The sequence below is a fragment of the Nocardia tengchongensis genome (genome assembly GCF_054781395.1).
The window spans coordinates 284296-338452 of sequence record NZ_BAAGUM010000003.1 but is presented as its reverse complement, the minus strand read 5'-3'; the positions used below and the strand labels follow the sequence as shown (position 1 = coordinate 338452).

The 54157-nt window shown below is 69.2% G+C and carries 64 protein-coding genes (1 of these 64 cut by a window edge); 26 read left to right on the top strand and 38 right to left on the bottom strand.

All coding sequences use genetic code 11. The annotated features are described in order from the left end of the window. Positions 1-69 precede the first annotated feature (69 nt). From ACYVKL_RS04485 to ACYVKL_RS04475, 3 genes are read left to right on the top strand one after another with little or no spacing between them, the layout of a single operon-like run. Positions 70-288, top strand: a complete 219-nt coding sequence (locus ACYVKL_RS04485) for a ferredoxin (protein WP_213560569.1) — start codon at positions 70-72, stop codon at positions 286-288. Further along, positions 285-1694, top strand: coding sequence for an NAD(P)/FAD-dependent oxidoreductase (locus ACYVKL_RS04480; RefSeq protein ID WP_379170882.1), 1410 nt, complete (start codon positions 285-287; stop codon positions 1692-1694). The genes ACYVKL_RS04485 and ACYVKL_RS04480 overlap by 4 nt, the downstream gene beginning before the upstream one ends. Then, positions 1691-2962: a cytochrome P450 gene (locus tag ACYVKL_RS04475; RefSeq protein WP_379170884.1), complete on the top strand. Its 1272-nt coding sequence runs from the start codon at positions 1691-1693 to the stop codon at positions 2960-2962. Before ACYVKL_RS04480 ends, ACYVKL_RS04475 begins: the two co-directional genes overlap by 4 nt. Here the strand turns inward: ACYVKL_RS04475 and ACYVKL_RS04470 are convergent. Together ACYVKL_RS04470 and ACYVKL_RS04465 are read right to left on the bottom strand one after the other, a co-directional pair. Then, positions 2952-3680, bottom strand: a complete 729-nt coding sequence (locus tag ACYVKL_RS04470) for a ferritin-like domain-containing protein (protein ID WP_379170886.1) — start codon at positions 3678-3680, stop codon at positions 2952-2954. The genes ACYVKL_RS04475 and ACYVKL_RS04470 overlap by 11 nt on opposite strands. A gap of 44 nt (positions 3681-3724) precedes the next feature. Beyond that, the gene (locus ACYVKL_RS04465) at positions 3725-4669 is read right to left on the bottom strand and encodes an NAD-dependent epimerase/dehydratase family protein (RefSeq protein WP_379170888.1); all 945 of its coding nucleotides are present in this window, start codon (positions 4667-4669) and stop codon (positions 3725-3727) included. Between the two features lie 129 nt (positions 4670-4798). Here ACYVKL_RS04465 and ACYVKL_RS04460 point away from each other — a divergent pair, with 129 nt between their 5' ends. The 5 genes from ACYVKL_RS04460 (at position 4799) to ACYVKL_RS04440 (ending at position 8424) form a co-directional block, all read left to right on the top strand. Further along, the gene (locus tag ACYVKL_RS04460; RefSeq protein ID WP_379170890.1) at positions 4799-5809 is read left to right on the top strand and encodes a glycosyltransferase; all 1011 of its coding nucleotides are present in this window, start codon (positions 4799-4801) and stop codon (positions 5807-5809) included. Between the two features lie 87 nt (positions 5810-5896). Beyond that, positions 5897-6388 (top strand): hypothetical protein, encoded by a 492-nt coding sequence (locus ACYVKL_RS04455; protein ID WP_379170892.1) that lies wholly within the window; start codon positions 5897-5899, stop codon positions 6386-6388. 88 nt (positions 6389-6476) lie between these two features. After that, positions 6477-6989 (top strand): monooxygenase family protein, encoded by a 513-nt coding sequence (locus ACYVKL_RS04450; protein WP_379170895.1) that lies wholly within the window; start codon positions 6477-6479, stop codon positions 6987-6989. A 184-nt stretch (positions 6990-7173) separates the two neighbouring features. Next, on the top strand, positions 7174-7863 hold the full coding sequence (locus tag ACYVKL_RS04445; protein WP_379170897.1) for an arsenate reductase/protein-tyrosine-phosphatase family protein: 690 nt from the start codon (positions 7174-7176) through the stop codon (positions 7861-7863). 198 nt (positions 7864-8061) lie between these two features. Next, positions 8062-8424, top strand: a complete 363-nt coding sequence (locus ACYVKL_RS04440; protein ID WP_246598540.1) for a hypothetical protein — start codon at positions 8062-8064, stop codon at positions 8422-8424. A gap of 55 nt (positions 8425-8479) precedes the next feature. Here the strand turns inward: ACYVKL_RS04440 and ACYVKL_RS04435 are convergent, their stop codons facing one another. The 11 genes from ACYVKL_RS04435 to ACYVKL_RS04385 form a co-directional block, all read right to left on the bottom strand. Further along, on the bottom strand, positions 8480-9388 hold the full coding sequence (locus ACYVKL_RS04435; protein ID WP_379171458.1) for an acyl-CoA thioesterase: 909 nt from the start codon (positions 9386-9388) through the stop codon (positions 8480-8482). Between the two features lie 13 nt (positions 9389-9401). Continuing rightward, on the bottom strand, positions 9402-10826 hold the full coding sequence (gene pyk, locus ACYVKL_RS04430; RefSeq protein WP_357202507.1) for a pyruvate kinase: 1425 nt from the start codon (positions 10824-10826) through the stop codon (positions 9402-9404). A 90-nt stretch (positions 10827-10916) separates the two neighbouring features. Beyond that, positions 10917-11585 (bottom strand): amino acid ABC transporter permease, encoded by a 669-nt coding sequence (locus ACYVKL_RS04425; RefSeq protein WP_379170899.1) that lies wholly within the window; start codon positions 11583-11585, stop codon positions 10917-10919. Positions 11586-11605: 20 nt separating this feature from the next. Next, positions 11606-12361, bottom strand: a complete 756-nt coding sequence (locus ACYVKL_RS04420; RefSeq protein ID WP_379170901.1) for a transporter substrate-binding domain-containing protein — start codon at positions 12359-12361, stop codon at positions 11606-11608. A gap of 193 nt (positions 12362-12554) precedes the next feature. Further along, complete coding sequence (locus tag ACYVKL_RS04415; RefSeq protein WP_379170903.1) at positions 12555-13067, bottom strand: TM2 domain-containing protein; 513 nt, start codon at positions 13065-13067, stop codon at positions 12555-12557. 169 nt (positions 13068-13236) lie between these two features. Further along, a complete protein-coding gene (lgt, locus tag ACYVKL_RS04410) occupies positions 13237-14418 on the bottom strand; it encodes a prolipoprotein diacylglyceryl transferase (RefSeq protein ID WP_379170906.1) in 1182 nt (393 codons plus the stop codon). Positions 14419-14668: 250 nt separating this feature from the next. Further along, entirely contained in the window at positions 14669-15469 is an 801-nt protein-coding gene (gene trpA / locus ACYVKL_RS04405; protein ID WP_379170908.1) for a tryptophan synthase subunit alpha, read from the bottom strand. Next, a complete protein-coding gene (trpB, locus tag ACYVKL_RS04400) occupies positions 15466-16752 on the bottom strand; it encodes a tryptophan synthase subunit beta (RefSeq protein ID WP_379170910.1) in 1287 nt (428 codons plus the stop codon). Before trpB ends, trpA begins: the two co-directional genes overlap by 4 nt. Positions 16753-16760: 8 nt before the next feature. Next, positions 16761-17579, bottom strand: a complete 819-nt coding sequence (trpC, locus tag ACYVKL_RS04395) for an indole-3-glycerol phosphate synthase TrpC (RefSeq protein WP_213560553.1) — start codon at positions 17577-17579, stop codon at positions 16761-16763. Between the two features lie 149 nt (positions 17580-17728). Next, positions 17729-18676: a TIGR02234 family membrane protein gene (locus ACYVKL_RS04390; RefSeq protein ID WP_379170912.1), complete on the bottom strand. Its 948-nt coding sequence runs from the start codon at positions 18674-18676 to the stop codon at positions 17729-17731. Beyond that, on the bottom strand, positions 18673-20226 hold the full coding sequence (locus ACYVKL_RS04385; protein WP_379170914.1) for an anthranilate synthase component I: 1554 nt from the start codon (positions 20224-20226) through the stop codon (positions 18673-18675). Before ACYVKL_RS04385 ends, ACYVKL_RS04390 begins: the two co-directional genes overlap by 4 nt. Before the next feature lie 241 nt (positions 20227-20467). Here ACYVKL_RS04385 and ACYVKL_RS04380 point away from each other — a divergent pair, with 241 nt between their 5' ends. The 4 genes from ACYVKL_RS04380 (at position 20468) to ACYVKL_RS04365 (ending at position 22695) form a co-directional block, all read left to right on the top strand. After that, positions 20468-20683 carry a hypothetical protein gene (locus ACYVKL_RS04380; protein ID WP_379349376.1) on the top strand — a complete coding sequence of 72 codons (216 nt, stop codon included), beginning with the start codon at positions 20468-20470 and terminating at the stop codon, positions 20681-20683. 193 nt (positions 20684-20876) lie between these two features. Further along, entirely contained in the window at positions 20877-21332 is a 456-nt protein-coding gene (locus tag ACYVKL_RS04375; protein WP_379170916.1) for a peroxiredoxin, read from the top strand. 84 nt (positions 21333-21416) lie between these two features. Next, positions 21417-22010, top strand: coding sequence for a permease (locus tag ACYVKL_RS04370; protein ID WP_379170918.1), 594 nt, complete (start codon positions 21417-21419; stop codon positions 22008-22010). A gap of 181 nt (positions 22011-22191) precedes the next feature. Continuing rightward, entirely contained in the window at positions 22192-22695 is a 504-nt protein-coding gene (locus tag ACYVKL_RS04365) for a MarR family winged helix-turn-helix transcriptional regulator (RefSeq protein WP_379171461.1), read from the top strand. A 3-nt stretch (positions 22696-22698) separates the two neighbouring features. Here the strand turns inward: ACYVKL_RS04365 and hisI are convergent, their stop codons facing one another. The 5 genes from hisI to ACYVKL_RS04340 all read right to left on the bottom strand — a co-directional run bounded on the left by hisI (position 22699) and on the right by ACYVKL_RS04340 (position 25911). Continuing rightward, positions 22699-23049, bottom strand: coding sequence for a phosphoribosyl-AMP cyclohydrolase (gene hisI, locus ACYVKL_RS04360; RefSeq protein WP_213560548.1), 351 nt, complete (start codon positions 23047-23049; stop codon positions 22699-22701). Beyond that, positions 23046-23819 carry an imidazole glycerol phosphate synthase subunit HisF gene (hisF, locus tag ACYVKL_RS04355; RefSeq protein ID WP_213560547.1) on the bottom strand — a complete coding sequence of 258 codons (774 nt, stop codon included), beginning with the start codon at positions 23817-23819 and terminating at the stop codon, positions 23046-23048. Before hisF ends, hisI begins: the two co-directional genes overlap by 4 nt. 16 nt (positions 23820-23835) lie before the next feature. Continuing rightward, entirely contained in the window at positions 23836-24657 is an 822-nt protein-coding gene (locus tag ACYVKL_RS04350) for an inositol monophosphatase family protein (protein WP_357202475.1), read from the bottom strand. 4 nt (positions 24658-24661) lie between these two features. Continuing rightward, on the bottom strand, positions 24662-25393 hold the full coding sequence (gene priA, locus ACYVKL_RS04345; protein WP_213560545.1) for a bifunctional 1-(5-phosphoribosyl)-5-((5-phosphoribosylamino)methylideneamino)imidazole-4-carboxamide isomerase/phosphoribosylanthranilate isomerase PriA: 732 nt from the start codon (positions 25391-25393) through the stop codon (positions 24662-24664). Positions 25394-25458: 65 nt separating this feature from the next. Then, on the bottom strand, positions 25459-25911 hold the full coding sequence (locus ACYVKL_RS04340; RefSeq protein ID WP_379170921.1) for a MarR family winged helix-turn-helix transcriptional regulator: 453 nt from the start codon (positions 25909-25911) through the stop codon (positions 25459-25461). Positions 25912-26010: 99 nt separating this feature from the next. On the opposite strand from ACYVKL_RS04340, the gene ACYVKL_RS04335 reads away from it, so the two are divergent. Continuing rightward, positions 26011-26484: a nuclear transport factor 2 family protein gene (locus tag ACYVKL_RS04335; RefSeq protein ID WP_379170923.1), complete on the top strand. Its 474-nt coding sequence runs from the start codon at positions 26011-26013 to the stop codon at positions 26482-26484. 59 nt (positions 26485-26543) lie between these two features. Here the strand turns inward: ACYVKL_RS04335 and hisH are convergent, their stop codons facing one another. The 8 genes from hisH to ACYVKL_RS04295 form a co-directional block, all read right to left on the bottom strand. Then, positions 26544-27182, bottom strand: a complete 639-nt coding sequence (gene hisH / locus ACYVKL_RS04330) for an imidazole glycerol phosphate synthase subunit HisH (RefSeq protein ID WP_379170925.1) — start codon at positions 27180-27182, stop codon at positions 26544-26546. Beyond that, entirely contained in the window at positions 27179-27805 is a 627-nt protein-coding gene (hisB, locus tag ACYVKL_RS04325; RefSeq protein ID WP_213561026.1) for an imidazoleglycerol-phosphate dehydratase HisB, read from the bottom strand. The genes hisH and hisB overlap by 4 nt, the downstream gene beginning before the upstream one ends. A 2-nt stretch (positions 27806-27807) precedes the next feature. Beyond that, positions 27808-28929, bottom strand: a complete 1122-nt coding sequence (locus ACYVKL_RS04320) for a histidinol-phosphate transaminase (protein WP_379170927.1) — start codon at positions 28927-28929, stop codon at positions 27808-27810. Then, positions 28926-30263 carry a histidinol dehydrogenase gene (gene hisD / locus ACYVKL_RS04315; RefSeq protein WP_379170929.1) on the bottom strand — a complete coding sequence of 446 codons (1338 nt, stop codon included), beginning with the start codon at positions 30261-30263 and terminating at the stop codon, positions 28926-28928. Before hisD ends, ACYVKL_RS04320 begins: the two co-directional genes overlap by 4 nt. Before the next feature lie 136 nt (positions 30264-30399). Next, complete coding sequence (yidC, locus tag ACYVKL_RS04310; protein ID WP_213560539.1) at positions 30400-31170, bottom strand: membrane protein insertase YidC; 771 nt, start codon at positions 31168-31170, stop codon at positions 30400-30402. A 98-nt stretch (positions 31171-31268) separates the two neighbouring features. Further along, positions 31269-31565, bottom strand: coding sequence for a DUF6412 domain-containing protein (locus tag ACYVKL_RS04305; RefSeq protein ID WP_379170931.1), 297 nt, complete (start codon positions 31563-31565; stop codon positions 31269-31271). 232 nt (positions 31566-31797) lie between these two features. Then, positions 31798-32085: a putative quinol monooxygenase gene (locus ACYVKL_RS04300; RefSeq protein WP_379170933.1), complete on the bottom strand. Its 288-nt coding sequence runs from the start codon at positions 32083-32085 to the stop codon at positions 31798-31800. A 40-nt stretch (positions 32086-32125) separates the two neighbouring features. Continuing rightward, positions 32126-33172: an aldo/keto reductase gene (locus tag ACYVKL_RS04295; RefSeq protein WP_379170935.1), complete on the bottom strand. Its 1047-nt coding sequence runs from the start codon at positions 33170-33172 to the stop codon at positions 32126-32128. A gap of 146 nt (positions 33173-33318) precedes the next feature. Between ACYVKL_RS04295 and ACYVKL_RS04290 the strand changes: the two genes are divergently transcribed. Beyond that, positions 33319-34170 (top strand): helix-turn-helix transcriptional regulator, encoded by an 852-nt coding sequence (locus ACYVKL_RS04290; protein ID WP_379170937.1) that lies wholly within the window; start codon positions 33319-33321, stop codon positions 34168-34170. 55 nt (positions 34171-34225) lie between these two features. On the opposite strand, the gene ACYVKL_RS04285 is transcribed toward ACYVKL_RS04290, so the two are convergent. The 4 genes from ACYVKL_RS04285 to ACYVKL_RS04270 all read right to left on the bottom strand — a co-directional run bounded on the left by ACYVKL_RS04285 (position 34226) and on the right by ACYVKL_RS04270 (position 39112). Beyond that, positions 34226-35812: a serine/threonine-protein kinase gene (locus tag ACYVKL_RS04285; RefSeq protein WP_379170940.1), complete on the bottom strand. Its 1587-nt coding sequence runs from the start codon at positions 35810-35812 to the stop codon at positions 34226-34228. Between the two features lie 278 nt (positions 35813-36090). Further along, entirely contained in the window at positions 36091-36954 is an 864-nt protein-coding gene (locus ACYVKL_RS04280) for an arylamine N-acetyltransferase family protein (RefSeq protein WP_379170943.1), read from the bottom strand. A 100-nt stretch (positions 36955-37054) separates the two neighbouring features. Then, positions 37055-37999 carry an NAD-dependent epimerase/dehydratase family protein gene (locus tag ACYVKL_RS04275; protein WP_379170945.1) on the bottom strand — a complete coding sequence of 315 codons (945 nt, stop codon included), beginning with the start codon at positions 37997-37999 and terminating at the stop codon, positions 37055-37057. Between the two features lie 138 nt (positions 38000-38137). After that, positions 38138-39112 (bottom strand): alpha/beta hydrolase family protein, encoded by a 975-nt coding sequence (locus ACYVKL_RS04270; protein ID WP_460771096.1) that lies wholly within the window; start codon positions 39110-39112, stop codon positions 38138-38140. A 120-nt stretch (positions 39113-39232) separates the two neighbouring features. On the opposite strand from ACYVKL_RS04270, the gene ACYVKL_RS04265 reads away from it, so the two are divergent. From ACYVKL_RS04265 to ACYVKL_RS04255, 3 genes are all read left to right on the top strand, one after another. Continuing rightward, positions 39233-40411, top strand: a complete 1179-nt coding sequence (locus ACYVKL_RS04265) for a winged helix DNA-binding domain-containing protein (RefSeq protein ID WP_379170949.1) — start codon at positions 39233-39235, stop codon at positions 40409-40411. 214 nt (positions 40412-40625) lie between these two features. Then, the gene (locus ACYVKL_RS04260) at positions 40626-41138 is read left to right on the top strand and encodes a tellurite resistance TerB family protein (protein WP_379170951.1); all 513 of its coding nucleotides are present in this window, start codon (positions 40626-40628) and stop codon (positions 41136-41138) included. An 85-nt stretch (positions 41139-41223) separates the two neighbouring features. Then, complete coding sequence (locus tag ACYVKL_RS04255) at positions 41224-41406, top strand: hypothetical protein (protein ID WP_379170953.1); 183 nt, start codon at positions 41224-41226, stop codon at positions 41404-41406. Between the two features lie 82 nt (positions 41407-41488). Here ACYVKL_RS04255 and nadC read toward each other — a convergent pair whose 3' ends face one another. The 3 genes from nadC to nadA form a co-directional block, all read right to left on the bottom strand. After that, positions 41489-42349: a carboxylating nicotinate-nucleotide diphosphorylase gene (nadC, locus tag ACYVKL_RS04250; protein ID WP_379170955.1), complete on the bottom strand. Its 861-nt coding sequence runs from the start codon at positions 42347-42349 to the stop codon at positions 41489-41491. 82 nt (positions 42350-42431) lie between these two features. After that, the gene (locus tag ACYVKL_RS04245; RefSeq protein WP_379170958.1) at positions 42432-44108 is read right to left on the bottom strand and encodes an L-aspartate oxidase; all 1677 of its coding nucleotides are present in this window, start codon (positions 44106-44108) and stop codon (positions 42432-42434) included. Between the two features lie 32 nt (positions 44109-44140). Next, on the bottom strand, positions 44141-45172 hold the full coding sequence (nadA, locus tag ACYVKL_RS04240) for a quinolinate synthase NadA (protein WP_379170961.1): 1032 nt from the start codon (positions 45170-45172) through the stop codon (positions 44141-44143). Positions 45173-45248: 76 nt separating this feature from the next. Here nadA and ACYVKL_RS04235 point away from each other — a divergent pair, with 76 nt between their 5' ends. The 3 genes from ACYVKL_RS04235 to ACYVKL_RS04225 all read left to right on the top strand — a co-directional run bounded on the left by ACYVKL_RS04235 (position 45249) and on the right by ACYVKL_RS04225 (position 47104). Further along, complete coding sequence (locus tag ACYVKL_RS04235; RefSeq protein WP_379170963.1) at positions 45249-46007, top strand: NUDIX hydrolase; 759 nt, start codon at positions 45249-45251, stop codon at positions 46005-46007. A gap of 94 nt (positions 46008-46101) precedes the next feature. Beyond that, positions 46102-46596, top strand: coding sequence for a hypothetical protein (locus tag ACYVKL_RS04230; protein WP_379170966.1), 495 nt, complete (start codon positions 46102-46104; stop codon positions 46594-46596). A 19-nt stretch (positions 46597-46615) separates the two neighbouring features. Continuing rightward, positions 46616-47104: a nucleotidyltransferase domain-containing protein gene (locus ACYVKL_RS04225; protein WP_379170968.1), complete on the top strand. Its 489-nt coding sequence runs from the start codon at positions 46616-46618 to the stop codon at positions 47102-47104. 11 nt (positions 47105-47115) lie between these two features. Here the strand turns inward: ACYVKL_RS04225 and ACYVKL_RS04220 are convergent, their stop codons facing one another. Continuing rightward, positions 47116-48534, bottom strand: coding sequence for a DUF1254 domain-containing protein (locus tag ACYVKL_RS04220; protein WP_379170971.1), 1419 nt, complete (start codon positions 48532-48534; stop codon positions 47116-47118). Positions 48535-48660: 126 nt separating this feature from the next. Between ACYVKL_RS04220 and ACYVKL_RS04215 the strand changes: the two genes are divergently transcribed. Continuing rightward, the gene (locus ACYVKL_RS04215) at positions 48661-49026 is read left to right on the top strand and encodes an iron chaperone (protein ID WP_379170973.1); all 366 of its coding nucleotides are present in this window, start codon (positions 48661-48663) and stop codon (positions 49024-49026) included. Between the two features lie 5 nt (positions 49027-49031). Here the strand turns inward: ACYVKL_RS04215 and ACYVKL_RS04210 are convergent, their stop codons facing one another. Beyond that, a complete protein-coding gene (locus ACYVKL_RS04210) occupies positions 49032-49553 on the bottom strand; it encodes a hypothetical protein (RefSeq protein ID WP_379170976.1) in 522 nt (173 codons plus the stop codon). Between the two features lie 113 nt (positions 49554-49666). Between ACYVKL_RS04210 and ACYVKL_RS04205 the strand changes: the two genes are divergently transcribed. The 4 genes from ACYVKL_RS04205 to ACYVKL_RS04190 all read left to right on the top strand — a co-directional run bounded on the left by ACYVKL_RS04205 (position 49667) and on the right by ACYVKL_RS04190 (position 51527). Beyond that, on the top strand, positions 49667-50161 hold the full coding sequence (locus ACYVKL_RS04205) for a hypothetical protein (protein WP_379170978.1): 495 nt from the start codon (positions 49667-49669) through the stop codon (positions 50159-50161). A 102-nt stretch (positions 50162-50263) separates the two neighbouring features. Continuing rightward, entirely contained in the window at positions 50264-50578 is a 315-nt protein-coding gene (locus ACYVKL_RS04200) for a hypothetical protein (RefSeq protein WP_379170980.1), read from the top strand. A gap of 71 nt (positions 50579-50649) precedes the next feature. Then, positions 50650-51111 (top strand): hypothetical protein, encoded by a 462-nt coding sequence (locus tag ACYVKL_RS04195; RefSeq protein ID WP_379170982.1) that lies wholly within the window; start codon positions 50650-50652, stop codon positions 51109-51111. A 2-nt stretch (positions 51112-51113) separates the two neighbouring features. Then, positions 51114-51527 (top strand): hypothetical protein, encoded by a 414-nt coding sequence (locus ACYVKL_RS04190; protein WP_379170984.1) that lies wholly within the window; start codon positions 51114-51116, stop codon positions 51525-51527. Positions 51528-51854: 327 nt separating this feature from the next. On the opposite strand, the gene ACYVKL_RS04185 is transcribed toward ACYVKL_RS04190, so the two are convergent. From ACYVKL_RS04185 to bioB, 3 genes are all read right to left on the bottom strand, one after another. Beyond that, on the bottom strand, positions 51855-52565 hold the full coding sequence (locus ACYVKL_RS04185) for a DUF2567 domain-containing protein (protein ID WP_379170985.1): 711 nt from the start codon (positions 52563-52565) through the stop codon (positions 51855-51857). Continuing rightward, a complete protein-coding gene (gene bsaP, locus ACYVKL_RS04180; RefSeq protein ID WP_213561023.1) occupies positions 52565-52780 on the bottom strand; it encodes a biotin synthase auxiliary protein BsaP in 216 nt (71 codons plus the stop codon). Before bsaP ends, ACYVKL_RS04185 begins: the two co-directional genes overlap by 1 nt. Before the next feature lie 140 nt (positions 52781-52920). Further along, positions 52921-53958, bottom strand: a complete 1038-nt coding sequence (gene bioB / locus ACYVKL_RS04175; RefSeq protein WP_379170987.1) for a biotin synthase BioB — start codon at positions 53956-53958, stop codon at positions 52921-52923. Between the two features lie 109 nt (positions 53959-54067). Here bioB and ACYVKL_RS04170 point away from each other — a divergent pair, with 109 nt between their 5' ends. Continuing rightward, positions 54068-54157 carry the 5' portion of a TetR/AcrR family transcriptional regulator C-terminal domain-containing protein gene (locus ACYVKL_RS04170; RefSeq protein WP_213560515.1) on the top strand. 495 nt of this gene lie beyond the right edge of the window, so only the first 90 of its 585 coding nucleotides appear in the window; its start codon is at positions 54068-54070; its stop codon lies off the right edge, out of view.

Sequence of the window (54157 nt, the reverse complement as noted above, 5' to 3'; positions counted from 1 at the left end):
CTTAGGTCCGGATCGAGCGATCAGCAGGGTTACCACATCGGGACACAGTTCGGGTGAGGAGCTGAGGGTATGCGCATCGTGGTTGATCTGAATCGGTGTCAGGGGTATGCGCAGTGTGTTCCGCTGGCGCCGGATGTGCTCGAAATGCTGGGCGAGGAGGCGCTGGCGTATGACCCCAACCCTGATGACGCGCAGCGTCAGCGGGTGTTGCGGGCGGCGGCGGCGTGCCCGGTGCAGGCGATCATGGTGGAGACCCATACCCCCGACGGGCCGGAGCCCGAGGAATGAGCACCGCGTCGTTGGCCGCGGACCTGGTCAGGATGTTCCGGGCCGAGGGTCGGATCGTGATCGTGGGTGCGTCGCTGGCCGGGCTTCGTGCCGCGGAAGCTTTGCGAGACAAGGGCTTCTGTGGGCCTTTGACCCTCATCGGTGACGAGACGCACGAACCCTACGACCGCCCGCCGCTGTCCAAGCAGGTCCTGAAGGGCTGGGTTCGCGCCGATCACACCAAGCTTCCCCGGATGCGGGACATCGACGCGCAGTGGCGGCTGGGTGTGGCCGCGACCGGTTTGGACCGGGTGAACAAACAGGTCTTGCTGGCCACCGGAGACGCGGTGCCCTACGACCGGCTGCTCATCGCCACCGGCGTTCGCGCACGGCCGTGGTTCAACCCGGCCGAGGCCGCCCTGCAGGGGGTGTTCACCGTGCGCACCTGCGATGACGCGGCCCGGCTGCAGGCGGCACTGCGGGCCCGCCCGAAACGGGTCCTCGTCGTCGGCTCGGGGTTCGTCGGCTCGGAGATGGCTTCGGTGTGCTGCGAGCTGGGGTTGCCGGTGACCGTCGCCGAGCGCGGAGGCGGGCCGCTGGTGGGGCCGCTGGGCGGGGTGATCGGCGATATCGCCGCCCGAATGCAGCGCGACGCCGGCGTCGACCTGCGTACCGGCGTATCGGTGGAAGGCCTCGACGGCGATGCCGGCGGGCATGTGCGCCGGGCCCGGCTCTCGGATGGGACCACCCTCGATGTCGATGTGGTGGTGGCGTCGTTGGGGTCGATCCGCAACGTCGAGTGGCTGGCGGGCGCCGGGCTGGCCGCCGGTTTCTGGGGGGTCGGTTGCGACGCGGGCTGTCGCGCGTTCGACATCAACGGGGTGGTGACCGACAACGTCTTCGTGGCCGGGGATGTCGCGCGTCAGCCGCACGTGCTGTACGAGTATCAGTTCATCTCGATGGAGCACTGGGACAACGCGGTGTGCGGGGCGCAGGTCGCCGCGAACAACATGATCAATCTGGAGACCGAGCGGCGACCGCACTTGCCGCTGCCCTCGTTCTGGTCGGGCCAATTCGGGGTGAACATCAAGGGCGTGGGGGTGTGCTCGTTCGGCGATGAGATCGTGTTCACCCAGGGGTCTCCCGAGGACTATCGATTCGCCGCGGCGTACGGCCACCGGGGACGCATCGTCGGAGCGGTGACGTTCGATCATGGCAAGTGGCTGCCGTACTACGCGGCGATGATCGAGCGCTCGGCACCGTTCCCGCCACCGCCACCGGGCTATGACCGAGCGCCCGACCCGGCGCCGATGCCGGCGCGCTTCCCCGATCCACGAGTGCCGACCGAGATGCCCGATGTGGTGCTGACCGGTCACGACCCCACCTCACGAGGCGCCGAGTTCCACTGGACCAGGGAGCCGGCATGACTGCGGCGAGCGCCTGGGCGGAGGCGATGAAATACGAACACCGCGCCGACCCGTACCCGTTCTTCGACCAACTGCGCCGGACCCCTGTCGCGCGAGTGGCCGACAACCTGTACGTCGTGACCGGCTATCAGGAACTGCTGACGCTGGCGCACGACCCCCGGATCAGCTCCGATATCAGCCGCAGCCCACTGGGAGCCGCCCTGACGTCGGGCGCCGGCTCGGAGCCCGGCGCCGAGGACATGCAGGTCTACAGTCGTCGGCCGAGCATCATCGTCTCCGATCCCCCCGAGCACGATCGGGCGCGCCGACAGGTGATGCGCCACTTCGGCTCACCGCATTCACCCGACGTCATCCCCGGCATGGAGCCCGACATCGTGCGGTTGTGCAACCAGCTGCTCGACGGCATCGAGCCCAGCGGCAGGACCCGGCTGGACGTGGTCGACGATTACGCCTACCCCGTGCCGGTGATGGTGATCTGCAAGATCCTCGGGGTCCCGCTCGCGGACGAACCCCGGTTCCATGCCTGGATCCGCGACATGGTGGCCGGCATCGATCTGGGCCCGGATGCGACCACCGAGCAGGGTAAGGCCCGCGCCGAGAAGTCCCGCGCAAGCCGTGACGCACTCGTGCGCTATCTGGCCGACCTGATCGAGCAACTCCGACGCGAGCCCGGGCCGGGCTTGCTGTCCGAGCTGATTCACGACCACGGCCCCGACGGTCCGATGCCGGCCGAACAGGTGTTGTCCAATGCCGTGCTGCTGCTGGTCGCAGGTCATGACTCGACGGTCAACACCATCGCCAACTGTGTGATGACGCTGCTGCGCAACCCCGGGTCCTACGACCAGGTACGCAGCCGACCGGAGTTGCTCCCACGCGCGATCGAGGAGGTCCAGCGGCTGCAAGCCGCGGTGCAGTTCTTCCCCAGCCGCAGCGCTACGGCCGATATCGACATCGCCGGCATTGTCATCCCGAAAGGGGCAGCGGTGCACCTGGTCTACGCCGCCGCCAACCGCGACCCGAACCGCTTCGCCAACCCGAACCGCTTCGACCTCCACCGCCCCGACAACGAGCACTTCGGCTGGGGCAGCGGCATCCACACCTGCCTGGGCGGTCCGCTCGCACGACTCGAAGTGAACCTCGCGCTGGAAACCTTCCTCCGCCGCGTCGCCACACCCCGCCTGGTCGTCGACCCGCCACCGTATCGGCGAAGCCAAATCTTCCGCGGCCCCGAACACCTGCTCATCGACTTCGACCACATCACCGACTGAGCAGCACACGGTGCGGTGGGAGGGCCGTCGCGCAGATCGGGATGAAATGGGCGCGGGCGGTGCGGGCGAATTCTGTTCGGGTACTTCCCAATTGGCGTAGGGCGGGGCCGTGATCGAGGAGGACGACCAGGATGGCGGCGTACAGGATGGCCCACCAGGTTGCGCGAATGAGGGGGCGGAGGACGGGCGGGGTGGGGGCGAAGGCCAGGCGCAGGCGGTGGGTGTGGAAGGGGATGTGGCGTTGCTCGTCGGCCAGGATGAGGGCGGCCGTGCGGGTGGTGAGGGGGTCACGAACGCCGTCACGCAGCGCCCGGTAATAGGGAACGGCGATGACCTCGGCGACGGACAGCACCATGAGTTCCAGGCGCAGGCCCAGCCCCCGGCGCAGCCGGACGAAGATCGCGTCGGTCCAATGACCGGAGATCGGTTTCTCCCCTGCGGCGTGCAGGAGGTTCAGCAGCAGACGCGCGTGGTTGCGCTCCTCGGCGACGAACAGCCGCACTGCCGCCGCGTAGACCGGATCGCCCGCCGCGTCGGCCTTGGCGATGAGATGGGCGCCGTCGCCCGACTCGCCCACCTGGAAGCGCTGAATGCTGCGCACGAGGTCCGGATGCAGGGTCGCCCCGCCGGCATTGTCGGGATCGCCCGCTCGGGCCCGCGCCCGCGCCTTCGCCTCGAATTCCGTAGTCCACCGGGTGAATTCAGCAGAGTCGCGCATACGAGCCTTCCGATCTCGACTACTGGGCCGTTCCCGAACCGACTCTAGGAACCGGATGTGCGGATCGGGCGGACGCCGAGTGGAGATTCCGTGTCGGCCCGCCAGGTGTCCCCGACGATCTGGTCGATCGTGGAATGGACCGGCTTCCAGCCCGTTTCGGCAACCACCTTGGACGGGTCGACGATCAGGGTTGGCGGTTCCGGGGCCGGGGGGCGGTGGTCGAGGGTGAGGGACAGACCGGTCACTCGTTCCACCGCGGCGGCGACTTCCAGGATGGTGGTGCCGTGGCCGCTGCCGATGTTGTAGCGGGCGGCGGTGCCGAGGTGGGGTGGGTGGTCGAGGCAGGCTGCGAAAGCTTGGGCTGCGTCGGTGATGTGCAGGTAGTCGCGGGTGGATGAGCCGTCGCCGTTCACCGGTAGGGGTGAATTGGTTGATGCTGCGGCCAGGGCGCGCGGGATCAGGCGGGTCGGGTCGGGGTCGAATCCGCCGGCGATGTTGGACAGGCGCAGGATCGCGGCGGAGAGGTGACCGGACTGGGCGGTGGCTTCGATGGCTAGTTCGGCGGCCAGTTTGCTGCGGGCGTAGGGGTGGGGTGGGGCGTCGGGGAAGTCTTCGGTCATCGGCTGGCGGTCGGGGGTTCCGTATATGGCTGCGGTGGACGCGAAGACGATGGTGCCGACCTCGGCTTCCGCCATGGCCTCGAGCAGGGCGGCCGTTGCGGTGGCGTTGCCGCGGAAATAGCGGAGGGGTTCGGTGAAGGATTCGCGGGCTCGGGTCAGACCGGCGAGATGGCATACGGCATCGACGTTTCGCACCGCGCCTGAGAGGGCATCGGCGTCGAGTAGGTCGGCGATTCGAACTTCGGTAGCGCCCGGAATCACCGGGCCGCGGGAGCGGACCATGGCGATCGGCTCGTGGCCCGCCGCGTGAAGCGCTGCGATTACGGCACGACCGAGGTAGCCGTTGGCTCCGGTGACAAGTACTCGCACACGCTCATCATGGCATCGCGCAGCGCTCGACCTTCGACCGATCGACGGCTGCAGGGCTCGTGCGAGACGCCCTGTGTGGCAGGCCGTTCCAGCATGGTCAACCTCGGGTTGACGGTTTAGGGTGATGGGATGCGCCTGTTGTTTGCCAGCCTCGCGACAGTTGGACACGCCTATCCCCTGGTTCCGCTGGCGGTCGCGGCGCGCCGGGCGGGGTGCGAAGTGCATTTCGCCGCAGGGGAATCCGTGCACCCGGCGCTGGCCGCGCACGGGCTGCGGCCGTTCCGGCCGACGGACTGCTTCTCCGAGATCTACCCGGAGGATCTGGCCGGCGATCTCGAACGACTGCAACCGGATCTGGTGATCCACGAGTGGGGTGTTCCCGGCGCGGCGATCGCGGCGCGGCGGGCCGGGATTCCCGGTCTGTGGCATGGCTTCGGCCGCATGTTCCCCGACGGGATCGGGCTGGAATCACCGCTGCGGATCCCCGAGGTCGCGGGTCTGCCACATCTGGACATCTGCCCGCCGGCCCTGCAGGACAAGGACTTTCTCGCCGCGGACCGGATCCCGCTGCGCCCGATCCCCTACCCCGATCCCTTCACAGCGGACGCCCTGCCCGAACTCCCGGACTCCCGGCCGCTGATCTACCTCACTCTCGGGACGGTCTTCGGCACCCCGGAACTGCTCACCACCACCATCGCCGGCCTCGCCCGCCTCGACGCCCGCATCGTCGTCGCCGCGGGCCGGCTGACCCCGAGCGAACTGGGCCCACAACCCGACAACGTCAGCATCCACGCCTGGGTCCCGCAGACCCGGCTACTGCCCCACGCGGACGTCGTCGTCCACCACGGTGGCAGCGGCACCACCCTCGCCGCCCTGAATTCCGGCGTCCCCCAACTACTCCTGCCCCAGGGAGCCGACCAGTTCGCCAATGCCGACGCCCTGGAGGCGGCGGGCGCGGCGATCCAGCTCCGGGCGGGCGACATCGATTCGGGCGCCATCGCCGACGCCGCCGCGCGACTGCTGCCGCGCCGCGGCAACGACCATCGCGACGCGGCCCGGGCGATCGCGGCGGAAATCGCCGGTATGCCGGATCCGGAGACGGTGGTCGGCGCCCTGCGCGCCCATGCCGACGGCCGTTGACGGTGATCTTGTGAGAACCGCTGCCCGGCGGGCGGGGTGTCGCGCATGATCGGGGTGCTCTTGTTCGGAAAGCAGTATGGAGGCAGTATGCGAAACCCGGTTACCTCGATGGTGAGAGGCGGGTGGGGCCTCGGGGTGGGGGTGCTGATCGCGGCACTGAGCGCGGGCTGCGGGTCGCAGACCGATGGGCACGCGGTGCAGGAGACGACGGGAACGGGGGCGGCGACCACCGCCCGGGCTACGACGGCGCCGACGAGCGCGGCCAAGGAGACGACCAAGGTGCAAGGTGGATTGCCGGCCGCGGCGAACGGGACCGATCTGAGCGCCTGCGCGAAGGGCAACTGTGAGATCCGGGTGGACGGGCCGACCACGATTCCGGTGCCGGGATTCTCGCGGATCGGCGGCAGTGTGAAGATCGGCGAGATCAGCGCGCTGTCGACGACCGCGTCCACCACCGTGTTCGGACTGCCGGTGTCGGGATCGACCGGAGTCGGCGGCACCATCTTCCTCAACGGGCTCACCGTGAAGATAGTTGCCGTCCAGGGCAGCTCGGCGGTTCTGCGCCTGAGTACGTCGTAAACTCTGCAGTCACGGGCCGCGGTCGAACCGAGCGCACGGGGGCGACGTAGACCCGCACAAAGCAGCGAGAAAGTGCGGAGGCCCACGAATGCCGGTGGAGAGAATGACCGCGGACCTGTCCGACTACCCGGACCTGGTTGTGATCTTGCTCGGAATGCGGGTGCGCAAGCCGCGCGGAATGCTGCGGCTGCTGGGGCTCGGCCCCCGGCTGTACAAGTCGCACCACGATCGGCCGGACGGGCTCTTGTCGCACGAGGACGTGGTGTGGTCGCTGTGGCCGCCGCATTGGGGGGCGCGGCAGTATTGGCGCGACCTGGAGAGCCTGGAACGGTGGACCCGTTCGGAACCGCATCGCGACTGGTGGCAGCGGTTCCTGCGCGACTCCGGCGGCACCGGATTCTGGCACGAGGCCTATTTCGCCAGGGGCGGAATAGATTCCGTGTACGACGACATGTCCGCCACCACCGGGATGGCGCGCTTCGCCCCGATCGTTCCGGCCCGCGGGCGGTTATTCTCCACACGCGGGCGCACCCGGGGCGCCGGCTCCGAAATCGCGCCCGTGGTAACGGAATCCACGTTGTACGGTACGACCGACAAATAACGGTCGAGCTATTGATTCAGTGTGCGCGAAAAGGCATGCTGATCTTCGCCCGCGAGACGCACCGGTGAACGAGAAACAACGGTAAGTGAGCGACACCGAACCACCGTATGAACAATGCGGTTGAAACGTGTGATTCGGTCACAGGACTGTTTCGAAACGACAACGGCGGGCATAGGTTATCGGCATGCACGTCCTGTTCGTCTGCAGCGGAAATGTTTGCCGATCCGTCATCGCCGAACGTCTCACCGTGGCGGTGGCCGCCGACCACGGGCTACAAGAGTTGACCGCCGAGAGCGCCGGCGTGCGGGCCCTGGTCGGATTCCCGGTGGAACCCCTGGCCGCACAGACGATTACCGGACTGGGCGGTGACGCCGCCAATTTCAAGGCGCGCCGGCTCAAGGCGGAGATGGTGCATCGCGCCGATCTGGTGCTCACCATGACCGACAAGATTCGCGACCAGGTGCGCGATCTCGTGCCCGCCGCCCTCCCCCGCACCTTCACCCTGCTCGAGGCGTACCGGATCGCGAAGGTGAGCGGCGCGCGCACCGTGGTCGGGTTGCATGCCGCCCGCGACGATCTCGCCTATGTCGGCCGGGAGAACATCGCCGATCCGGTCGGCCTGTCGCCGCAGCAGTATTGCGATGTCGGCGACAAGATCGCCGAGGCGCTGGTGCCGTTGCTGCTGGCGCTGCACGCCCATCAGCATCCGCAGGCCACCCTGCGGCCGCGCAGCGCCGCGGACGGGCAGCCGCCGCTGCTGGTGATCGACGGCGGACGGGGCGAACCGGCCAGACGCCCCGAAACACCCAGGTCGGTGCAATCCCCCCGCCCGGCAGCGCAACCGGCCCGCCGAGTGGCGGAATCCGCCGGATAGCAGGCGATCCCAGCACACACCGGTCGGTTCGGAATCGCGCGTGTCAATACGCCTTGCTGCCGCGATGGTCCGGTAAGGGATTACACTCTCGCGCGGAACACCTATCCGTTCCGCCGAACGCCACTGCCGGTGGTTCGACACAAGAACAGGACCAAGGACATGCCGAAGCGAATTTCGGATGTTTCGCTCCATGTTTACGTGACACCTCAAACCCTGCACCGCGTCACCGAGACGGTGTGCCGGGTGGTCGATGAATACGTCGCCGATCGAGATATCTTCGCCTGGCGCTTCACCCTCCCGGTGGAGTGCGACGACCCCGCCCACACGGTGCTCGAAACCCAATGGCGGCTGGATCATCCCGCCGCCGACCCGGGCGAGCGCCACACCTATGAGATCGCGCTCAGCCTGGTCGGGGAATCCCGCCAGCTCACCAAGGCGGGCATCGCCAAACTGGAGCAGCGCCTGGTGCTGGAGCTCTCCGCGGGCGACCCGATCCCCTACATCGTGCACGCCCTCCAGCGCGAGAACTTCGAGCTGGAAGAAAACCGCGAGCTGATTTAGCGGGGACGCAAAAACGGGCCGTACCCGGCGAGGGTACGGCCCGTGAACGCGTGTCTCAGCGGCGCGCCGGGAAGTGGCGGATCACGCCTTCCTGGACGGTCGTCGCCAGCAGGTCGCCATTCTGCGCGTAGAAATGCCCGCGGGCCAGCCCGCGCGAGCCCGCCGCCACCGGCGACTCCGTCGCGTACAGCGACCAGTCGTCGAAACGGAAGGGCCGGTGGAACCAGATGGAGTGGTTCACCGTGGCCGCGATGATGCGGTCCCAGCCCCACGACAGCCCGTGCGTGGTGATGATCGAGTCCAGCACCGTGGTGTCGGACGAATACGCCAGCACCGCAACGTGAATCAGCGGATCGTCGGGCAGTTCGCCGTCGGTGCGCATCCAGACCCGGTTGTGGTCGAGGCTCTCACCCTTGCCCTTGAGGATCCAGGCCGGGTCGTTGGTGTAGCGCATCTCGATGGGATGCGGTGCGTTCACGAACATCTGGAGCTTGTCCTCCATGCCCGCGAACGACTCCTCCACGCGCGGAAGACCTTCCGGCCCCGGCACGTCGGGCAGGGGCGTGCCGTGCTCGAGCCCCTTGCCCCAGTCCTGGAAGGCCGCGAGCATGACGAACAGCTCCTGCCCGTCCTGGTACGCGGTGACCGTGCGGTTGGCGATGGAACGGCCGTCCCGATGCCGATCGACGTGGTATTCGATCGGCTGCTTCGGGTCGCCACCACGCACGAAGTGCGCGTTGATCGCGTGGATCGGCCGTTCCGGCCCCACCGTCCGGCCCGCGGCGACGATCGCCTGCGCGACCAGCTGGCCACCGAACGTGCGGCTCCACACCTTCTCCGGATGATGTCCGACGAAGATGTCGGGGCCGTTCTCTTCCAGATCGAGCAGGCGCAGCAACACCTTCAGATCGTCGGAACCGGTCCCCTCGGGGTCCGCGACGACGTCCGCAGACGTCTCGTCCAGCGACGCACTCAAATTAGTGGTCCTCCTCGCCGATGCGATGCACGTGGATCAGGTTGGTGGACCCGACAGTACCCGGCGGCGAGCCGGCCACGATGACCACCAGATCACCCTTGCTGTACCGCCCGATCGAGAGCAACGCGTTGTCCACCTGGTGGATCATCTCGTCGGTCGTGCCCACCGGAGGAACGATGAACGTTTCCACGCCCCACGTCAAGGCCAGCTGACTGCGAATCGCCGACTGCGGGGTGAAGGCGAGCAGCGGCAGCGGGGTGTGCAGCCGGGCCAGACGGCGCACCGTGTCACCGGACTGCGTGAACGCCACCAGCGCTTTGGCATTGAGGCGCTCGCCGATGTCGCGGGCGGCGTAGGAGATGACGCCGCGCTTGGTCCGCGGCACGTGGGTCAGCGGCGGCACCCGGGTCGAGGACTCCGACTCCACCGCGTGCACGATGCGGGCCATGGTGCGCACGGCCTCGATCGGGTAATCGCCGACCGAGGTCTCGCCCGAGAGCATGACCGCGTCCGCGCCGTCGAGCACCGCGTTGGCGACGTCGGAGGCCTCGGCGCGGGTCGGGCGCGAGTTGGTGATCATGGATTCCAGCATCTGGGTGGCCACGATGACCGGCTTGGCGTTCTCGCGCGCCATCTGCACCGCGCGCTTCTGCACCAGCGGCACCTGCTCGAGCGGCAGCTCGACGCCCAGGTCGCCGCGGGCCACCATGATGGCGTCGAAGGCCAGCACGATGGCTTCCAGATTGTCGATGGCTTCGGGCTTTTCGAGCTTGCCGATGACCGGCACGCGGCGGCCCACGCGGTCCATGATGTCGTGCACCAGCTCCACGTCGGAGGGCGAGCGCACGAAGGACAGCGCGATGAAGTCCACGCCCAGCTGCAGGGCGAATTCCAGGTCGTCGATGTCCTTCTCGGACAGCGCGGGCACGGAGACGTCCATGCCGGGCAGCGAGACGCCCTTGTTGTTGGAGACGGGTCCGCCTTCGGTGACCTTGCAGATGACGTCGTTGTCCTCGACGCCCAGCACGGTCAGCCCGACCTTGCCGTCGTCCACGAGCAAGCGGTCACCGGGCTTGGCGTCCTTGGCCAGGTGCTTGTAGGTGGTGGAAACCCGGTCGTGAGTGCCGATGATGTCGTCGACGGTGATCCGGACTTCCTCGCCGGTGTTCCACACCGTCTTGCCGTCGCCCTCGAACCGGCCCAGCCGGATCTTGGGGCCCTGCAGGTCGGCGAGGATGCCGACCGCGCGACCGGCGGTATCGCTGGCCGCACGCACCTTCTTGTAGTTCTCGGCATGATCGGAGTGCTCGCCGTGGCTGAAGTTCAGGCGCGCAACGTCCATGCCACTTTCGACGAGCTCACGAATCCGGTCCTCGGATGACACAGCAGGCCCGAGGGTGCACACAATCTTCGTTCGTCGCATCACGCGTTCAACCCTAGACCTGTGGTAGGGCTGATGCCGACCCCGGCACACACATATACGAAAACCGTAAGCACCCGTTCAGCTATCGCCTGCTCAGCGGGCGACGTGCCTGGCCAGACGCGTCTCCAGGTGGGTTTGGAAAAATCCGAGGATCAGGCAGACAACCCAGTAATAGATCGCGGCCACGCCGTAGAGGGCGAAAAAATCGAAGGTGGGCGCCGCGGCCATCTGGGCCGTGCGCAGCAGCTCGGTGACCAGGATGGTCGACGCCAGGGAGGTGTCCTTCACCAAGGAGATCAGGGTGTTGGACAGCGGCGGCACGGCGATGCGCGAGGCCTGGGGCAGAATCACCAGCCGCAGCGCCTGGGCATAGTTCATGCCGACCGAGTAGGACGCCTCCCACTGCCCGTGCGCGACCGAGAGGATCGCGGCCCGGATGATCTCCGCCGCGTAGCCGCCCACATTGAGGCTGAACGCGATGATCGCGGCGGGGAACGGCTCCAGCACGATGTCGAACGCGGGCAGGCCGAAGAAGATGATGAACAGCTGCACCAGCAGCGGCGTGCCGCGAATGATCGAGATGTAGATCCGCGCGGCCACCGACAGCGGCCACAGCTTCGACATCCGGGCCAGCGCCACGAACAACGCGATCACCAGGCCGATCGCGAAACTGATCGCGGTCAGCGGCAGTGTCTTGTTCACCGTGGCCTCGAGCATCGGCACCAGGTTGTGCCGGATCAGCGCCCAGGTCGCGTCATCCATGTCGAAATGCCCCGCGCCGCTTACTTGCTGACGTCGGTGCCGAAGTACTTCTCGGAGATCTTGGCCAGCGTGCCGTCGGCGCGCAGCTCGTCGAGGGCCTTGTTCACCTGGTCGGTGAGCGCCTGCGAGTCCTTGCGGGCGGCGAAGGCCTGCTTGGAGGTCTCACCGGTCTTGCCGGCGACCTGCACGGTGCCCGCGCCCTGGGCCTTGGTGTAGGCGTTGACGGCGAGGGTGTCGTTGACGGTGGCGTCGGCGCGGCCGGTCTTGAGCAGCTGCACCGCCTCGACGAAGCCGGGGATGGCCTCGACCTTGCAGCCCGCGTCCTTGGCGATGCCGGCCCAGTTGCTGGTCTCGGACTGGGCGCAGGTCTTGCCGGACAGGTCGGTCAGGGCGTGGATGCCGGCGTTGCCGGTCTTGGTGACGATGACGCCCTCGGAGACGGTGTAGGGCTGCGACAGCGAATACTTCTGCTCGCGTTCGGGTTTGACGGTGACCTGGTTGGCGATGAGGTCCACGCGCTTGGATTCCAGGGCGGCGAACAGCGAGTCCCAGGGGGCGGTGGTGAACTCCACCTTCTTGCCGATCTTGTCGCCGACGGCCTTGATCACGTCGACGTCGTAGCCGGTGAGGCTGCCGTTGTCCTGGTAGGTGAAGGGCGAGTAGTTGCCTTCGGTACCGACCTTCAGGACATTCGCGTCGTCCTTGCTCGAGCTACAGGCGACGAGCCCGGCGGCAGCGACGACGGAGAGCAGAACGGCGGCTAGCTTGTGGCGCACGACGGGACCTCTCTTCGGCGCGTTCGGTGTGAACACGCGGCGAACAACCGACAAAGGGTACGCCGCGAACCGACTGGGTGGCACGGCAACCATCAGCTCGCGCGAAAATCTTGATTCGGCTCCGGCCCGATGATAAGCCGCAAGCGGCCGCCACCCGGTCTAGTGGCGGCCGCCGCGAGCGGGAGTGTCGCGCTCAGTCGCGCAGCGGGCGGCCCTGGAGGTCGGGCACCTTGCCGGTGAGGATCAGAATGCCGTCGATCAGGGCCCAGATGCCGCAGCCGCCACAGGTGACCAGCTGTAGGACGCCGATCGTGGTGTAGCCCAGGTAGAAACGGCCGATGCCGAAACCACCGGCGAGCAGCTGCAGCAGGCCCGCGGTCAGCTTGCTCTTGTCCGACAACGGAACTCCGAACGCGTCCCGGCCGTACGGGGCCTCCGGGTCCCCGCCGTAGGGGCCGTACGGGCCGGGCGCGCCGAACTGCGCGGGCTGACCGTAGGGCTGACCGGGCTGGGCGTAAGGCTGGCCCGGCTGCGCGAACTGCTGGCCGGGCTGGCCGAACTGCGGATCGGGCTGGCCGAACTGCGCTCCGGGCGCGCCGAATTGCTGCGGGTCCGGATACGGCTGCTGCCCGTACTGCGGCCCGGTGCCGGGCGCGCCGTACTGCGGGCCGTCCTGCGGCGGCTGTTTCTGGAAGGGGTCGGTCACTCGCGTCCTCCTGCATCGCGGACCGCCCCCCGTTGGAACGGCCCCACAACTGGTGAACCCACACGGCGAGGGGCAGGCGGGTTCGCAGGAATTATCGCGCAGTGTCGCGGATTCGTTGCCGGGCGAGACGGATTCGACCGCTACATGGCGCTGAGCATGCGCGCGAAGATCAGGAATTGCCCGAAGTGTCTGTCTTGTCCGTTGAGTCGGACTTCTTCGCGGGCACGGTCTGCTCGACCTTCTCAGGGGCGTCGGGCTTTTCAGCGGTATCCGACTCGTCTGCGGTCTCGGCCGGCTCGGCGGCGCCGGACTTCTCCGCGGCGTCGTCCGGCTCCGCGGTCTCGGCTGCCGTGGTCTCCGGTTCGGCCGCCTCGTCTCGCGTCGTCGGCTCCGCGGCGTCGTCGCCACCGGCCGCGCCGTAGGCGCGCAGCGCGGCGAACTGCCACGGCCAGGGCCGCTCCGCGCCCGCGCGCACCTGCGCGGCAGTCTCCCGCCCCTTGGTCGCGAACAGGAAATAGGCCACGGCGCAGAGGAATACGATCGCCGAGGTGAAGGAGTTGATGCGGATGCCCGCGATGTGGGTGGCGTCGTCGCTGCGCAGCAGTTCCACGAAGAAGCGGCCGAAGCAGTAGACGGCGACGTAGAGCGCGAACAGGCGGCCGTGGCCGATGCGGAACTTGCGGTCCACGTACAGCAGGACGGCGACGCCGAGCAGGTTCCACACCATCTCGTAGAGGAAGGTCGGCTGCACGACGTGCACCACCACCCCGTTGGAGACGCCGTTCATCGCGTCGGGTGCGCCGTTGGTGTCGAAGCGGTCGAAGATCTCCAGACCCCACGGCACGGTGGTCTCGCGCCCGAAGAGCTCCTGGTTGAAGTAGTTGCCCAGGCGTCCGATGGCCTGTGCCAGCAGCACCCCGGGCGCGATGGCGTCACCGAAGGCGGGCAACGGGATTCGGTAGTGGCGGCAGCCGATCCAGGCGCCGACCGCGCCCAGCGCCACCGCGCCCCAGATGCCGAGCCCGCCCTGCCAGATGGCCCACCAGTGGGCGTCGGGCTTGCGGTGCGCGCCGAAGTACTTCTCCCAGTCGGTGGCCACGTGATAGAGCCGCCCGCCGATCAGGCCCAGCGGCACCGCGAACATGGCGATGTCGAGCACCGCGCCGGACTGGCCGCCACGGGCCACCCAGCGCTTCTCGCCCAGCCAGATGGCGACGACGATGCCGACGATGATGCAGATCGCGTAGGCGCGCAGCGGGAACGGCCCGATGTACCACACCCCGCGCGGCGGGCTGGGAATGTAGGCCAGGACATCGGCGCCGGTGCTCTCGGCCAAGGCTCGTAGGGTCACGAGTCCCCACCGTAGCCGAACGGGGTAGCGCCGTGCCGCCTCAGGTGGACACTGTGTTTGATTGCCCTCCGCTTCGCTCCGGGCGGGTTCGCGGCCCTGAAGGTCTCGTTCTTCCCTCCCTCCGCTCCCCCGCTTCGCTCCTCCGCTCCACTCAGTCCAGAACGAGACGGGCCGCGAACCACCAGGGGCCCGCGGCCAAAACGAAAGGGTGCGTACCGGATTCGGTACGCACCCTTCAAAGGTCGTTCGACTAGGAGGCGACCGCCGCCGAGCGGACGCCCTGCGCCAGCTCCTCGGTCAGTGTCCGGATCGCGTCCAGGCCCTGCGCGGCCGCCGACACCAGGGCCGAGCCCACGATGACGCCGTCGGCGTAGGAGGCGATTTCGGCCGCCTGCGCGCCGCTGCGCACACCCAGACCGACACCGATCGGGATATCGGAGTGCGCGCGGATGCGGGCACACAGCGCCGGCGCCATGGACGACACCGCGTCACGCGCGCCGGTGACACCCATGGTGGAGGCGGCGTACACGAAGCCCTTGGACGATTCCAGGGTCTTGACCAGCCGCTCCTCGGTGGAGGACGGTGCGACCAGGAAGATGCGGTCCAGATTGTGGGTGGAGGACGCCACGAACCAGTCGTCGGCCTCCTCGGGAATCAGGTTGGGGGTGATCAGGCCCAAGCCGCCCGCCGCCGCGAGATCGCGGGAGAAGGTGTCCACGCCGTACTTCAGCACCGGATTCCAGTAGGTCATGACCACGGCCTTGCCGCCGGCCTGGGAGATGGCCTCCACGACCTTGAACACGTCGCGCACCCGGACGCCGCCGGCGAGCGCCTGCTCGGCGGCGCGTTGGATGGTGGGGCCGTCCATCACCGGATCGGAGTAGGCGACGCCGACTTCGATGATGTCGCAACCGGATTCGACCATCGCCTTGCACGCGTCGATGGAGCCCTGCAGGTCCGGGTAGCCGGCGGGCAGGTAGCCGATGAGCGCGGCGCGGTTCTCCTCGCGGCAGGCCGCGAAGGTGTTGGCGAGACGGGACTGCTGGCTCACTTGTCGTCCCCCTCGGGCGCGTCGAACAGCCCGAACCACTGGGCGGCGGTGTCCATGTCCTTGTCGCCGCGGCCGGACAGGTTCACGACGATGACCTTGTCCGGACCCAGTTCCTGCCCGAGCTTCAGCGCGCCCGCCACCGCGTGCGCGGACTCGATGGCCGGGATGATGCCCTCGGCGCGGCTCAGCAGCAGCAGCGCGTCCATCGCCTCGGTGTCGGTGACCGGGTAGTACTCGGCGCGACCGGTGTCCTTGAGGTAGGCGTGCTCCGGGCCGACGCCCGGGTAGTCCAGACCCGCGGAGATGGAATGCGAGTCGATGGTCTGCCCGTCGTCGTCCTGCAGCAGGTACGAGTACGCGCCCTGGAACGCGCCCGGGGTACCACCGGTGAAGGTGGCGGCGTGGCGGCCGGTCTCGACGCCGTCGCCGGCGGCCTCGTAGCCGATCAGGCGCACGGCCGGATCGTCGAGGAAGGCGTGGAAGATGCCGATGGCGTTGGAACCGCCACCGACACAGGCGGTTACCGCGTCGGGCAGGCGGCCGGTGTGGGCCTGGATCTGCTGGCGCGCCTCGATGCCGATGATGCGCTGGAAGTCGCGCACCATGAGCGGGAACGGGTGCGGGCCCGCGGCGGTGCCGAAGCAGTAGTAGGTCTGCTCGGCATTGGTGACCCAGTCGCGCAGCGCCTCGTTGATGGCGTCCTTGAGCGTCTGCGAACCCGTTGTCACACTGATGACTTCGGCGCCGAGCAGGCGCATGCGGGCCACGTTCAGCTGCTGGCGCACGGTGTCGACCGCACCCATGTAGATGACGCATTCGATGCCCAGCAGCGCGCACGCGGTGGCGGTGGCGACGCCGTGCTGGCCCGCGCCGGTCTCGGCGATCACGCGGGTCTTGTTCATGCGCTTGGCCAGGAGCACCTGACCCAGCACATTGTTGATCTTGTGAGAACCGGTGTGGTTCAGGTCTTCCCGCTTGAGGAAGATGCGCGCGCCACCCGCGTGCTGCGCCAGGTTCTTGCACTCGAACACCGGCGAGGGACGCCCGGTGTAATCGCGCTGCAGGCGATCCAGCTCGTCGAGGAAGTTCGGGTCCACCCGGCACTTGTCGTATTCGGCGGTGACCTCTTCGATCACGGCCATCAGCGCCTCGGGCACATGGCGTCCGCCGTAGACGCCGAAGTGGCCGCCCAGATCGGGTTCGTGACTCTTGTGCGCGACACCGTCACTGGCCTGCGGGAGGCCGAGAGTGTTCTTGCCGGACAGCTTTTCGGTCTGTGTCATCGCTACTTTCACCGTCCCCGGCGAACCGGTTTCGGGCAGGACGGGTGGGTTCCGGCGGTCACCAGCTCGGCCACCGCGGCGCGCGGGTCGCCGCTGGTCACCAGGCCCTCGCCGACGAGCACGGCGTCCGCGCCCGCGCCGGCGTAGGCCAGCAGGTCGGCGGTGCCGCGAATGCCGGACTCGGCCACCCGGATCACTTCGCTGGGCAGGCCGGGGGCGATGCGCGCGAACACATCCCGGTCCACCTCGAGGGTCTTGAGGTTGCGGGCGTTGACGCCGATCACGCTGGCGCCGGCCTCGAGGGCGCGATCCGCCTCTTCCTCGGTGTGCACCTCGACCAGCGCGGTCATGCCGAGCGATTCGGTGCGGTCGATGAGCGCGGACAGCACGTCCTGCTCGAGCGCGGCCACGATCAGCAGGATCACGTCCGCGCCGTGCGCGCGGGCCTCGTGGATCTGGTACGGGCCGACGATGAAGTCCTTGCGCAGAACCGGGATGTCGACCGCCGCGCGAACCGCGTCCAGGTCGGCCAGCGAACCGCCGAAGCGGCGCTGCTCGGTGAGCACGCTGATGATGCGGGCGCCGCCGTCCTCGTAGGCGCGGGCCAGGTCGGCGGGGTTCGGGATGTCGGCGAGCGCACCCTTGGAGGGGCTGGCCCGCTTCACCTCGGCGATCACGCCGATGCCCTCGGCGTGCAGGGCGGCCTTGGCGTCACGCGGGGAGCGCGCCGCCGCGGCGGCCGCTTTCACCGCCTGGAAATCCAGAAGGGCTTCCCGCGCGGCCACGTCCGCACGGACCCCGTCGAGAATCGAGTCGAGTACCGTCATCTGGCTCGAATCCTTTCTGGGGAGACGGACTTGCTGCCTGAGAATCCCCCCAGGCGCTGTCTCACCGCTGCTGATAAAGAGTAAATGGCTATGTTCCCGGTCTTGACGGCGGGGCAGGAAGCGGCGACGATGCCGCGTCCCGACCCAGCTCAGTGGTTGTTGTCGCGCGTGCCCCCGGTACCCGGATCGTCGTGCGCGGCAGAGTGATTGGTTCCGTCGTCGGTCGGATCCAGGCCCTCGTCGAGCGCGTCCCACAGCACCCGGCCCGACAACGGCTCCCCGGAGGCGGGCTGTGACCCGGATTCCGTGGACCCCTGACCGACGTGATGTTGGGCAACCTGTTCGGCCGCCGCGGACTTCCGTACGGCCGGGCTGTCGTACTTTCCCGACATTCCCGCGGTCTCGCGGGGCATCCGCACCAGCAGCAGTCCCGCGGCGAACGCGGCCAGCGCCCCCACCAGCGTGAGTACGGCCGGTAGCGACGACGTGGTGACGGTTCCGGGGTGCTCCCAGCCCCGCAGCTCGGCGAGCCGGGCGGCCCGGTCACCGGTCTTGCCCTGGTTGACCAGCAGGGCGTAGGCGGGCACCGCGGCCACCGCGGCGAGCACCGCCACCACCACGCCCACGCCGCGCCGCCACCAGCCGTGGGTGGCGAACACCGCGGCGATGGTGGCCAGCAGGACCAGGGCCAGCGGGGTCAGCGCGCCGAACCAGGTGCTGCCGTTGAGGTGGGCGGTGCGCGGCGGGCCGAGCTCGCTGGTCACCTCGAGGGTCACCCAGGTCATCCGCGAGGACGCCCACAGCAGGGCGGCGGCCACCGCCAGCAGGGCGACAGCCGCGAACGGCCGGGGCCGCTTACGCGCGCCCTCGGCGACCGCGGCGCGGGCATCGGCCTCGGCTTCCCGCGCGTCCGCCTCGGCTGCTCGCGCATCGGCCACCGCCTGTGCGGCGTCCGCGGCAGCCTCGGCCCGGTCCGCCGCGCCCGCTCCGCCGGTCGGTTGATCAGCTTGTGGCGCAACCGGTTTCCCGGCGATCGCGTCGGCTCCCGGTGGCACGGCCGGGGTTTCCGACGGCCGATCGGGGCCGGGCTCGGTCATTGCCCGGCGCCGTTCGGGCGATAGGCGCGCACGGTCTCGGCGGCGGCGACGGCCTTGAGCACCGCCATCGCCTTGTTGCGCGATTCCACGTCCTCGTACTCCGGGTCGGAGTCGGCGACGATGCCCGCGCCGGCCTGCACGTAGGCGGTGCCGTCCTTGAGCAGCGCGGTGCGGATGGCGATCGCGGTGTCGGCGTCACCGGCGAAGTCCAGGTAGCCGACCACGCCCGCGTAGACGCCGCGGCGGGTGGGCTCGAGCTCCTCGATCAACTCCATGGCCCGCACCTTGGGCGCGCCGGAGAGGGTCCCGGCCGGGAAGCAGGCCTGGACCGCGTCGAGCGCGACCTTCCCGGCCCGCAGCCGTCCCGAGACCGTGGAGACCAGGTGCATGACGTGCGAGTAGCGCTCGACGTGCCGGTACTCGGTGACGCGCACGGTGCCCGGTTCACAGACCCGGCCCAGGTCGTTGCGGCCCAGGTCGACGAGCATGAGGTGCTCGGCGTTCTCCTTCTCGTCCTCGAGCAGGCCCTTCTCCAGCAGGAGATCGTCCTCCTCGGTGGTGCCGCGCCAGCGGGTGCCCGCGATCGGGTGCGTGGTGGCCACGCCGTCCTTCACCGTCACCAGCGATTCCGGGCTGGAGCCGACGATGGAGAACGCGGTGTCGCCGGCGGCGTCCGGAATGTGCATCAGGTACATGTACGGGCTCGGGTTCGAGGCGCGCAGCATGCGGTACAGGTCGAGCGGGGTGCCGTGGTAGTCCATCTCGAAGCGCTGCGAGAGCACCACCTGGAACGCCTCGCCCGCCTCGATCTCCTTGACCAGCCGGCGTACGCCCGCGCCGAATTCCTCGGAGGTGCGCTGGCGGCGGTAGTCGGGTTCTGGGCGGTCGAAGACCGAGACGGTGGACTCGGCCGGGGCGGCCAGCGCCTCGGTCATGCGGTCCAGGCGGGCGACGGCGTCGTCGTAGGCCGCGTCGACGCGCTCGTCGGTGCCGTTCCAGTTGACGGCATTGGCGATCAGGGTGATCGCGCCCTCGTGGTGGTCGAAGGCGGCCAGGTCGGTGGCCAGCATCAGGACCATCTCGGGGACCTGCAGGTCATCGGTGGCGTGGCTGGGCAGCCGCTCGAGCCGGCGCACGGTGTCGTAGCCGAGGTAGCCGACCAGGCCGCCGGTCAGCGGCGGCAGTCCGGGCAGGCGTTCGGTGCGCAGCACCCGCAGCGATTCGCGCAGCGCGGCGAGCGGGTCGCCGCCGACGGGGGCGTCGGCGGGGGTCTGGCCGATCCAGGCCGCCTGGTCGTCGACCACGGTCAGCGCGCTGGGGCTGCCCGCGCCGATGAACGACCATCGCGACCATGAGCGGCCGTTCTCGGCCGACTCCAGCAGGAAGGTGCCGGGCCGGTCGGCGGCCAGTTTGCGGTAGGCGGACAGCGGAGTCTCGGAGTCCGCCAGCACCTTTCGGATCACCGGGACCACGCGGTGGTCGGCCGCGAGCGACCGGAACTGTTCCCGGGAGGTGGTGGTGTCGATTGGCAAACCGTGGGCGCCGTGCATTGCCCCATCATTCCAGGCCCACCGGGCGGGATCTAAATCGCGCTCCCCGCCCAGCCGACCGGGCGGCTGCGGCGAATACCTGAAGCGGTCATCACTGCACTCGCGGCGGTCGCCCGCGGTATCCCCCATTCTCGAGAGGAGTTCAACAAAGATGTACCCCTCGCAACCGGTGGCTCCGGAGGTTCCACGGCACGCAGCTCCGCAGCTGGCTCCGGGCATTCACCCCGGCCAGCTGCCTCGGATGATGAATATGAACCCCGGCGGGAAGTACTCCGCCATCGCCTCGTTCGTCACCTACGTGAAGGCGCTGGAGTCGCTGGATCAGCGCAACTTCCCCGACGAGTACGCCGAGCACACCGACCGGATCAAGGAGCTCAAGCCGTTCCTGCGGGCGCACGGCATCCTCGACGTGATGGATATCAAGAACCCGGAGGTCGCCGCCCTCATCGGGGTGTGACCGAGCACCGACACCGCGTGTCGGGGGGTGGTTGGGGCTCCGGGGGCTGACCCCGGACCCTCAGGCAGAGCTGGAGCTGAATCGGCCGGCGGAGGGCACCCGCCAAGCCTGATGTCCGGCAAGGGATTCCAGCGGTACCGTCGTGGCCGCCCCAGATAGCTCGTGCACGATGAATAAGGGGTAGGGTACGAGCATGAAGCTCGGTCAGCTCGCACCCAATTTCGAACTCCCGGATCAGTCCGGCACCCCGCGTTCGCTCGAGTCGCTGCTCGCGGACGGCCCGGTGGTGTTGTTCTTCTATCCCGCGGCCAACACGCCGGTATGCACCGCCGAGGCGTGCCACTTCCGGGATCTGGCAACGGAATTCAAGGCCGCCGGCGCGAGCTGCGTGGGCATCAGCGCCGATTCGGTCGAGGTGCAGTCGGGGTTCGCGGAGAAGCAGGGACTGGGGTACCCGGTGCTCTCGGACCCGGGCGCGAAGATCGCCGCCGAGTTCGGCGTGAAGCGCGGACTGCTCGGCGCGCTGGTGCCGGTCAAGCGCACCACCTTCGTGATCGACCCGGATCGGACCGTGGTCAAGGTCATCAACAGCGAGATGCGCGCCAACGTGCACGCCGACGAGGCGCTGAAGTTCCTGCGCGAGCGCTGACCGGCGGCTCCGGCTCGGCCCCGGACGGGTGGCCCCGCCGCGTCGGTGCTTCGTCCGCCGACAATTCGGACATACGCTGGGCGCATGACTACGGCCGGCACCGAGCAGGAGCGAAAGTCTTCAACCTTCGTCACGTGGCGCAATCGCATCATCGCCACCCTGGTGGCCGTGGCGGTGTTGTGGCTGTCGTATCTGATCCTGGCGGCATTCATTCCGCGATGGTGGGCACAGCGGCTCGCGGAAATGGTGGGGTCGAGTTTCGCGAAGGGCATCTGGTACGGCCTGATAATGGGCCTGCTGTGCACCGCGATACCACTTTTCCTGTTCCTGGCGGCGGGCCTGAGCTGGCGCAAACGGGGCGGTAGGTTTATCGCCGGTGGCGCAGCCGTACTGGCCGTCATCCTCGCCATCCCGAATTTGATGACGCTGACCATCGTGTGGGGCAACTCGAATGCCGCACATGCCGGAGAACGCATTCTCGACGTCGACGCGCCGGGATTCCGCGGCGCGTGCCTGGCGGGCGCGATCATTGCCGCGTTGCTGTTCCTACTGGTGGCATTTCTCTTGGTGCGCAGGCGCTTCCGCCGTCACCGCGCCGACCAGCAGCGAAACGAACCGGAAAAGCCGCGCGTGTCACCGGAATCTCCGGAAAACGCCCCCGAAGTCGGCACGAACTGATTCCAGCGCCTACATGCGTGATCGATGTCACGTCATTCGGCAACGCCGTGACGGACGAGCGAAATCGTGGCAAACTTTGACGTGCGAGTGACCGATTCGACGCCACAGCACCGGCGATCGAACCGTCCGGCACCACCCGTCACTCGGCTGCTACGAGAGGGCGAGCACGGTGAACAAGTCGATGAACCCCATGGAACAGCGAGCTTGGCGTACCTTGATCGCGCTCACCACCCGACTCCCCGCCGCATTGGATACCCAACTGCAACGCGAGTCCGGGATTACCCATTTCGAATACTTCGTGATGACGTTGCTCTCCGAAGAACCGGATCACCGGTTGCAGCTCAGTGAGCTTGCGCAAAAGGCAAACGCATCGCTATCACGACTCTCGCACGTGGTCTCCAAACTTGAACGGCTCGGCTGGGCGCAACGCGTCGCCCTGACCGGCCGCCGCGGCGCGCAGGCGGTGTTGACCGACGCCGGATATCGCAAGGTCACCGACGCCGAACCCGGCTATCTGGACTGTGTGCGCGGCCTGGTGTTCGACGGCCTCGACGACGCGCAGACCGAGGAATTGCTCGAACTCGGTCAGACGCTGGTCGCGCAGCTGGAGAAGGGCATGACCCGCGGGCTCGGCCGCTCGGGGCGGCCCAGCTCGCATCTGGGTCTGGAAGCCGAATCCGACTGAGGCTCAGTCCTTGCCGGACAGCAGCACGTCGGTGTCGAAGCAGGTGTGGGTGCCGGTGTGGCAGGCCGCGCCCTCCTGGTCCACGACCAGCAGCACGGTGTCGCCGTCGCAGTCCAGGCGCACCTCGTGCACGTACTGGGTGTGGCCGGAGGTCTCGCCCTTTACCCAGTACTGCTGCCGCGACCGCGAGTAGTAGGTGCCCTTGCGGGTCTCCAGGGTGCGGGCCAGCGCCTCGTCGTCCATCCAGGCCATCATCAGCACGTCGCCGGTGCTCTTCTCCTGCGCGATGGCGGCGAACAGGCCGTCGGCGTTGCGCTTGAGGCGGGCCGCGATCGCAGGATCCAGGGCGCTCATCGAACCGTGATTCCTTCCGTGCGCATGGCGTCCTTGACCTGGCCGATGGTGAGGTCGCCGAAGTGGAACACGCTGGCGGCCAGCACGGCGTCCGCGCCGGACTGCACGGCCGGGGCGAAGTCCTCCACCTTGCCCGCGCCGCCGGAGGCGATCACCGGCACCGACACCGCGGCCCGCACCGCGCGGATCATGCGCAGGTCGAAACCGGCCTTGGTGCCGTCGGCGTCCATCGAGTTGAGCAGGATCTCGCCGACACCCAATTCGGCTCCGCGCACGGCCCATTCGACCGCGTCGATGCCGGTGCCGCGCTTGCCGCCGTGGGTGGTGACCTCCCAGCCGGACGGGGTCGGGTCCTGACCCTCGGGCACGGTGCGGGCGTCGACCGACAGCACGATGCACTGCGAGCCGAAGCGCTCCGACATCTCCCGCAGCACCTCGGGGCGGGCGATGGCGGCGGTGTTCACCGACACCTTGTCCGCGCCCGCCCGCAGCAGCCGGTCCACGTCCTCGACGGTGCGCACGCCGCCGCCGACGGTGAGCGGGATGAAGATCTGCTCGGCGGTGCGGGTCACCACGTCGATCATGGTGCCGCGGTCGCCGGTGGAGGCGGTGACGTCGAGGAAGGTCAGCTCGTCCGCGCCCTGGGCGTCGTAGGTGGCCGCCAGTTCGACAGGATCGCCCGCGTCCCTGAGGTTTTCGAAGTTGACGCCCTTGACCACGCGCCCGGCGTCCACGTCCAGGCACGGAATCACGCGTACCGCGAGCGTCATTTCATGACTCTTATCATCAGTATTGTTCTGCCTCTCCTCGGACCCGATCGGCGGTGTCGGCGATCAGTTCCAGTAGTTCCTCGTGCACGCCGGGCGCGGCGGCCAGCACCGAACCGGACTCGATGGTCCACGGCTGCCCCAGCAGGTCGGTGACCACGCCGCCCGCGGCGCGAACCAGCGCCACGCCGGCCGCGTTGTCCCACGGGTGATGTCCGAACACCACGGCCCCGCCCAGAATTCCGGACGCGGTGTAGGCCAGGTCGATACCGGTCGAGCCGTACATGCGCTGCCGGCCCGAGAGCCGGCTCAGCGCGCCCAGCAGGTTGAAGCGGAAGATGCCCGGAATCCGGCCCGCCCCATCGATATTGAAGCTGCCGAACCCGATCATGGCGGTGGCCAGTTTGGCCGGGGCCAGGCTCGGCAGCGGGGTGCCGTTGAGCAGCAGCGGCCCGCCGTCGACGGCCGCGTAGCGCTGGCCCAGGATCGGCAGCCAGGTCAGGCCGATGACGGGGACGCCGTCGCGCACCAGCGACAGCAGCATCCCGCACATGGGGCTGCCCGCCGAATAGTTGAAGGTGCCGTCGATCGGGTCGAGCACCCACGCGGTGCCCGAGGTCAGCTGTGGCCCGCCGAATTCCTCGCCGTGCACCGGGATTCCGGTGCGCTCGCTCAACCGCTGGGAGATGGTGCGCTCGAGCTCGAGGTCGAGTTCGGTGGCGAAGTCGTTGCGCCCCTTCTCGACCGCGCTCGGCGCCCCGATACCCTCGACGAAACGCGGTGCGGCGGAGTCGAGCACCGCGCAGGCGATGCCGAGCAGTTCGGCGAGTTCGGCGGCCACGGCGCTAGCGGACCGCGGCCAGGGCTTCGGGCAGGGTGAACCGGCCCGCGTAGAGGGCCTTGCCGATGATCGCGCCTTCGACGCCCTCGTCCACCAGCGTCGCGATGGCGGTCAGGTCCTCGAGCACCGAGATGCCGCCCGAGGCGATGACCGGGGCCTCGGCCGCGTTCGCGACCTGGCTCAGCAGCTCCAGGTTCGGCCCGGTCAGCGTGCCGTCCTTGGAGACGTCGGTGACCACGTAGCGCGAGCACCCGTCGCGTTCGAGCCGCTCGAGCACCTCCCACAGGTCGCCGCCGTCGGTGACCCAGCCGCGTCCGCGCAGCCGCCACTCGCCGTCGATGAGCTTCACGTCCAGGCCGACCGCGACCTTGTCGCCGTATTCGCCGATGGCGCGGGCGCACCATTCCGGATTCTCGATGGCCGCGGTCCCGATGTTCACCCGGGCGCAGCCGGTGGCCAGCGCCGCCTTCAGCGACTCGTCGTCGCGGATTCCGCCCGACAGCTCGACCTTCACGTCGAGCTCGCCGATGACCCCGGCGATGATGTCGCGATTGCTGCCCTTGCCGAACGCGGCGTCCAGATCCACCAGATGCACCCATTCGGCACCGGCCTGCTGCCAGGCGAGGGCGGCATCGCGCGGCGAACCATAACTGGTTTCACTGCCCGCCTCCCCCTGAACCAGGCGCACAGCTTCACCATTGGCGACATCGACGGCAGGTAGCAGCACAAGACTCACGCAAGCATCCTAGTGGTTACCGATCATCGCGCCGTCGTCGGCCTCGCCCGCTCGGGGGGACCGGGTCACTGCGGTGCGTGCTGTTCGAGGACCCGATTCAGCAGGAGCACGAAGTTGGCGCGTTCGGCGGTGCTGAAGCCCGGGAGCAGTTCGCGTTGCGCCGCCTCCAGGCGGGTGTCGAGGTCGGCCAGGTGGTCGCGGCCCGCCGGGGTGAGGGTGAGGGTGTTGCGGCGGCGGTCGGCGGGGTCGGGGGCGCGAACCAGCAGGCCGCGATCGGCGAGGTCGTTGACCGCCGCGACGACGTCGCTGCGGTCGATCCCGGTGCGGCGGCCCACTTCGGCCTGGCTCAGCGGGCCGTGTTCGTCGAGGGTCGCCAGCAGGGCGTAGTGGTAGCGGCGGGAACCCGTTGACTCCAGGGCCTTTTCGGTGCAGCGGTTGGCGATGATCGCGACCTGGCCGAGGAGGCGGGTGGGGAGGGCGCGGAGGCGGCCGGAGGCTCCTTCGGGGGCGGCGTCCATGAGGGGAATCTATCAAGACTTGTTGGGGAGACCCACGATCAGTTACATTGGTTGCACCAACGTTGGTTCAACCAACCATTTCGTCGAGAGACTGCCCCCATGAACGCGATCGACATCAGCACCGGGCGAATCCAGGACCTGGCCGACAAATTCGAGATCACCGAGCTGGTCCATCGGCTCGGGCGGGCGCTCGACGAGGGTGATTGGGACGAACTCGCGGCGCTGTACACCCACGACGCCACCGCGCGGACGCCCGGCGGTAAGGCGGTCGGCCGGGCCGCGCTGGTCGGCCAGGCCGGCCGGAACCACTCCCCCGACAGGCAGATTCAGCACATCATCAGCGGCATCATCGTCGAGCTCAACGGTGACACGGCGACGGTGCGCGCCAATCTGCTGTGCGTCTTCGCGTGGGGTCCCACGCAGGACCCCACACTGGGCTCGCAACCCCGGCTCACCCTCGGGGAGGTGTACCGCTTCGCGGCCGTCCGCACCGGCGACGGCTGGCAGTTCTCCAGTGTCGCCTCCTCGCCGGTCTGGTCCGTGGGCACGCGCCCGCGCCCCTCGGCCGCCTGAGCGGGCCTACCCGGAAAACACGAAACCCCCGCTCGCGGCGGGGGTTTCGGTCGTTCGGATCAGATCGAGTCGACCCAGTTGCGCAGCAGCTGCGCTCCGGCGTCACCGGACTTCTCGGGGTGGAACTGGGTGGCCGAGAGCGGGCCGTTCTCGACCGCGGCCAGGAACGGGACGCCGTGTTCGGCCCAGGTCAGTTTCGCGGGGGCGAGGTGGCCGCCGCCGTCGTCGGTCCAGCCCCAGTGCTGGGCGGCGTAGGAGTGCACGAAGTAGAAGCGGGTGTCGGCGTCCATGCCGGAGAACAGGACGCTGTCCGCGGGCGCCTTGACCGTGTTCCAGCCCATGTGCGGGAGGACGGGGGCGTCGAGCCGCTCGACGGTGCCGGGCCATTCGCCGCAGCCGTCGGTCTCGACGCCGAACTCGACGCCGCGTTCGAACAGGATCTGCATGCCGACGCAGATGCCCAGGATCGGGCGGCCGCCCGAGAGGCGCTTGCCGATGATGCGGTCGCCGCGGACGCCGAGCAGACCCGCCATGCAGGCGGCGTAGGCGCCGACGCCGGGGACCACCAGACCGTCCGCGTTCAGCGCGATCTCGGCGTCGGCGGTGATGACGACCTCGGCGCCGGTGCGGGCCAGCGCGCGGCTCGCGGAGTGCAGGTTGCCCGAACCGTAGTCGAGCAGGGCGATCTTCTTGGTCACAGCGAACCCTTGGTGGACGGGACCCCGGACACGCGCGGGTCGTATTCGACCGCCGCGCGCAGCGCCCGGGCGACGGCCTTGAACTCGGCCTCGGTGATGTGGTGCTGGTCGCGGCCGTACAGCACGCGAACGTGCAGGGCGATGCGCGCGTTGAGCGCGATCGACTCGAACACGTGGCGGTTGATGACCGTCGAGTACGACGCGGTCGGCGCGACGCTCGGAATGATGGTGTGCAGCATGTGATCCGGCTCGCCGGTGTGCACGCAGTACGGCCGCCCGGAGACGTCGACGACGGCGTGGGCGAGGGTCTCGTCCATCGGGATGAAGCAGTCGCCGAAGCGGCGGATGCCCTTCTTGTCGCCCAGCGCCTGGCCCAGGGCCTGGCCGATGACGATGGCGGTGTCCTCGACGGTGTGGTGCGCCTCGATCTCGATGTCGCCCTTGGCCTGCACCGTGAGGTCGAAGCTGCCGTGCTGGCCGAACGCGGTCAGCATGTGGTCGTAGAAGGGGACGCCGGTGGAGATGTCGGTCTTGCCGGAGCCGTCCAGGTTGAGCTCCACCACGATGGAGGACTCGCGGGTGGTGCGCTCGACCCGGGCGATGCGGTCGGCGGGACGTTCGATGGTCATCGGGCGATCAGCTCCTCGGACGCCAGTTTCGCGCTGACGCGCAGGAATTCGTCGTTCTCGGCGGCCAGGCCGATGGTGGTGCGCAGGTAGCCGGGGATGCCGACATCGCGGATGAGCACGCCCTCGTCGAGGTAGTGCTGCCAGGCGCGCGCGGCGTCGGCGAAGCGGCCGAACAGCACGAAGTTGGCATCCGACGGGATGACGTCGTAGCCCAGCTCCGCCAGCGCGGCCATGACGCGATCGCGCTGGGCGGCCAATTCGTGGACGCTGCCCAGGGTTTCGTCCGCGTGCCGCAGCGCCGCACGCGCGGCGGCCTGGGTGACCACGGACAGGTGGTAGGGCAGGCGCACCAGCAGCATGGCGTCGATGACCGCGGGCGCGGCCACCAGGTAGCCGAGCCGCCCGCCGGCGAAGGCGAACGCCTTGGACATGGTGCGGCTGACCACCAGCTTGCTCGGGTACTTGTCGATCAGGCTGATCGCGCTGGGCGCGGAGGAGAACTCGCCGTACGCCTCGTCGACCACCACGATGCCGGGCGCGGCGTCGAGGATGCGCTCCAGGTCCGCGATCGGAATGCTGTGCCCGGTCGGGTTGTTGGGGCTGGTCACGAAGACGACGTCGGGGTGCTTCTCCCCCACCACCAGGACCGCGTAGTCGATGTCGAGGGAGAAGTCGCCGTTGCGCTTGGCCTCGATCCACTCGGTGTCGATGCCCTCGGAGATGATCGGGTGCATCGAGTACGAGGGCACGAAACCCAGTGCGCTGCGGCCGGGTCCGCCGAACGCCTGCAGCAACTGCTGCAGGATCTCGTTGGAGCCGTTGGCGGCCCACACGTTGGCCACGTCCACCGCCACGCCGGTCTGGCGGGTCAGGTAGGCGGCCAGGTCGGTGCGCAGGCCCACCGCGTCGCGATCCGGGTACCGGTGCAGGTCGGCGGCCGCCGCGCGCACCGACTCGGCGACGTCGTCGACCAGCGCCTGACTCGGCGGGTGCGGGTTCTCGTTGGTGTTGAGCTGGACGGGCACCGTCAATTGCGGTGCGCCGTAAGGACTCTTGCCGCGCAGGTTGTCCCGCAACGGCAGGTCGTCGAGCGAGATCTCGGAGCCGGGGACGATCACCGCAGTTCTCCGAATCGCGCCTGGACGGCCTGGCCGTGCGCGGGCAGATCCTCGGCATCGGCCAGCGCGACCACGTGGCCCGAGACATCCTTCAGCGCCGCCTCGGAGTACTCGACGACGTGGATGCCGCGCAGGAACGTCTGCACGCTCAAACCCGAAGAGTGCCGGGCGCATCCGGCAGTCGGCAGCACGTGGTTGGACCCGGCGCAGTAGTCGCCCAGCGACACCGGCGACCAGGCGCCGACGAAAATCGCGCCGGCCGACCGCACCCGGGCGGCCACGCCCGCGGCGTCCACGGTCTGGATCTCGAGGTGCTCGGCCGCGTAGGCGTTGACCACACGCAGCCCCTGCTCGATGTCGTCGACCAGCACGGTGCCGGACTGCTTGCCCGACAGTGCTTCCGCGACCCGGTCGTGGTGCTTGACCACGGCCATCTGGGCGGTGAGCGCCGCGTCCACGGCGTCGGCGAGTTCGACGCTGTCGGTGACCAGGACGCTGGCGGCGAGCACGTCGTGCTCGGCCTGCGAGATGAGGTCGGCGGCCACGTGAACCGGGTCGGCGGTGGCGTCGGCGAGGATGGCGATCTCGGTGGGCCCGGCCTCGGCGTCGATGCCGACCAGGCCGCGGCACAGCCGCTTGGCGGCGGTCACGTAGATATTGCCGGGGCCGGTGATCAGGTCGACCGGTTCCAGCTGCGCGCCGTCGGTGTCGATGCCGCCGTAGGACAGCAGCGCCACGGCCTGCGCGCCGCCGACCGCCCACACCTCGGTGACGCCGAGCAGCTGGGCGGCGGCCAGGATGGTCGGGTGCGGCAGGCCACCGAACTGCGCCTGCGGCGGGGAGGCCACGACCAGCGATTCCACACCCGCGGCCTGCGCCGGGACCACGTTCATGACGACCGAGGACGGGTAGACGGCATTGCCGCCCGGCACGTACAGGCCGACCCGCTCGACCGGCACCCAGCGCTCGGTGACGGTGCCGCCGGGCACCACCTGGGTGGTCTTGTCGCTGCGCCGCTGATCGTTGTGGACCTTGCGGGTGCGTTCGATGGCGACCTCGAGGGCCGCGCGCACGGCGGGATCCAGCTCGGCGAGGGCCTTCTCCAGTTCGGCGGCGGGCACCCGCACCGAGGCGGGGGTCACGCCGTCGAACTTGGCGCTGAATTCCAGCGCGGCCGCCACGCCCCGATCGCGGATGGCCTCCACGACCGGTCGCACATGATGCAGCACCGAGTCCACGTCGACGCCTCCACGCGGCAGTGCCGCGCGCAGTTCGGCAGCAGTGGGAGTACGTCCGCGCAGGTCGACGCGGGCGAGCTCGATGCGGCTGGTCATAGCGCTGTGCAGTCCTTGTCTGTGCTGATTCGAGGGGTTCGCGACGCAGCCGAAACCGCTTGCGACCAGCTACCAGCCTATCCGGTCACCGCCACCGCTTATTCCGCGCACCGCCCATGGGCGATCGAGCGCCTCGCTACTTCGCGACCGGGTCCCCACTGAAGCGGGTCGCCACCACGTGTTGCTGGGCAAATGTCCAGGCATTCTGGGTGACGAAGTACAGCAGGATCGCGATCGGCATGACCGGTCCGAACATCAGCACGCCGGCCGGGAACACCCACTGCGAGAGCGTGTTCATGATGCGCGCCTGCGAGCCCGCCGCACCCTCGGCCGGTGCGGGCTGCCGGGCCACCGCGGCGCGGGCGGTGAAGTGGGTGGCGACCGCGGCGATCACCATGAGCGGAATCGCCACCGCGGCAATGGTTCCGAAGGACGACCCGGCGCCGGACAGCGTGGCCGCCAGCGGCGCGCCGAACAGCTTCGCGTCCAGGAAGGACTGGACCTGGCCCGCGCCGAACACGTAGTTCTCGGTATGACCGGCCTGGAAGGACCGCAGCACGTGGTAGAGGCCGATGAACACCAGCGTCTGGCCGATGATCGGCAGGAACCCGGTCAGCACGTTGACCCCGGACTCCTTCTGCAACTCCTGCATGGCCTGGGCCTGCTTCTCGCGGTCTCCCGCGTGTTTGCGCTTGATCTCCTGGATCTGCGGCTGCATCTCGGCCAGCGCACGGGAGAACCGCAGTTGCGCCATGAACGGCTTGATCAGCAGCGCCCGCAAGGTGAGCACCAGGAACACGATGGCCAGCACCCAGGCCAGGCCGCTGGTTGCGCCGAGCACCGACGCGAAGGCGGTGTGCCACAGCCACAGGACGGCGGACACGGGGTAATAGATGAAATCGAGCACGGGAGCACCTCGCTGCGCATGCGCCCGCACACGCGTGCGGGCGAAGGGAATTCGGGATGGCGAAGAACCCGACAGCGAGGCGAATACGGAAGACGCTGTCAGGCCGCGAGGACTCCCGGCGCTCGCGGCCGCGGCCGCCCCGCCGCGTCCGGATTGCTCTGCCGCAGGAACGCGCCCCGTCGCCGTCGTGCCGCCGACTCCGGCGGACCCGCATGCCCGGCGACGACCACCAACGGCCCGCGCGCCGACAGCACCGCTGCCGTCATCGCGACCAGCGCCACCGCGCCGAGCACGATCAGCGAATCAGGATGTGCGGCACCCAGATACAGCACCGCCCACGCGGAGACCACGAGCGCGCACACCAGCAGCGCCGTCGATCGAATCCGCGTGACCATGCGCCCGACACTACCTGCGTTCCCCGCCTCCGGCACCCTGTGTTCTCGGCCACCGCGCCCAACGGGCGGGCACGAGACGCAGGGGCCCATTGTCAGCGCACGATCGTGGCCCGGGGGTGCGGGCGGCGGAGGGGTTCCACGCGGGATCGGGGTCGGAGCAGGCCCGGGCGCCCGCACCCGAACGCGCCCCCGCGGTGGAGATCGCGGGGGCGCGCAGTTCGGCGGCCGAGGTCTATTCGGCGACGAGGCGGCGGATGATCATGGGTTCGGCGACGATGCCTTCCAGGACGCTCGCCACGTGCCGGAAGTGGTCGGTGGTGAAGTGCTTCTCGAGGGCGTCGGCGTCGTGCCACTCCTCGACGACGACCATGTGGGCGGGGTCGTTGGGGTTGGTGAAGGGCTGATACGACAGGCAGCCGGGTTCGGCGAGGGACGGTTCGATCATCGCTTCCAGGGCGGTACGGAGGCGGTCCTCGTGTCCGGCGGCGGCGCGCAGCTCGGCGACGACGTGCAGCGTCATGGTGTTCTCCTCAGGGTTCGGTGTGCGTTGTTCGGCGCGGTCAGTGGGTGATCGGGCCTTCGCCGGCGCCCGTCGTGCGCACGGCGGCGGTGATGGCGTCCAGGTCGGCCGGGGTCAATTCCAGTGTGGCGGCGTCGATCCAGCCGTCGACCTGTTCGGGGGTGCGGGCGCCGACGATGGCGCCGGTGACGCCGGGCCAGGTCAGGGTCCAGGCGATGGCGAGCGCGCCGACAGTGGTGCGGTGGGCCGCGGCGATCGGACGCAGCGCCTCCACCAGGGCGAGGTTGCGATCGAGTTCGGTGGTGAACTCCGGGAAGCCCTTGCGCCAGTCGTCGTCGGGCAGGTTCGCGACGCGTTCGGCGGAGAACGCGCCGGTGAGCAGGCCGGAGTGCTGCGGCTGATAGACGATGCCGCCGGTGTGATGGGCTGCCGCCCAGGCCAATTCGCCCGCCGCGGCACGCTTGATCAGCGAGAACTGGGGCTGGATGGCGTCGACGTGGGCGATGGACTCGGCGAGCTCCAGCTGCCCGATGTCGTGGTTGGACAGGCCGATCGCGCGGACCTTGCCCTCGGTCACCAGGTCGGCCATCGTCTGCCAGTACTCGGCCAGCGGCGTGACCACGGCGTCGGATACGCCGTCCGGGTCCGAGAAGTCCAGGGACGCACCGGTGTCGGGCCAGTGCACCTGGTACAGGTCGATGCGCTCGACGTCGAGCCGCCGCAGCGAGTCCTCGATCTCGCGGCGCACGCTGGCGGCGGCCATCACGCGCCGGGGCGCGGCGGCCCGGTCGTTGTCGTCCCAGACCAGTCCGGCCTTGGTGAAGACGAAGGGCCGGTCGGCGTCGGGCAGTCCGGCGATCGCCTTGCCGACCACTTCCTCGGAGTGGCCGAGCCCGTAGACGGCGGCGGTGTCGATCCAGTTCACGCCCGCCTCGACCGCGCGGCGGATGGTGGCGATGGAACCGGCGTCGTCCTGCGCGCCCCAGGCGTAGCGCCAGCCCGCGCCGCCGATCGCCCAGGCGCCGAATCCGATCCGGCTGAGGTGCATGTCGGTGCTGCCGAGCCGACGGGTGGGAAGGGAGGTCATGGTGTGCTCCTCGGAGTCTGTTTCCGCCGTGATGTGCGGCGCTGAGCACTACATTCGTCCGATCCGCGCGGGGCAAACAGTGCCGCGTCTGCCTGGGCACGGCATGACCAGGATGAAACCCGCGGGCATCGTGGTTGCCTGATGGCATGACCTTGGACCGTCGCGCCGAACTCGGTGAATTCCTGCGCTCCCGCCGCGCTCGGCTCAGCCCGGACGAGGTGGGCCTGCTGTCGCACGGCGCCCGCCGCCGGGTTCCGGGCCTGCGGCGCGAGGAGCTGGCGCTGCTGGCCGGGGTCAGCGTCGATCACTATGTGCGGCTGGAGCAGGGCCGCAGTCTGCAGTTCTCGGAGTCGGTGCTGGACGCGGTGGCGCGGGCGCTGCGGCTGAATCAGGTCGAGCGCGACCATCTCTACCTGCTGGCGCGGCCGTGGTCGGGCGAGGAGCCGCCCGCCGCGCAGGAGGTGCGCCCGGGCCTGCGCCGGCTGCTGGACTCCGCGCACGACGTGCCCGCCTACATCGTGGGCCGCGGGGTCAGCGTGCTGGCGTGGAATCGCCTGGCGGCGGCCCTGATCGGCGATTTCGGCGCGATCGCGCCCGAGCAGCGCGACTTCCTGCACCTGGTCTTCCTCGACGAGGGCGCCAAGGAGCTCTACGAGGACTGGGACGACAAGGCCGCCGACACCGTCGCCTACCTGCGGGTGGATGCCGCCCGCAATCCCGGCGACCCCCGCATCACCGCCCTGATCGACGAGATGAATTCCGCGAGCCCGGAATTCGCCGCACTGTGGGAGCGTCACGAGCTCAAGGACAAGACGCACGGCCGCCACATCTACCGTCACCCGATCGTGGGCCGGTTGGAGCTGGGCTACGAAACCCTGCGGCTCCCGGACGATCCCGATCAGGCGCTGGTGGCCCATCACGTCGAGCCGGACTCCCCCAGCGCCGACGCTCTGCGCCTGCTGGCGACCCTGGCCGCCGACTCGGCCGCGCACCACTGAAAAGCACTGCGCCGCACCGGAATCCCGGTGCGGCGCAGTGCCGAGCGAATGACCGCTACTTGGTGTCGCTGTCGATCAGCAGGGAACCGCCGCTGTCGACCACCCGCAGCGTGACGGCCTTGCTGCCGCCGTTCTTGGTGGTCAGGCTGGCCAGCGAAATGTCCACCGACCCATCGGCATTGTTGCTGTCCCCGCCGCGCGCGCCCTCGATGGTGGAGTAGCGGCTGATCGGGTTGGTGGTCCAGTAGCTCTGGAACGCCGTCGCGCTGCCGTACACCTGCTGCGCGGCCGGGGTGAGCCGGCTCCACGCGTCCTGGTACCGCTGCGAGGTGAGGGCGTCGTAGAACTTGTCCACGGCGTCCGCGCCGTTGCCGACGCTGACCGTGGAGGCGCTCTTGGTCTGGCCCAGGCCCGACGGCGTGCCCTTGACGGAGCTGGCGGACGTCGAGACCTTCACCGAGGTGCTGGTGCCGCCCGCGCCCGGCGCGTCGTTGGACCCGGAGTTGCCGGTCAGGCCGTAGACGACGCCGCCGCCGACCACGACCGCCGCGACCAGCCCGATCCACACCAGCTTCTTCTTGCCGCCCGGCTCCGAATCCGGTTCCGGGGCAGGATGATTGCGGGTCGGCGGACCGCCGTTGAGCAGCGGACGCGGCGGCGGGGTCTCCAGCAGCTGCGCCTGACTCATCGCGCCGGTCGGGATGTCGGCGTTGGCCGACGAGCGGCGTTCCATCTGCCGGGTGTTCGGGCGCGACGCGGTGCGCGGGGCCGTTCCCCCCTGCGGGGTGATCGGGCCCGAGCGGCGGGCGGCGAGCACGCGGGTGGCCTCGGCGTCCGGGCCGACCTCGGCGAATTCGGCCATGATGTCGCGCACGTCGAGCATGCTCGGCCGGTCCTCCGGCTCGAAGCTGAGCAGCGACAGCAGCAGATCGCTGAGCGGTCCGGCATTGCGGGGCTCGCTGATCTGACCGTTGGCCGCGGCGTAGAGCAGTGCCAGCGGATTCGGGTTGGTGCCGTAGGGCGGTTCGCCTTCCAGCGCGTGGAAGAGGGTGGCGCCCAGGGCGAAGACGTCGGCGGCCGGGGTCGGTTCCGCGCCGCGGGCGACCTCGGGGGCGAGGTAGGCGGCGGTGCCGGAGATCAGACCGGTGGCGGTGAGGGTGACGTCGCCCTTGGACTTGGCGATGCCGAAGTCGGTGATCTTCACCGCGCCGTTGTCGCCGAGCAGGATGTTGCCGGGCTTGACGTCACGGTGCACGATGCCGGCGCGGTGCGCGGCGATGAGCGCGGATGCCACCTGTTCGCCGATGCGGGCGCACTGTGGCAAGGGCAGCGTGCCCTGTGCGGACAGCACCACCGCGAGGCTCTGCGACGGGAGGTACTCCATGATCAAGCACGGGTCGCCTTCGTGTTCGGTGATGTCGAACACGACGATGGCGTTGGGGTGCTGGAACCGGGCCGCGTTGCGCGCCTCGCGCGCAGCGCGTTGCTTGACGATGTCCTTGTCCGCATCCGAGAGGCTCGGCTGGGTCAGGATCTGCTTGATCGCGACGGATCGTTCCAGCCGCTGGTCGACGGCTCGCCAGACGACACCTGTGCCGCCGCTACCAATCCGTTCGACCAGGCGGTAATGCCCTGCGATCACTTGGCCGGTTTCGATGGCACTACTCCGAGGTTCTTCGAGATGACTGTGACAGTGCGGTTGCCCGCGCGTTTCCCCGCACGAGTGTAGCGGGCTACGGGCGGATCGCCGACGCCAGCGTGAGATATGGCGGAGATCTCGATGAGATCTGCGCCGCCCGCGGGTGACCCGCAGGTGATCGGATTTGTGTAACCGCTGGTCACAGTGCATACATGACCAGGCATAGACCGATCGGTTTGATGTGTGTTTGCTCCGGCACACCGGCCGAGTTCAGCTACTTTTCATGCCGTCGGCCACTCCGCGCGCACCAATCGCGCCGCGTCCGCCTCCTCGAGCTCGATATCGAAGACCTCCTCGAGGATCTTGGGCAGCTCGGCGACCTCGAGCTCGCGCACCTGCTCCGAACCGTCCGGGTAGCTGGTGGTCCAGGTGGTGCCGTCGAGCTGGTGATGCACCTCGGCGTGGAAGCGCTGCACGAACGGGCGCATGGTGAACGGCGACCGCGCCGAGGTGGACACGAAGTGGTTCCCGACCGCGAAATCGACGCGGTACTGCGGAGTCGTGACGAAGGTGTGCCGATCCACCCAGCCGTCCCGGCCGAACTGGTGCAGCGTCCACAGCTCGCCGCCGAGCGGGTCCGCGCCGAGCTCCAGCCGGAAACGCCATGCGCCCGCACCGAATTCGCCGCGATCTCCGGCGAGTTCGACCGGTTCCAGGGGTCCCCAGCCGAATCCGACGTCGCACAGCCAGATCCGGTCGTCGTCGGCGGCCTTGACGCGCAGCAGGGCGTGGGTGGCCGGGCGCAGATTGGTCGCGCCCCGGGTGACCCGCCCGGACATTGCGGTGAACTCGAAGCCGAGGCGCTCCAGCGCGGCCGCGAACAGGCCGACGTTCTCGTAGCAGTAGCCGCCGCGCCGCCGCCGGATCAGCTTGTCCTGCAGCGTTTCCAGATCGAGGGGGATGCCGCGGCCGAGGATGATCTCGAGATTCTCGAACGGGATCGCGGTCGTGTGGGCGTGGACCAGGGCGCGCAGCGTGGCCAGGGTGGGGGTGCGCTCACCGGTGAATCCGATCCGGGCCAGATAGGCGTCCAGGTCGAGCTCCGCGCCCAGCCAGGTGTAGGTGGGGTCCGCCGGTGTGTTCATCACTGCCTTCCTTCGCGCCCGATTCCCGTCGTTCACTCGTCTCCGAGTTGATCAACGGCGGGGGGTGCGGCTGTGTTCCGGCCCGGGGCCGGACGGCCGGTCAGGCGTCGACCCGCGCGAGCGTGTGCACGCCGTCCCGGTAGCTCGGATACCGCGGCGCCCAGCCCAGTTCCGCCCGCGCCTTGGCATTGGAGGCGCGGATGGAGAAGTCCAGCATCTGGGCGGCGGTCAGCGGCGAGGTGATGCGCATCAGGCGCGGCGGGAGCCGCAGCGGCGGGCGCGCGCCGATCGCCGCGGCCGTGGCCTCGAACGCGGCCTCCCAGCTGGCGGGCTCGTCGTCGACGATGTTGTACGCCTGGCCGGGGCGGCCGCGTTCGAGCGCGGCCACGGTCGCGGCGGCCGCGTCCGCCACGTGCACGAAGCCGGTGTGCCCGGTGGTCGTGCTGGGCAGCGGGAACAGCCGGCGCCGCAGCGCGCGAGTGAAGGCGTCGGATGCTCCGGGCCCGTAGAAGATGCCGTAGCGCAAGGCGATTCCGTCGATGCCGGGCGCGCGCCAGGCGTGCGATTCGGCCTGGTGCAGCGCCCCGATGAGACCGTCGTTGACGTCGCCGGGGATGCGGCCGAACGGGTCCTGCTCGGTCACCGGCCGCGCACCGTGATCGCGCATGCCGTAGCCGAAGATCACCGATTGCGTCAGATACCGCCGCGCCCCGGCGCGCTGGGCCAGTTCCACCAGGTGCTTGCCGCCGGTCTCACGTAAGGCGTTGGTGCGCAGCAGGCCCGGCGAGTGATAGTGGGTGGGCGGGGCGTGCCGGTAGGCGGTGAGTTCATGGATGACCGCGTCGGCGGTCAGTCGCTCGGTGGCGCGCAACAGATCCTTGCGATCCATCACATTGGCGACCAGTGGCGTGGCCCCCAGCGACCGCGCCACCTCGGCGCCGCGACCGTCGCGGGTCAGCGCGTACACCTGGTGCCCGCGGGCGCGCAGCGCCGTCACCAACGGCCGCCCGATCGCCCCTGTCGCTCCCGCCACCACGACTTTCATTGCGCTTCATCCCGTCTCGCCCTGCCGATTTCCGGGCCCGAGCCTAGTGGTTCGCGGCGCGGCGGCACGGATCGACGGGCAGCCGTTCAGCCGCACGAACGGCGAGCGATCACCGGGTGTACGGACGGTGAGCGGTTGTCACGCCGCGCATTTGGCGTTCGCCGGGGCGGGGGGTGCGGTGTTGACGCCCGCGCCGACGTCGATGAGGTAGTCGTGGTCGCCGCCCAGCGGTTCGCTGCCCTGCAGCAGTCGCATGACCGCGCAACCGGATTCGAAGAACACCGGATTGATGCCGTGATCGCCGGGGACCACGCGGCCCTGCAGATCGCGGCCGCTCACCACCGTGTACATCGACACCGGGTGCCCGGTGAGGGTGAGCGCGGCCCGCATCTCCAGCGACTGGGTGTAGGGCACCAGCGGATCGGCGGTGCCGTGCAGCAGGATCGCGCGTTTGACGTCGATGCGGTTGGTCATCAGCACCGGCGAGCGGTCCAGGTAGGCCTGCGGGCAGGTGAACGGGGTGCAGCCGCCCGCGTCGCGTTCGATCTCGGGGCGCAATCCCGGTCCGGCCGAACCGGATTCGAGCCAGGCCGTGACATCCCCGGCGTGACCGAAGGTGTCGACCCAGTAGTCGTAGGTGCCGGGCGGGGCGTAGGCGGCGGCCAGGCCGCTGGTGACGCCGCCCTGGCTCCAGCCCCACAGCACGGTCGGGCCGAGGCCGGGGTGTTCGCCGCGATACCACCGGGTGGCGGCGAGGGTGTCGCGCCAGCCCGCCCACACATTCCATTCGCCGGTGCGCCAGGTGCCGGTGTCGGAGCGCTGGTCCATGGTGACCAGGGCCGCGCCGGTGTTCTTGACGATCGAGGCCATGTAGTCGGGGAAGTCGCTCGCGCTGCCGGCGTGGCCGTGGACCGCCACGATGAGCGCGCGGGCCCCGCCCTCGGGTTCGTACACGCGGCCGGTCGCCGTCTCGCCGTCGACGGTCAGGCTGATCGGCCGCATGGACACGCCGTCGTCGGCCGCGCCCGCGATCCCGGGTAGCCCGACCATCGCCGCCGCGACCACACCCGCGACCACACCGATTACCCGCAACCCTCGCCGATGACCACGCACGTCCGGCATCGTCGCACGGGAGCGGGGCCCGGCCGGGAACCCACGCCGGGCCGGTACGCACACCGGATCGGGTGCGGCGAGGTGTGCCCGAATCCGGCTGCCGGCGGCTAGGATTCGCCCATGCGTTCGATGGATGCCGCCGAGCGGCGGGCTCGGCTCGGGGTGCGGCACCGCCTGGCGACGGCGGAGCGCGCCGACGCGGTGGAGTCGATCGTACGGTCCCTGGTGGTCCTGCACGCCACCGATCCGGCCACCGTGTACCTGTCGATCGCGGCGCGCTCGGCGGGCCTGGAACCGGGCCACATGGAGCGGGCGCTCTACGACGACCGGACGCTGCTGCGCCTGCTGGCCATGCGGCGCACCATGTTCGTCGCGCCGGTCGAGCTGGTGCCGACCCTGCAGGCCGCGGTCGCCGACGCGCTGGCGCACAAGCAGCGCAAGACCTACGGGGGCTACCTCGAGAAGGCCGGCGCGGTGCCGGGCAATGTCGTGGCGTGGTGGAACGAGGTCGAGGCGGAAACCCATGCCGCGCTGCTGACCCGGGGCGCGGCGACCGGGGCGCAGTTGAGCAAGGACGTGCCGCGGCTGCGGACCCAGGTGGACACCGCACCCGGCAAGCCGTACTCGAAACCGACCAACATCACGACCTGGGTGCTCGTCACGCTCGGCTGCGAGGGCCGGATCGTGCGCGGGCGGCCCAACGGGACCTGGGGCAGCAGCCAATACACCTGGTCACCCATCGAATCGTGGCTGCCGCAGGGCATTCCGGCACTGCCCGTCGAGCCCGCCCGCGCCGAACTGGTCCGGAAATGGTTGCGCGCCTTCGGTCCCGCGCCGGTGAGCGATATCAAATGGTGGACCGGGTGGACGCTGGGCGAGGTCCGCAAGGCGCTGGCGCGGGTGGACACCGTGGAGGTGGATCTGGGCGGCGAGACCGGCCTGGTGCTGGCCGACGATCTGGAACCGACGCCCGCCCCGGAGCCGTGGGCCGCGCTGCTGCCCGCGCTCGATCCCACGCCGATGGGCTGGCAATCGCGTGAGTGGTATCTGGGACCGCATCAGCCGGCGCTGTTCGACCGCAACGGCAATATCGGGCCGTCGGTGTGGTGGGAGGGACGCATCGTCGGCGGCTGGGCGCAGCGACCGGACGGCGACATCGTGTGGCGGCTACTGGAGGATGTCGGCGCCGACGCGGAGAAGGCGATCGCCGTCGAAGCCCAACGGCTGCGCGGCTTCTACGGTGAGGTCCGCCCGATCCCCCGCTTCCGGACTCCGCTCGAACGCGAACTCACCGCCTGACGCCGGCCCGCCGAGACGGTCGACGCCACCGCCCGCACCCGCGCCGAAGCAGGTTGCTGTGCGCGAGTATTCGGAGAATTTCTGCGGGACCCGTCCCGGCGGACTGTTACTGTCGACCGTGTTGTTCGCACGATCCGGGCCCGGCGGGAGCAATCGTTCGCACCGCGAACGCGGGGAGGTCCACGGGTTCGGCGAGGTCTTCGGAGTGTGTGTCATGGCGTTCTCGAATCGGCTGGTCTCCCCGGCTGCCCAGCGCACCGATCCGGCCGGCGTACCGCCCGGCGGATCCGCCGGCGCACCGTCCGTGCCGCCCGGTGCGAGCCCGCCCGGCGCGCGCGAGGACCGGTGGGGAACCGCCTTCCGCGATGCCGCGCTGGGCATGTGCGCGGTGTTGTCCGCGGTCGACGGGCGCATCGATCCGGCGGCGCGGATGCGGGTGGCGCAATTGGTCGGCGCGCACGAGATTCTCGGTCGCGGGCCCGCCGAGGAGCTGCGACATCTGTTCGAGGACAACTGCGCCCGGCTCATCATGGATCCGGCCTTCGGGCACGCGTACGTGATGGCGCAGATCGCCAAGGCCACCGAATTTCCCGAGCAGGCGGCCGCCGTGCTGCGCATCGGATCGACGGTGGGGCGAACCGACGGCGAACTCGGGGCACACGCGCTCACGGTGATTCGCGAGGCTTGTCAGGTGCTGCGTTTGGACCCAGTGGAATTCGGCGTGTAAAGCCCCCCTGGCTTTTGCTGGACATTGCCCGGAGCCGGCGCGCATCCTTGGGTCGTTTGCTGCCTAGCGAGGAGATTCACTCTGCATGGCGATCCAAGGGTTCCTCAACATCCTGCTCGACACCGTCCACCCCAATCGGGGCTGGCGGTACTGCGCCTGGTGCGAAGGCACCGGGGCCGCAGGCTGTTCCGAGATGGGCACAGCCATCCTGTGCACCGGCTGCGGCGGGATCGGCTGGCTGGTCGATCCGCCCGTCTACCGGCGCTGACCAGCCCGTCTCCCGGCCGCTCCCGGCACGGACGGCGGCGCACCCCCGAGCGAGTGGCACCTCGGGGGTGCGAGCGCCGAACTCACATATCCAGTCCGAGGTCCAGCACCCGGACCGAGTGGGTGAGCGCGCCCACCGCCAGGTAGTCGACGCCGGTGCCCGCGTAGTCCGCGGCCATGTCCAGCGAAAGTCCGCCCGAGGACTCCAGTTTGGTGCGCGGCGACCGGGTGTTGCGGCGCTGCACCGCCGCCTGGGTGGCCCACAACGGGAAGTTGTCCAGCAGTACCAGTTCCACGTCCTCGGCGAGCACGGCGTCGAGCTGCTCGAGGCTGTCCACCTCGACCTCGCACTCGATGTCCGGGTTCAGCTCCCGCACGGCGCGCAGCGCGGCGACCACCGACCCCGCGGCCACCACGTGGTTGTCCTTGATCAGCGCCGCGTCGCCCAGCCCCATGCGGTGATTGACGCCGCCGCCGACCCGCACCGCGTACTTCTGCAGGGCGCGCAGCCCCGGAAGGGTCTTGCGGCTGTCCCGGATTCGGCAGTCGGTGCCCTCGACGGCGTCCACCCACTGCGCGGTCGCGGTGGCGATGCCGGACAGGTGGCACACCAGGTTCAACAGCGTGCGTTCCGCGGTGAGCAGCCCGCGCGTCGGCGCGACCAGGCTGAGCACGGTGTCACCCGGCTGCACCCGGGTACCGTCCGGCACCCGGCCGGTGACCTCGTAGTTGCCCGCGCCCAGCACCTCGTCGAGCACCAGCAGCCCGACATCCAGGCCCGCCACCGTTCCCGGCTGCCGGGAAGCCATGCCCGCCTTGGCGATCGCGTCGGCGGGCACGGTGGCCATCGTCGTGATGTCGGGTCCGTAGCGCAGATCCTCATCGAGGGCATTACGGATCAGCGCGACCACTTCGTCGCGATCCAGTCCGGCGTCGAGAGCCATTACCGCACTCCTTGTTCGATGAGTTGTCCTACGCCCCGCGCGCTCTCGCGCGGGGCGGCACTGTCGTTCGCGGCGATCGGGTTCACGACGCGGCCGGGACGGCCACCTCGCCCCACGCGGGCGTCGGCGCGGCGTCGGTGACCAGCTTCGGCCGCCCGTCGGAGCCCAGCCGCACGGTGCTGCTGCGCCGCAGCTCTTCCCGTGGTTCCGGATGGTCCGAGCGGGTGTGGCAGCCGCGGCTCTCGGTGCGCGCCGCGGCCGCGACGAGCAGCGCCCGCGCGGTCAGGGTGAGCGCCGAATCCTCCAGCTCGCGAATGATCGCGGCCGCCGAATCCCGGTGCGCGGCGGCGGTTTCGGTCGCCGTGCGGCCGAGCGCCCACTCGACGGTGAGCTCGGGGGCCTCGTTGTCGGAGACCAGGCCGACCATGCGCAGGATGGCGGCGCGCAGGCCGTCGCCGTCGCGGAACACCGCCGCGTGCTCGGTCATCAACTCCTGCAGGAGCTTCCGGTCCGCGCGCGGGAACCGCAGCGGGCCCACCGCCGTGATCGGGGCGGCCACACCCTCCCGCTCGGTGGCCGCCATGCCCGCGCGTTCACCGACCACCAGCCCCTCGAGCAGGCTGTTGGAGGCCAGGCGGTTCGCGCCGTGCAGTCCGGTGCGGGCCACCTCACCGGCGGCGTACAGGCCGGGGACGGTGGTGCGGCCGTCGGTGTCGGTGAGGATGCCGCCGCACTGGAAGTGGGCGGCCGGGGCGACCGGGATCAGGTCGGTGGTGGGGTCGATGCCCGCGGCCAGGCAGGAGGCCGTGATGTTCGGGAAGCGTTGCGCGAAGCCGTCGATCGCGCGGGCGTCGAGGTAGACGTGATCGGTGCCGAGCTCCTGCATGCGGGCCGCGATGGCGCGGGAGACCACGTCGCGCGGGGCCAGGTCGCCGCGCGGGTGCACCCCCGCGGTCACCGAATTGCCTTCGGAGTCCACCAGAATCGCGCCCTCACCGCGCACCGCCTCGCTGATCAGCGGGCGGCGGCCGAGCCCGCCCGGCGTGAACAGCACGGTCGGGTGGAACTGCACGAACTCCAGATCCGACACCAGCGCCCCGGCCCGCAGGGCCAGCGCGACGCCGTCGGCGGTGGCGCCGGCCGGGTTGGTGCTGCACGCGTAGAGCTGGCCGAGGCCGCCGGTGGCGAGCAGCACGGCCGGGGCGTGCACGATGCCGAAACCCTGATCCGACACCGCGAGCACGCCGCGCACGCCGTCGGGTCCGGTCACGATGTCGAGCACGGTCGCGCCGAAGATCACCGGCAGGCCGGCGGCGTTCAGCGCCCGCTGCACCTCCGCACCGGTGGCGTCGCCGCCGGCGTGGATGATGCGTCGCGTGCTGTGCCCGCCCTCGCGGGTGCGCGACACTTCGCCGTCGCGGCCCTGGTCGAAGACCGCGCCCAGGTCGGTCAGCGCGGCGACCGCCTGCTGACCGCCCTCGACGATGGACCGCACGGCGTCGGCCTCACACAGTCCGGCCCCGGCGACCATGGTGTCGTGCACATGGGATTCCACCGAATCCCCGTGCGGCGCGACCACCGCGATCCCGCCCTGCGCGTACTGGGTCGAGGTGTCGGTGGGGCCGCCCTTGCTCAAGGTCAGGACGCGCAGCCCGTGCCGGGAGGCGGTGCGCGCGGCGGTCAGCCCGGCCACGCCACCGCCCACGACGACCAGATCGGCCTCTGCTTCCCAGGTGACCGAAATCGATGTGTTCACCATTGCTCATCCCTCCCCTGGCGGGGTGGACGTGGCTATTCGCCGCCGCCCGGGTTGCCGATCTCGATCATGCGCTGCACCGAATTGCGGGCCAGGGCAGCGGTTTCGGGGTCGACGTGGACCTCGTCGCGGTTCTCCACCAGGCAGCGGAGCAGGGCGGCGGGGGTGATCATCTTCATGTACTGGCAGGACGCGCGGTCGTTGACGGCCTGGAAGTCGATGCCGGGGGCGGCCTTGCGCAGCTGGTGCAGCATGCCGACCTCGGTGGCGACCAGGACCTGGTTCGATTTGGCGGCCTTGGCGGCGTCGATCATGCCGCCGGTCGAGAGGATGTGCACGCGGTCGGCGGGGAACTCACCAGCACCGGCCAGGTAGAGAGCCGAAGTGGCGCAACCGCATTCGGGGTGCACGAACAGCTCGGCGTCGGGGTGGGTGCGGGCCTGCTCGTTGAGCTCGTCGCCGTTGATGCCGGCGTGCACGTGGCACTCGCCCATCCAGATGTGCATGTTCTCGCGGCCGGTGATGCGCTTGACGTGCGCGCCCAGGAACTGGTCCGGCAGGAACAGCACCTCGCGGTCGGGGTCGATGGAGGCGACCACGTCGACGGCGTTGGAGGAGGTGCAGCAGATGTCGGTCAGGGCCTTCACCGCGGCGGTGGTGTTCACGTAGGAGACCACCAGCGCGTCCGGGTACTCGGCCTTCCAGGCGCGCAGTTCCTCGGCGCTGATCGAGTCGGCCAGCGAGCAGCCCGCGCGCTGGTCCGGGATGAGCACGGTCTTCTCGGGGCTGAGGATCTTGGCGGTCTCGGCCATGAAGTGCACGCCGCAGAAGACGATGGTGTCCTCGGGCGCCTCCGCGGCGATCCGGGACAGGGCCAGGGAGTCGCCCACGTGGTCGGCGATGTCCTGGATCTCGGGCAGCTGGTAGTTGTGCGCCAGGATGGTGGCGTTGCGCTCGCGCGCCAGCCGCTTGATCTCCGCCGCCCAATCGGGGGTGGCGTCCACACCTGAGTATCCCGACGGTCCGTCGACGATCCGATCGGTCAACGCGCCCACTGCTGCAGCCATGGCTGGCTCCTTCTCTCATGCGCCCGGCCACTTCGCCGATTCGCATCCACACGGTTTTCGACTTAGGATCGAAAACGTGGCCCATCGTAGCACTATCCACGAAACCCTCACCGCCGTGTTCCAGGTTCGTCGCTTCCCTGACACCGTCCGTGCAGGTGAGAGCGCTACGGATCGGAACAGTGCGGTTTCGGACCGGTGCCCGCCGGGGCAGCGCACCGAACTCGCGGTACTGCTGTGGGAGCGCGCCCTGGACCCTGCCAAGGGCACCTGGTCGCTGCCCGGCGGCCGCCTGCGCGACGGCGAGGACCTCGACGCGTCGGCCGCCCGCCAGCTCGCCGAGAAGGTCGATGTGCGCGAGCTGACCCACCTCGAACAGGTGTGGGTCTTCAGCGATCCCGACCGCGTCCCCGGCGACCGCCGCATCGCCTCGGCCTACCTGGGCCTGGTGCCCCTCACCGCCGAACCGGTGCTGCCGCCGGATACCCGCTGGCATCCGGTCTCCGACCTGCCGACCATGTCCTTCGACCACGGCACCGTCGTTCGCCACGCCCGAAATCGCCTGGCCGCCAAGCTCTCCTACACCAATATCGCCTTCGCCCTGGCGCCCGCCACCTTCACCATGTCCACGCTGCGTGAAATCTATTGCGCCGCCCTCGGATACGACGTGGACACCACCAACCTGCAGCGAGTCCTGACCCGCCGCAAGGTGATCACCCCCACCGGCGACACCACCTCCCCCGGCCGCGCAGGCGGCCGCCCCGCCGCCCTGTACCGCTTCACGGACACCGAGATCCGGGTCACCGACGAGTTCGCCGCGCTGCGCCCACCGAGCTGAGCCCCCAGTTCTGGTGGCGACGGCGCGGCTAACGCGAAATACGTTGCGCCCGATAGTGAAATGAGACGACCAAGATTGCTATCGAAGGAGAGCCATGCCCGCATCACTGCGCATCGGAACCGCCCTCGCGGGAGCGGCCCTGACCGCGGCCGCCGTATCGATCTCCGGATCGGCGGTGGCGAACGCCGAGGCCGTGGTCGCCGATCCGAGCGCCTATCTGGTGGGCGACACCGTGTACTTCAGCTACGGCAACATGGCCAGCTGCGCCATCAAGCCCAACGGTGACGTCGGCTGCGACGCGACCGGTTACGACCTGCGCTGGTACGGAATGGCGGTCACGAATCTGTCCATCGACGCCGCCTTCCTGCCCGCCCACCCCGCGCTGGGACCCATCGGCGTACACGGCCGCTCCGGCAGCCCCGCGCTCACCGGCGGCGGCCCCACCCCCGGCTCGAACTCCCCCTACGGGCCCGACGCCACCATCTCCTACGGCGGCGCGACCTGCAACGGCAGCGGCTTCCGCGGCGTGATCTCGTGCACGTCCAAGGGGCACCACTTCAACTTCGGCTTCGTCACCGACTACAACTGATCCCCCGTACGCTCGGCTCATGCACGCCGACGACGTCCTGGCCGTCCACCGCGCCTGCGCCCGCGCCGGGATCACCATCTGGATCGACGGCGGCTGGTGCGTGGACGCGCTGCTGGGCGAGCAGACCCGCCCGCACGGCGACCTCGACATCGCGGTGCGCCGCGGACAGGACGATCGGGTGCGTGAAATCCTCACGGGGATGGGCTATCTCGCCACGCCCGGACCGAACGACTCGGCGTGGAATTACGTGATGGCCAAGGATCCGGACAGCTCGGTCGACATTCACGTGTTCGACCACGACGCCGACGGCCGGGTCAGCTACGGCATCGCCTATCCCGCCGAATCACTGACCGGCACCGGCAGCATCGGCGGCGAGCAGGTCTCCTGCATCGCCGCCGCCTGGATGTTCAGCTTCAAGACCGCGTACCCGCCGGCCGCGAAGGACCGCGCCGATGCGCGGGCCCTCGCGGCCGAATTCGGTTTCGCGCTGCCGGATTCACACCGGTAGCCGGCGGACGGTCAGGGCGCCGCTTTCACCGCCGGCGGATTCCAGGTGCCGTCGATGACCTTGTTGTCGGGCCAGTACAGGCGCAACAGCAGGTTGAAATCGGCGGAGTCGGGAGCCGGGAGCCAATTGGCCTCGCGCTCGGGACCCGGATTCTGGCTCTGGATATAGATATCGACCGAGCCATCGGGGTTCTTCTGCAGACGCTCCCCACGCACCGCGAAGCGGTTGATCGGGTTGGCGATGAAGAAGCCCTTGTCGTTGTACATCGTGACGGACCAGAAGGCGTGCACCGGCGGAATCTGGTCGGCGCTGAAATGCAGGACGTGATTGCGGCCCGAGTTCAACTGGGTGCCGTCGGCGTCGACATTCGTTTTCGGGTAGATCGCGTCCTCGGGCAGGTTCGCGCCGAGTCCGAAGTAGGCGATCTGGGCTCGGCGGCCGTAATCCGTTCCGTAGCTGCCCATTCCGGTGCGGGCGGCGCTCCAGCCATTGACCGGCTTGACGTCCAGATCGCCTTCGATCTTGGCGATCGCCTTGGGCCAGGCGTCTTCCCAGGTCTTGCGGTCGGAGTCGGACAGCTGCGACAGGTCGAGCTTCTTGTCCGGCGTCCACCCCGCCTTCGACAGCTGGGCGAGCAGGTCCTTGTCGTCGGGCAGCGTCTGATTGTGCGACAGGCTGGAGTAGTACAGATCCCAGTACTGCTGGGGTGTCAGGTTGTGCAGGTAGGCGCCGACCTCCTGACCTTTCGGCCAGTCCGGGTGCAGGTCGGTGTTCTCCGGCGGCGTGTACGGCGTGCCGTAGGCGCTCAGCGGGACCGCGGTGAGCTGCTGCTGGATCGCGGTCACCGCGGGGATGTCCTCGGGACCGTTGACCTGGATGCGGCCGATGATCCACCCGCCGTCGGTCGGCATCTTGTACTGGTGCACGCCGTCGGGCAAAGTGCCGTGCCAATTCGGGCCGGTGATGGCGAACTGGTAGCCGTGATTCGGGCCGAGGGTGCGGGTGCCCGGTGCGGCCTGCACGTTGGTCCACATGTCCAGGATCGGGAACAGGTGGTAGCGATCGCCCATGTCGGGGACCGTGATCACCAGCGGCTCCCGGGACACGTCGAAGAGCATCGACGAATAGAGGGTGTCCACATTCGGGCGCACGACGGCGGTGAACGACGCGTCGGGCAGGAACGCCATATTGGCGAATTGATTCGTCGGCGCCTGCCCGCGACCGTTCGGGGCCGGCAGGTTCGTCGACTGCCGGCGAGTCACCTCCATCGACGCCAGCGAATAGCTGTAAACATAAGCTTTGACCGCCGCATCCTCGGTGACGCCGGATTCGGATGTGGAATTCTTCGAGCAGGCCGTCACCCCCACCGCGACCATCGCCGTGACCACCAGTGCAGCAATGACTTTGCCGTTACGAGATCTCGAACTCACAAGCCCCTCCTCAGGGTCCCGGATCGATCGACCTGCATTTGCCGAAATTTTGCTACCGCAAAATGGAGGTTAGCGTGAATAAATCGCCTTACGCAAGACGGCTACCTATCCGCATACCCTGGGCGCATGCCACGGAGCGCAGCGAGCACTGTCGATGAGTACCTGAGCGAACTGCCCGACGACCGGCGGCCGGTGATGACCGAGATTCGGGACCTGTGCCGGGAGATCCTCGCCGATTTCCGGGAGGACATGCAGTACGGGATGCCCGTCTACGAACGCGACGGGGCCGCGGAAATCGCCTTCGCCAGCCAGAAGCAGTACATCTCGTTCTATCTGATGCGCAGCGACCTGCGCGAGACCTTCAGCGAGCAATTGGCGGGCCACGATATGGGCAAGGGCTGCCTTCGATTCCGCAGAGCCGGGACCGTCGATCTCGCCCTGCTCCGCGCGATCCTGGAGGCGACAGCCGCACAGCGCGGCACGATCTGCTGACCGAGCTACCAGCGAATCATCGGCAACGGACGCAGCGGATGGGTCAGCGCATACGACGCGGCCCGGCGGGCGAGGTAGGCGTGAAAGCCGACGTAGGGCAGTTGCGCCACAACGGATTCGACGTCGGCGCGCCCCAGCGGACTCCGCAGCAAGCCCCGGCTGGCATCGATGCGGTCCGCGATCCGGAAGGTCTCGCCGAGGCGGTCGTCGATGCGCCGCAACCGGTGGTGATCGAGGACCAGACGACGAGTTCCCTCGACATCGTCGATACCGAATTCGGCGGCATGGGTGGTGACCAGATCAGCGGAAGGGGCCAAATAGTCCCAGGTCCCGGCGGTCCAGACACCCAGATCATGGACAGCCCAGGCCAAGGCCGCCGCATCGGGCACCGGATCCCGCAGCAGCAGTCGCTGATAGTTCAGCCCGCGCAGCACATGATTCCGATACGGATCCAGAGATTCGCCGAGTTCACCCCGGTACCGATCGAGCACGGCATCCACGATCGGATGAGCTGTCTGCACCTGCACGATTCCCCCTGACTTCTCCACGGGACTGCAGCGGAGATTACACCCCAACCCCCGAAAAGCGGGGGCCCCGAAAGTTCTTGTGAAATAGGGGCGATTCAAAAATACTCTCCGGCATGAACACCATGAAGACCAGTCGCTACGCCGCGATGGGGGTCGCGATCGCGGCCGCCGCGGCCGGGCTCTCGACCGGAACGGCCACGGCCGCAACGGGTCCCGTCTCGATCTGGATCGGCCCCGGTCCCGACCTGCTCTCCTGTAAGGCGACAACCCAGAAGTGTGCGGTGACCGCATACACGTCCGACATGTCCACCCCGGTCACCATCACCGTCAATGGCAAGACCATCGCCTCCGGCGTGCCGGTGCCGAGCTCGGGCACCGCCGCTTCCGGGCAGTTCTCGACCATGTGGGTCCCGCAGACCGTGGGAACCAACACGGTCACCGTCCAGCAGGGCGGCAACTCGGATTCGGCCACCCTCCAGATCATGGACAACAACTCACCCGAAGCCTTCGCCCAACGAACCGAAGCGTTCCTGCAGGCGCAAGTCTGCAAGACGGGCAGCTCCTCCATGTCCGCCGGTTGCATGAACGGCACAGGGGGCGTCCATTGAAAACGATCGCACGCACGTGCCGCGTTCGGAGCCGCCCTGCTGACCGCGGCCATCCCGCTGTCGGCCGGAACCGCGGCCGCCCAGAACATCCAGATCGACCTGATGTACACGGACCCGGGCCGCTACAGCTGTGAACTGTCCACCGAAACCTGCTGGATCTCGGTCGTATACCTGACCGACCTCACCACGCCGGTCACCATCAGCGTCGACGGCACCGTCATCGGCACGCCCACCCCCGGGACGGGCTGCTGGTGCACCCCCGAAACCGCATGGATCCCACCGAAAGGCGGCCGCTACACCCTGACCGCCACCCAGGGCTCCCAGACAGCCACGAAAACCGTCACCATCGGCGACTACAACGGCCTGCAGGGCATCGTGCAGCGCTACCTGGGTATCGATACCGGCAGCGGCAGCTGACCCGCGGGCCCCCGGAACTGGGGTCACCGAAAGTCATGTGAAGCAAAGGCAATTCACAAATACTCTCGGCAATGAAGATCAAGAGAACAGGCCACTACGCCGCGGTGGGCGCCGCGCTGGTCGCGGCGACCCTGCAAGCCTCGAGCGGGATGGCAACCGCCTCGACGGGAGCGGTCAGAGTCTGGACATCCGGTGGCCCCGACGAACTCTCGTGCAAGGCGACCACGCTGCAGTGCACGCTCACCGCCTACGTGCTCGACTCCTCCGCCCCGGTAACCATCAGCGTGAACGGGACCGTGATCATGACCGGCCGGCCCGCGCCGGACCCCTATGCCGCGCCCGCGGGGAAGCTCACGGCCACCTGGATCCCGCAGAAGGTGGGCGTGAACACGATCACCGCACAACAGGGCGCCGAGTCGGACTCGATCGCCATCCAGATCATGGACAACAACGGGCTGGACGCGTTCCTCGAGCGCAATCACATCGCCTGCAAGACCGGCAGCGGCGGCTGCCCTCCGATCGGACACCAATGACGATGACCATGCGCCGGGCCGCGATCGCGGCCGCATCGCTGACCGCGGTACTCCCACTGTCGATCGGCACCGCCGGCGCCGCTTCGGACAGCAGCATCAGCCTGGACAGCGGCAGCCCCGATAATCTGGGATGCCAGGTGACCACGGAGACCTGTCTGCTCTCCACCTTCGCCCTGCCGGACTACACCACCCCGGTCACCTTCAGCGTCGACGGCACCGTCCTCGGCACCTCCCCCATCAATCCCAATTGCCACTGCCCCTACCCGGTCGAGTGGATCCCGCAGAAGGCGGGCCGGTACACCGTGACCACCAAGCAGGGCACCCGGAACGACACGCTCACCGTCACGATCGTCGATTACAACTCACCGCAGGCCTTCGTGAAGCGCTACATCGGGCCCTACGCCGGGAGCAGCTGATCCCCGACCGAGGCCCGCCGCGCTGCCGCTCGGCTAGTCGTCTCGGGAACGGCCGCGATGTTTGGTCGTGCGCCGGTAGCGACGAGCGCTCGGAATAGGCTGGGCCGCATTGGATCTGCGGAGCTCGTGGCGCTGACGCCAGGCGGTGAGATCCGGGCGTTCGGCGGACGCGGAACCATCGTCCGGCGCCGGCTTGCCGGGTGGTGCGGTCTTCATGGGTCCCCCCGAGGTGATGCGAATCCGTTGGACGCGAACACGGTAGGGGGTTCGACACCCGAGATCCAGCGAATATTGCAGGGATGGGGTCACCGGACGCGACAGCTTCAGTCAGCGGCCGGCGTCGGGTTCGGGGGCTTCGAAGGGGACGACCGGGCCGCGGGGCGCGAGGGGCTGGGGCGCAGCGGAATTGCCGGGATACGGGCCGTAGAGGATGGCGGAGCCGTAGTGGGGCGGGGCGATGACGGCCGACTCGGGACGCGGGCCGCCGAAGGGTAGGTATTCGCCGGTGCCGAGATCGTCGGCGGTGCTCAGCGCGGCGAGCAGCAGGATCACGACGGCGGCGGCGAGCGGCTGGGCGATGAGCGCGGCCCAACCCTCCACGGAGGGAGCGAATTCCACGATGGTGTGAATCGGCGGGTGGCTCGGGCGGACGTGACGCTGTTCGGCCACCGCCTCACCGACCACCTTGGTGAGGAACGCGCCGACCGCGGAACCGAGCAGGATGCCGGTCAGCAGGACCGGGCCCCGGACCCGCCGCCAGCGCCAGGCCGCGACCGTGCCGAGCACGCCCAGCACGATGCCGATCAGTACGAAGATGGCGAGCGCGTCGAAACGGTGGACGCTCTCACCGGTCAGCGCGGTGCCGCGGTCCGGCTCCACCACCAGAAGTTGTTCCGCCGGCGCCAGATACGCCCAGGCCACCCCGGCCAGGGCGCTCACCGCGGCGAGCGCGAGGCACACCACCGCCGCCGCGCGTACTTCCCGCATCACTACTTCGACGCGTAGTCCGCCCGGCTCGGCGGTGAGTGTGGCTGCCACTAGCGGTGTTCCAGGCTCGTGGAGTCGAGGACACCGTGGCGGGAGCACTTGGCCCACCAGCCGTCGGGGCTGACCTGCACGATCATGCGGCGACCGCATTGCTCACAGAAACGGGGCGGCTCCAAGCCCAGGGCCGCCGCGGGGGGAACCGGATCGTCCAGCCCCGGGACTACTCGCTTGCCCGTGAAAGGGTTGTAGCGCTCCTCGATGTCCACGACCACCTCGATGGATCCTTCGCGTATCGAACTCGGCGGGTAGATCAGGTCCAGGGGGAAGTCGGCCCCCGCACCCCTACCGTACGAGACGGGTTCGGGGCCTATGCCCCGAACCCCCTTTTTATCTCAGTGGTTTTCGCTCAGAGGGTTTCGTTGAGCGCCTTGATCGGCATCTTCAGCTCGCCCAGCAGATCGATGTCCGACTCGGCCGGGCGACCCAGGGTGGTCAGGTAGTTGCCGACGATGACGGCGTTGATGCCGCCCAGGATGCCCTGCTTGGCGCCCAGGTCGCCGAGGGTGATCTCGCGGCCGCCGGCGAAACGCAGGATGGTGCGCGGCATGGCGAGGCGGAAGGCGGCGACGGCGCGCAGCGCGTCGGCGGCCGGCAGCACCTCGAGGTCGCCGAACGGGGTGCCCGGGCGCGGGTTGAGGAAGTTCAGCGGCACCTCGTCGGGCTCGAGCGAGGCCAGGTCCGCGGCGAATTCCGCACGCTGCTCCAGGGATTCGCCCATGCCGAGGATGCCGCCGCAGCAGACCTCCATGCCGGCCTCGCGCACCATGCGCAGGGTCTCCCAGCGCTCGTCGTAGGTGTGGGTGGTGACCACGTTCGGGAAGTGCGAGCGCGCGGTCTCCAGGTTGTGGTTGTAGCGGTGCACGCCCATGGCGGCCAGCTGGTCGACCTGCTCCTGGTTCAGCATGCCCAGCGAGCAGGCGACCTGGATGTCGACCTCGTTGCGGATGGCCTCCACGCCGGCGGCGACCTGCGCCATCAGGCGCTCGTCCGGACCGCGCACCGCGGCCACGATGCAGAACTCGGTGGCGCCGGTCTTGGCGGTCTGCTTGGCGGCCTCGACGAGGGAGGGGATGTCGAGCCACGCCGCGCGCACCGGGGACTGGAAAAGGCCGGACTGCGAACAGAAGTGGCAGTCCTCGGGGCAACCGCCGGTCTTGAGCGAGATGATGCCCTCGACCTCGACCTCGGGACCGCACCACTTCATGCGGACGTCGTGCGCCAGGGCGAGCAGCTCCTCGAGCCGGTCGTCGCCGAGGCGCAGCACCTCGAGGGTCTGCTCCTGGGTCAGGCCGACGCCGCCCTCGAGCACCTGCTCGCGAGCGATGGCGAGAATGTCATCGCCTGCTGTCGTACCGGCTTCGGTGGTGACGGCTGCCTGGGTCATGTCCGTGCGAATCCCTTCGTCCGGCCGCGTGGCCGAGCAACTTGAACGGTGTTCAGGGTAGGCTAGCAGCCCGGAACGTGAGCCGGAACACGAGAGGGTCGGGTTTTCAGTGCAACTCCATCGCACGGACGTGGTCGACGGGGCCATCGCCATCCTCGATCAGTACGGACTGGCGGATCTCACCATGCGCCGGCTGGCC

Coding starts and splice junctions, on each gene's coding strand:
- ACYVKL_RS04300 (WP_379170933.1), bottom strand. CDS start 32,085: ATGACGCTGCACGTCGTCGCCGAGCTGCGCGCCGCCGCCGGACACGAG.
- ACYVKL_RS04370 (WP_379170918.1), top strand. CDS start 21,417: ATGACTACGGCCGGCACCGAGCAGGAGCGAAAGTCTTCAACCTTCGTC.
- ACYVKL_RS04290 (WP_379170937.1), top strand. CDS start 33,319: ATGACCTTGGACCGTCGCGCCGAACTCGGTGAATTCCTGCGCTCCCGC.
- ACYVKL_RS04365 (WP_379171461.1), top strand. CDS start 22,192: ATGAACCCCATGGAACAGCGAGCTTGGCGTACCTTGATCGCGCTCACC.
- ACYVKL_RS04375 (WP_379170916.1), top strand. CDS start 20,877: ATGAAGCTCGGTCAGCTCGCACCCAATTTCGAACTCCCGGATCAGTCC.
- ACYVKL_RS04265 (WP_379170949.1), top strand. CDS start 39,233: ATGCGTTCGATGGATGCCGCCGAGCGGCGGGCTCGGCTCGGGGTGCGG.
- ACYVKL_RS04390 (WP_379170912.1), bottom strand. CDS start 18,676: ATGACCGAGCCCGGCCCCGATCGGCCGTCGGAAACCCCGGCCGTGCCA.
- hisF (WP_213560547.1), bottom strand. CDS start 23,819: ATGACGCTCGCGGTACGCGTGATTCCGTGCCTGGACGTGGACGCCGGG.
- hisI (WP_213560548.1), bottom strand. CDS start 23,049: ATGAGCGCCCTGGATCCTGCGATCGCGGCCCGCCTCAAGCGCAACGCC.
- ACYVKL_RS04255 (WP_379170953.1), top strand. CDS start 41,224: ATGGCGATCCAAGGGTTCCTCAACATCCTGCTCGACACCGTCCACCCC.
- ACYVKL_RS04260 (WP_379170951.1), top strand. CDS start 40,626: ATGGCGTTCTCGAATCGGCTGGTCTCCCCGGCTGCCCAGCGCACCGAT.
- ACYVKL_RS04335 (WP_379170923.1), top strand. CDS start 26,011: ATGAACGCGATCGACATCAGCACCGGGCGAATCCAGGACCTGGCCGAC.
- ACYVKL_RS04385 (WP_379170914.1), bottom strand. CDS start 20,226: ATGCACGGCGCCCACGGTTTGCCAATCGACACCACCACCTCCCGGGAA.
- ACYVKL_RS04245 (WP_379170958.1), bottom strand. CDS start 44,108: ATGGTGAACACATCGATTTCGGTCACCTGGGAAGCAGAGGCCGATCTG.
- trpC (WP_213560553.1), bottom strand. CDS start 17,579: ATGACGGTACTCGACTCGATTCTCGACGGGGTCCGTGCGGACGTGGCC.
- ACYVKL_RS04470 (WP_379170886.1), bottom strand. CDS start 3,680: ATGCGCGACTCTGCTGAATTCACCCGGTGGACTACGGAATTCGAGGCG.
- bioB (WP_379170987.1), bottom strand. CDS start 53,958: ATGACCCAGGCAGCCGTCACCACCGAAGCCGGTACGACAGCAGGCGAT.
- ACYVKL_RS04295 (WP_379170935.1), bottom strand. CDS start 33,172: ATGACCTCCCTTCCCACCCGTCGGCTCGGCAGCACCGACATGCACCTC.
- nadA (WP_379170961.1), bottom strand. CDS start 45,172: ATGGCTGCAGCAGTGGGCGCGTTGACCGATCGGATCGTCGACGGACCG.
- ACYVKL_RS04275 (WP_379170945.1), bottom strand. CDS start 37,999: ATGAAAGTCGTGGTGGCGGGAGCGACAGGGGCGATCGGGCGGCCGTTG.
- ACYVKL_RS04190 (WP_379170984.1), top strand. CDS start 51,114: ATGACCATGCGCCGGGCCGCGATCGCGGCCGCATCGCTGACCGCGGTA.
- ACYVKL_RS04480 (WP_379170882.1), top strand. CDS start 285: ATGAGCACCGCGTCGTTGGCCGCGGACCTGGTCAGGATGTTCCGGGCC.
- ACYVKL_RS04280 (WP_379170943.1), bottom strand. CDS start 36,954: ATGAACACACCGGCGGACCCCACCTACACCTGGCTGGGCGCGGAGCTC.
- ACYVKL_RS04225 (WP_379170968.1), top strand. CDS start 46,616: ATGCACGCCGACGACGTCCTGGCCGTCCACCGCGCCTGCGCCCGCGCC.
- trpB (WP_379170910.1), bottom strand. CDS start 16,752: ATGACACAGACCGAAAAGCTGTCCGGCAAGAACACTCTCGGCCTCCCG.
- nadC (WP_379170955.1), bottom strand. CDS start 42,349: ATGGCTCTCGACGCCGGACTGGATCGCGACGAAGTGGTCGCGCTGATC.
- ACYVKL_RS04195 (WP_379170982.1), top strand. CDS start 50,650: ATGAAGATCAAGAGAACAGGCCACTACGCCGCGGTGGGCGCCGCGCTG.
- ACYVKL_RS04455 (WP_379170892.1), top strand. CDS start 5,897: ATGCGAAACCCGGTTACCTCGATGGTGAGAGGCGGGTGGGGCCTCGGG.
- ACYVKL_RS04425 (WP_379170899.1), bottom strand. CDS start 11,585: ATGGATGACGCGACCTGGGCGCTGATCCGGCACAACCTGGTGCCGATG.
- ACYVKL_RS04200 (WP_379170980.1), top strand. CDS start 50,264: ATGTACACGGACCCGGGCCGCTACAGCTGTGAACTGTCCACCGAAACC.
- ACYVKL_RS04340 (WP_379170921.1), bottom strand. CDS start 25,911: ATGGACGCCGCCCCCGAAGGAGCCTCCGGCCGCCTCCGCGCCCTCCCC.
- ACYVKL_RS04305 (WP_379170931.1), bottom strand. CDS start 31,565: ATGGTCACGCGGATTCGATCGACGGCGCTGCTGGTGTGCGCGCTCGTG.
- hisD (WP_379170929.1), bottom strand. CDS start 30,263: ATGACCAGCCGCATCGAGCTCGCCCGCGTCGACCTGCGCGGACGTACT.
- ACYVKL_RS04230 (WP_379170966.1), top strand. CDS start 46,102: ATGCCCGCATCACTGCGCATCGGAACCGCCCTCGCGGGAGCGGCCCTG.
- ACYVKL_RS04475 (WP_379170884.1), top strand. CDS start 1,691: ATGACTGCGGCGAGCGCCTGGGCGGAGGCGATGAAATACGAACACCGC.
- ACYVKL_RS04450 (WP_379170895.1), top strand. CDS start 6,477: ATGCCGGTGGAGAGAATGACCGCGGACCTGTCCGACTACCCGGACCTG.
- ACYVKL_RS04485 (WP_213560569.1), top strand. CDS start 70: ATGCGCATCGTGGTTGATCTGAATCGGTGTCAGGGGTATGCGCAGTGT.
- ACYVKL_RS04205 (WP_379170978.1), top strand. CDS start 49,667: ATGAACACCATGAAGACCAGTCGCTACGCCGCGATGGGGGTCGCGATC.
- ACYVKL_RS04445 (WP_379170897.1), top strand. CDS start 7,174: ATGCACGTCCTGTTCGTCTGCAGCGGAAATGTTTGCCGATCCGTCATC.
- ACYVKL_RS04460 (WP_379170890.1), top strand. CDS start 4,799: ATGCGCCTGTTGTTTGCCAGCCTCGCGACAGTTGGACACGCCTATCCC.
- ACYVKL_RS04215 (WP_379170973.1), top strand. CDS start 48,661: ATGCCACGGAGCGCAGCGAGCACTGTCGATGAGTACCTGAGCGAACTG.
- ACYVKL_RS04380 (WP_379349376.1), top strand. CDS start 20,468: ATGATGAATATGAACCCCGGCGGGAAGTACTCCGCCATCGCCTCGTTC.